Origin of the sequence: Streptomyces sp. NPDC058697 (genome assembly GCF_042715345.1) — a bacterium.
Taxonomy (GTDB): domain Bacteria; phylum Actinomycetota; class Actinomycetes; order Streptomycetales; family Streptomycetaceae; genus Streptomyces; species Streptomyces liliifuscus.
Genome location: NZ_JBHXSU010000016.1, coordinates 175,469 through 218,190 on the forward strand (window position 1 = coordinate 175,469; position 42,722 = coordinate 218,190).

The following is a 42,722-nucleotide window of genomic DNA, read 5'->3' on the forward strand; positions in this document are numbered from 1 at the left end:
TCGAGGAGCAGCAGATCCAGCGTGTCACCGCCGGCCCCACCGACCCCGTCGAGCACGGCGAAACCGTTGGCGACGGTGCTGGTGTCGTAACCCTCGACCTGGAGCACTCGCTCCAGCCCCTCACGGATGGCCACGTCATCATCCGCGATCATGATCCGCACGTCGGCCCCGCCCCCTGTCCGGTCGATGGTTTTGCCGCTCATTGTCCCCGATCAACCTGAGGCGAGTATTAGAGCGTCGCGCAGGATGGACTCCGGAGGAGATCCGCGACGTCTCCGGCGATCGGGAAGCCGCGGTGCTCGGCACCGCGCGCATGGTGACGTGGGTGAGCCGGCCGGGGCGGGACGAACAGCTCTGTCCCCAGATTGTTTTGGGGGTCGGTCGCGTTACTTCGCCGGGTCGGCGGCGTCGGGTGGCTCGGGGTCAGCGGTCGACTTCCGCTCGGCGGTGTCGTCGTTCGTCGGCGCAGCCCAGCTTGCCAGCAAGTTCAGTGCCTCCTGGGAGCGGGAGGCGGGCTCGGCGGTGTAGGTGAGGAGGAGCTGGCTGGGGTCCGTGCCGAGTGGGAAGGTTTCGAAGGGGAGGTCCAGGTCTCCGACCACCGGGTGGTGGAGGCGTTTCGCGCCCGTGGTGTGGATGCGGACGTTGTGGGCTGCCCAGCGGTGGCGGAACTGCTCGCTGCGGGTGGACAGTTCCCCGATCAGGTCCGTCAGCCGCCGGTCGTAGGCGTCGCGGCCCGCCTCGGCGCGCAGCATGGCGACCGTGTCGTTCGCGACCTCGTCCCAGTCGCGGAAGAACTCGGTCGCGTGCGGGTCGAGGAAGACGAACCGGGCGTTGTTCGGTGGCCCCACAAGGTCGGCGGGGGCGGTGCGGGCAGCGGAGGCGGCGGGGGTGGCGGGGGCTGTGACGGCCTCGTAGACCGGGGAGAACAGCGCCCTCCCCAACGCGTTGGCCGCCAGGATGTCCAGGCGGCCGCTCAGTACGAACGCGGGTGTGCCGGTCATCGAGTCGAGTACGCGCTGTACCGCGGGGCGGACACGCTGCTGGGCCGGGCGGCGGCGCGGTGGGCGGGTCGGGCCGGCGCCGCGCAGCAGGTCGAGCAGGTGGATCCGCTCGGCCTCGTCGAGCTGCAGCGCCTGGGCGATGCCGTCGATGACGCTCTCGGAGACACCCGTGGCGTTGCCGCGCTCCAGCCGGGTGTAGTACTCGCTGGAGATGCCCGCGAGCAGGGCCACCTCCTCCCGGCGCAGACCGGTGACCCGTCGGCGGTCCCCGCCGTAAGCCGGTAGTCCGGCCTGCTCAGGGGTGACCCTGGCCCGTCGCGTGCCCAGGAATTCCCGGATCTCCGCACGAAAATCGCCACGGATGTCGCGATTGGCGCCGTAAGGATCGTTTTTGCCTGCCATGTGCTCCACTCTACGAGCGCTTCCCGCCGGCTGGGGGTCCCTCTCAGTGACCCCCTCATCAGGGACTCCCACCCTCCCGCGACAACCGGTTCTGTTGATGGTGCCCCCCACGGTGGTGATTCCGCCGCTGGTCTCCGGGCTCCCCCGCGGTACCGCCGGCACTGCGATTTTCGGAATCAGAATTCGGAATCAGAATTCGGAATCAGGACTCCCCCCATGACAACGAAACTGACCGACACCATCGCTCTCGTCACCGGTGCGAGCAGTGGTATCGGTGCCGCCACCGCCCGTCGGCTGGCCGAGGACGGTGCCTCCGTCGTCCTCGTGGCCCGCCGCAAGGACCGTCTGACAGAGCTCGCCGCCGAGATCGAGAAGGCGGGCGGCACCGCGCTGGCCGTGGAGGCGGACATCGCCGACCGCGCCCAGGCCGAGGCGGCCGTACAGCAGGCCGTCGAGCGCTTCGGGCGCCTGGACATCCTGGTCAACAACGCCGGCCTGATGCTCCTGGGCCCCGTCGTCGACGCGGACGTCGAGGAATGGGAGCGGATGATCGCCGTCAACGTCCAGGGCCTGCTCTACACCACCCGCGCCGCCCTCCCGCACCTGCTCAAGGCCGCCGAGGACGGGCCGCGCCGGGTCGCCGACATCGTCAACATCAGCTCGATCGCGGGCCGCGTGGCCTGGAACGGATACGGCGTCTACAACCTCACCAAGTTCGGCACGAACGGCTTCACCGAGTCCCTGCGCCAGGAGGTCACCCAGCGGCACGTACGCGTCGGTGTCCTGGAACCGGGCGGCGTGGACACCGAGCTGGGCTCGCACAACGACCACAAGCCCGAGGTCCGCGAGGCGATCGGCACCTTCTACGAGCAGACCGAGGTCCTCGCCCCCGACGACATCGCCGACGGCGTCGCGTACATGGTCACCCGGCCCCGCCACGCCTCCGTCGGCGAGCTGTGGATCATGCCCACCGACCAGGCCTGACCTGACCGCCTCCTCAGCCCCGCAGCATTTGAAAGGAACCCAGCCATGAGCAAGGTCATTCTCGTCACCGGTGCCGGACGCGGTCTCGGCACCGACATCGCGCGCCAGGCCCTCGCCGCCGGCCACCAGGTCGTCGCCACCGGCCGCCGCCCCGAGGAAGTCGAAAAGACCCTCGGCGGACCGCAGGACAACCTGCTCGTCGCCAAGCTCGACGTCACCAGCCTGGACGATGCCCAGGCAGCCGTGCAGGCCGCCGTCGACCGCTTCGGGCGCATCGACGTCCTGATCAACAACGCCGGGAACTTCTTCGCCGGTTACTTCGAGGAGATCACGCCCGACCAGATGCGCCGGCAGATCGAGACCAACCTCTTCGGCCCGATGAACGTCACCCGTGCCGTCCTTCCCGTCCTGCGCAAGCAGCGCGCCGGCCACGTCATCACGCTCTCCTCGTCCGCCGGTCTGATCGGCCAGGAGTTCTGCGTCGCGTACGCCGCCTCCAAGTTCGGTGTGGAGGGCTGGATGGAGTCGCTGCGCTACGACGTCGAGCCGTACAACATCCACACCACCGTCGTGGAGCCCGGCTTCTTCCGCACCGAACTCCTCGTGGACGCCTCCACCACCTGGCCCGAGCCGACCATCGACGACTACGCCGAGCGCACCACCGCCACCATCGCCGCCTGGAAGAGCATGAACGGCCGGCAGACCGGCGACCCCGTCAAGCTCGCCCGCGCCCTGCTGACCATCGCCGGCCAGGACAGGCCGCCGCTGCGTTTCGTCGCCGGTGCCGATGCCATCGAAGGCGTCGAGGCCAAGGCCAGGGAGCTCCTCGCCCAGGCCCAGGCATCCCGCGAACTCGGCGGCGACCTGGACTACGACGACACCACCAGCGCCACCGCCTGACAGCCGCTCCCCTGCCTGCAGACCGCATGGGAATTCAGCAAGCGAGCGGGGCAGGGTTCCCGTCGGTCCCCTGCCCCATCCGTACGCGTACTCGTACGTCCACGTGTACTCGGCGTCAGATCGGGACCGCCACCCCCGTGAACGTCGTCTCCGGGGTCTGAGGGCTGGTGAAGCGGGCGTTGACGAGGTAGAGGCGGTTGCCGAAGCGGGCCGCGGTGGTGGGGACGTCGAAGCGGGGGTCCGTGATCGTGCCGGTCAGGGTGGCTGTCGTGGCCTTGGAGTCGAGGTGGAACACGCTGATCAGGTTCAGGCGGTTCTGGACCACGTACAGGGTCCGGCCGATGCGGTAGAGGCCGTCGCCGTTGACGACGCTGGTCGCGCCGACCAGGGCGATCTTGGTGGCGTAACCCGTCTTGAGGTTCACGTTGTAGAGCTCGCCCGGGTTGCTCTTGACGACGATCAGGGCGCGGCCGTCGGGCGTGCCGACGATGCCGTTCGCGTTGTTGACGTCGGGGAGCTGCACCCAGTCGCCGGTGAGGGGGAGGGTCCGTACCGTTCCGGCTCGGCCTCGCGGTACTCCGTAGAGCGCGGCGGCGCGTGAGTCGGTGAACCAGGCCCGGTCGCCGAGGAGTGTGACGTCGTTGATGAAGTGGCCGGTCGGTTCCGTCAGTTGATGTGTTGCGACCACTTCGCCCGTGCGGGAGTCATGGGTACGCGCCACACCAGTGTTGCCTGCCACGTACAGCAGGCCGTCGTGGTCGAGCTTCAGGCCGACGGCTATCAGGCCGGTGCCGCCCGCGAAGAGGATCCCGCCTTCGCCGGTGCGCAGGTCCGTTCGGTAGAGGGCGCCGTTGGCGCGCGAGCCCATGTACGCGTACGGCTTTCTGCCGATGGCTATGCCCTCGGGGAGAAAGCCGTTGGGGAGCGGGAACTCGGTCGGCCACGTGCCGCCGCCGTCGCCCCTGGTGGTGGCTGTACTGGTGCCGGTGGCTGCGTTCGCCGTACCTGCGCCTGCGCCCGTGGCCACCGCGAACGCGGTGAGGGCGGCGCCGCCCAGGAGGGCGCGTCGGGAAGGGTGGGAGTGCGGGTGCGGGTGACTGCGGGTCATGGTTGCGGGCCTCCGGGAAGAGTGGGGTGAGAGCCTTCAACTCGCTCATCCTGTCCCACACTTGGCCGCCGCTCCCCCCGTACGCCGGCTATCGACAGAGGATCGACAGGTTCCACCGGCGAAGTCGGCGGTGTCCGCGCTGTCGGCGGCGGCGTTGGCTGCCTGCGCGCCGGTTCAGCCGTTCCAGCTCTCGTCGTACGGGTCTCGCGGCGCCTTGACCGGTTTCACCTCGGTGACGTCGAGGAACGGGATGATGCCGTCGTTCACCGGGTCCTTGGTCTGCTTGGCGGTGTACGTGCCGGTGACCTCCAGCCAGCTGTCCGGCCGCAGGACAGGAGGGATCCGGCCGGTCAGGCCGATCTTCACCGGCTGGGCGTCGGCGGCACAGCAACTGAGTGCCATGCGAACCAGGTACGGGGTGCCGTCGCGGTCCAGCGCCAGCAGGCCGGCGATCTTGATGTGGCGGTGGTCTAGGGAACGGCCGTTGTCGTACGCCGCCCGGCCCGCGTAGTCGACGAGGTTGAGCCGGATCGTGTCGCCGGCAGGGAGGTCCGCGAAGCCCCAGGGCTGCTTCTGCAGGGCCGTGCCGGTGCGCATGGCGCTGTACGAGCCGAGGGCCGGCGGGGCCACGAGGATGAGCGCGAGGAGGGGGAGGACCAGGAGCCAGGAGATACGGGGTTCGTGGTGTGCGTGGGCGTGGGCGTGGGCGTGGGCGTGGGCATCGTCATGGCCATGCCCCGACCCACGGTCATGGTCGTTGGGGTCGGCGGAGGTGCCGGCTTGAGCCTGGGGAATCGGGGCGTCGGTGCGGGCCGGGGCTTCAGCCGCTATTCGCGCATCTGCGTCTGTACCCGTGCCTGCGGCCGCCTCCTGGTGGCGCTCGGCCTCCGGACCGTTCCCGCCGGGCGCTCGCGCCACCTCACCCCCGCTCCCGGCGGACGTACGCGCCGCCTGCCGTTCGTACCAGACCGTCGCCGCCGCCGTGGCGATCAGGACGATCCCCGCCGCCACCAGCAACGGCTGCAACCCGGCCTTCACGTACCGCAGATAGAGGTCCGTGAGGGCGGCATGCAGGATCGCGCCGCCGGTGAGGAAGAGGACGGCTGCCTGGGCCTGGCGGTTCACAGGAGCACCGCCCCGACCAGGGCCGAGACCAGGACGGCCAGGGCGAAGGTGGCGGGCGCGAAGCGCAGGGCGAACTCGCGGCCGAACGTGGCCGTCTGCATCGCGAAGAGCTTCAGGTCGATCATCGGGCCGACCACGAGGAACGTCAGCCGGGCCGTGAGCGAGAACTGGGTCAGGGACGCCGCCACGAACGCGTCCGCCTCGGAACAGATGGAGAGCAGCACGGCCAGGACCGCGAGGGCCAGGACCGACACCACCGGGTTGTCGGCCGCGAGGCTCAGCCACTCCTCCGGGACCACGGCCTTGAGCGTGGCCGCGGCCATCGCGCCCACGACCAGGAAGCCGCCCGCGTGCATCACGTCGTGCCGTACGGATCCCCAGAACGCCGCGCCCTTGCCGAGGCCGTCGGACGCCGGGCGGGTCGGTGGGCGCAGCCACTCGGCGCGGCCCAGCCGTTGCCACAGCCAGCCCATCGTGCAGGCCACCAGCAGGCTCGCCACGAAACGGGCCGCGACCATCTGCGGTTCTCCGGGGAACGCGACGGCCGTCGCGGTCAGCACGATCGGGTTGATCGCCGGCGCGGACAGCAGGAACGCCAGCGCCGCCGCGGGCGTGACACCCCGGCGCACCAACGCCCCCGCCACCGGCACGGACGCGCATTCACAGCCCGGCAGCACCGCCCCGGCCATCCCCGCGACCGGCACCGCCAGAGCGGGCCGCCCCGGCAGCGCGCGGGCGAAGAACGACGGCGGGACGAACACCGCGATGACCGCCGACAGCAGCACGCCGAGCACGAGGAAGGGCAGCGCCTGCACCATCACCGCGACGAACACGGTCATCCAGCTCTGCATCACCGGCGCGGACAGCGCCCCGCGGATCGGGCCCTGGAGCACGATCCCCACGAGCAGCAGCATGGTCAGGACCAGGGGCGAGTTGAACTGCCAGCCCTTCGGCTCGTCCGTCTCGCGGTCCTCAACCTCGGGCGGCGCTGTGTCGGTTGTGGTCACGGGAGAGGTACCTCCGGTAGGGAAGGGCTTCGCGGGTGGGTTGCCCTCCACCTTCAGTACGCCCGTTCCGGCACAGCTTCTCATCCCGATGTTCCGGCCGGGCATGCCCGTGTTCCGGCCAGGGCACCCCCTGCTTCCGGCCAAGGCGCGCCCGAGCCGTCACTTCCTGCGGCGCAGCGCCCCGATGATCCCGGGAAGCGCGCTGCCGAGAGCGACCACCGCCAGCGGGAGGAAGACATCGACCCAGGGATCGCGGATCGGGCGGTATGTGGCGAAGCCCTCCTGGATCTCGATGAAGCCGACGGGCTTCGCGCCCACGCCGCCGCCTCCGCCTCCGCCCTCGCCGGTCTTGGCGGCGCCGGTCTCGCGGCCCACGCCCGCCCCGAAGCCGAACCCGACCTTGGCGACGGGGATGACCGTCACTCCGTCCCTGGTCACGGGTTCGCCGTAGACAGTGGACACCGAGGCGCTCCCACCCAGCTTCTCGGCCAGCCGCTCCAGCAGCACGACAGCCGGGTTGCCCTCGGGCACCTCCGCAAGGACATCCGCGGGGACGCCCTCCGGCGGCTGCGCCGATGTGGTCTCCACCGGCTTCGCTAACTCCGCGGGCTCCACAGGCTGTACGGGCTCTACGGGCTGCACCGGCTGTACGGGCTCTTCATCGGGCATCACTCGTCACCATCCTTCTGGCAGTGCGGTCGGTTCGGGCGGCCAGTGTCCCGCGGAACCCCTGCCTCAACTCCCTTGCGGCAGGCCCCTGTGCAACCGTCCGTGCCGGTGAGGCACTCTGTGCTGTTGTGGCGAGCCTTCCTAATCAGAGCGGGTCGGACGATCGCGGTGCGCACATGGTGGTGTGCGGGGACGACGCCCTCGCACACCGGCTGGCGGCCGAGTTGCGTGGCGTCTACGGGGAACGGGTGACTCTGGTCGTACCGTCCGCCGAGGGCACCGTACGGCCGCCGGTCGTCGGGCGGGCCCGTGCCTCGGCGCTGCTCGACCGCGTGTCGGCGGCTGTGACCCGGGCGACGGCCAACGGCGGTATCGGCGGCAATGGCGGCGGCAGCAGCAACAGCGGAGGCACCGGTGAGGGCGCGGCGGGCCGAGCCACCGTCTCCTTGACCCGTGGAGCCACCTCTCCCCGGGGAACCGCCTCGGCGAACCGGTCCGCCGCCTCCGAAGAGCCCCGCCCCGCCCGGGTGTTGGAGGCCCCCGTCCTGACCGAGGCCGTGCTCGCCGAAGCCGGTGTCGAGCATGCCGCCGCGCTGGCGCTCGTCCATGACGACGACGAGACGAACATCCGCGCCGCACTGATGGCGCGCCGCCTCAACCCCCGTCTGCGCCTGGTCGTCCGGCTCTACAACCGCCGGCTCGGCCAGCACATCGAGGCCCTCCTCGACCAGGCCTCCGCCCTGGCCATGGCGGGTATGGCGGACAGCGGAGAGGGTGTCGGAGCGAACGCCGGAGGAGGCGGCAGCGAGGACAGCGGAGGAGACGGCGGAGGGAACGGCAGAAGAGACGGCGGTCCATCCGGGCCCGTACTCCTCGACGCCTCCACGACCGTGCTCTCCGACGCGGACACCGCCGCGCCCGCGCTGGCGGCGACCGCGGTCGCCGGGACCAGCAAGGTCGTACAGACCGACGGGCTGATGCTCCGGGCCGTGGAACGGCAGCCGCCCGGACCAGGCGAGGTCGCCGACCCGGGCCTGTGCACGCTGGCCCTGCTCTCGGCCACCACCAACGACCCGGCCGGCGCGGACGGTTCGGAGAGCAGCGGGGAGAACGGGCCGCGGCTCCTGCCCGACGAACGTTCCGTGGCCGCCGCGACCGGCCGCGGCACCATCGTCCTGGAGACGGTGTCGTACTCCGGTCCGCCGCTCCCCGCCGGACGCAGTGTCCTGCCCTTCGGCAGGCTGTTCTCCCGGCGGCTGCGCTGGTCGTTCGCCGGCCTGGTGGCCTGTGTGGTGGCGCTCGCCGTCGCGTCCATGGTGACGACGGGCGAACACCCGCTGCGCGCCACCTACCTGACCCTCCTCGACCTCTTCGCCATCAACGACCCCGCGCTCGACGAACCCCTCGGCCGCCAGATCCTCCAACTCCTCTCCGGTCTCGTCGGGTTGCTGCTGCTCCCCGTGCTCCTCGCCGCCGTGCTGGAGGGCCTCGGTACGTTCCGCAGCGGGACCGCGCTGCGGAAGCCGCCCCGTGGGCTCTCCGATCACGTCGTGCTCCTCGGGCTCGGCAAGATCGGCACACGTGTCCTCGCCCGGCTGCGCGAACTGCACATCCCCGTCGTGTGCGTCGAGTCCGACCCCGAGGCGCGCGGGCTCGCGCTCGCACGCCGGCTGCGCGTGCCCGTCGTCCTCGGTGACGTCACCCAGGAAGGCGTCCTGGAAGCCGCCAAGATCCACCGCGCGCACGCCCTGCTCGCCCTGACCAGCGCGGACACCACCAACCTGGAAGCCTCCCTGTACGCCAGGTCGGTGCGGCCCGATCTGCGTGTCGTGCTGCGGCTGTACGACGACGACTTCGCCACCGCCGTCTACCGCACCCTGCGCGCCACCCACCCGCACGCGCTCACCCGCAGCCGCAGCGTCTCCCATCTGGCCGCGCCCGCCTTCGCCGGAGCGATGATGGGCCGCCAGATCCTGGGCGCGATCCCGGTCGAACGCCGGGTCCTGCTCTTCGCCGCCCTGGACGTCGCCGGACATCCGCACCTGGAGGGCCGTACGGTCGCCGAGGCGTTCCGCGCGGGAGCGTGGCGGGTGCTGGCCCTGGACAGCGCCTCCCCCGAGGAACGCCGGCCCGGCCCGGCCACCGCTCCCGCCCCGGGCTCGCCCGAGCGCCCGTCGGGCCTGGTCTGGGACCTGCCTCCCACCTACGTGCTCGGCTCCGAGGACCGCGTGGTCATCGCGGCCACCCGGCGAGGCCTCGCCGAACTGCTGGGACGACGCCCACGGGAACGTACGGGCGCGTAGTCCCGGACAGTGGTCGCGCTCCTCCTCAGTACCGCTCCACCAAATGCTCGCGCCCCACCGGAGGTTCGTACGGCTCGGGCCAGAATTCCGTGACCGTCAGCACGCGGCCCTCCGCGTCACCCGTGAAGAACGAGATCCCGTACACCTCGTCCAGGCCCACCGTGACGTGGACCCAGGTGACGACCTGGCCGGGTTCGGCGACTATGCGCTCGATCCGCAGATGCCAGTCGCCGGGATACTCGCGGTTGAACTCGACGTACTTCTCCCGCCCGCTGACGCGCTCGCGTGTCTGGGGAAGGGTGTAGACGACGTCCTCCGCGAGGGTGTCCGCGAAGGCCGCCCAGTCCCTGTCCTCGGCCGCGGCCCAGAAGCTCTCCACTGTTTCGCGCAGATCCGTTTTGCGCAGATCGGTCGATGAGGTCATGGCGCCATAGTGCACCCGGCCACTGACAATCGGCCCTGACCTGCACGGACCCGGACATTGCCCCTGCCGCGACGGACTCGGCGCGGGCTCGGCGCGCACTCGGCCCGCGGAGTTTTCCACAGGCTGAGGACCCTGGCAGCGCATTGTCGCCCAGTGCGGGCAGTATGGGGCCATGACTGAGAGCAACGGGTCCGTCCCGCACGAGGGAAGCATGCCGGACTGGGAAAAGCGCTTCCGGGCGCCGCGGGTGTCCTTGCCGGACTGGGCGGAGGACGCGCCGCACCGGTCCTTGTTCGTGTCGAACGCGACAGGGACGTACGAGTTGTACGCGTGGGACCGCGAGACGGGCGGCCAGCGCCAGGTCACGGACCGGCCCAACGGGACGACGGACGGCGTGATGTCGCCGGACGGCGAGTGGATCTGGTGGTTCGACGACAAGGACGGCGACGAATTCGGGATCTGGCGACGACAGCCGTTCGCCGGGTCCGGCGACAAGAGCGGCGAGGCCGGCAAGGGCGGCGAGGGCGGCGCGCCCCTTTCCGACGAGCCCGCGGCTCCCGGGCTCGACCCCTCCTATCCCGCGGGGCTCGCGCTGGGCCGGGACGGACGGACGGCGATCGTCGGCCGGTCGACCGACGAGGACGGCTCGACGATCTATGTCAGCCGGACCGGCCAGGACCCCGTCGAGGTCTACCGGCACCGCGAGTCGGCGGGCGTCGGCGATCTCTCGCACGACGGTTCGCTGATCGCGATCGAGCACACCGAGCACGGTGACGCGATGCACTCGGCGGTGCGGGTGCTGCGGATGGACGGCTCGGCGGTCGCGGAGCTCGACGACACCAAGGGCGGCACGGCCGAGCTCGGCCTTGAGGTGCTCGGCTTCGCCCCGGTCGACGGCGACACCCGGCTGCTCGTCGGGCATCAGCGGCGCGGCCGCTGGGAGCCGATGGTGTGGGACGCGGCGTCCGGCGAGGAGACGGACCTGGCGCTGGCCGCCCGGCTGGACGGCGACCTGAGCGCCGAGTGGTATCCGGACGGTTCCGCGCTGCTCGTGGTGAACAGCTTCGAGGCGCGCAGCGAGCTGTGGCGGTACGACCTGGCGACCCGCGGCCTGGAGCAGGTGCCGACGCCGAGGGGCACGGTGTCGGGGGCAACGGCACGCCCGGACGGCAGCGTGGAGTTCCTGTGGTCGTCGGCAGCCGAGCCGCCGGTGGTCCGCTCGACGTCCGGCGAGGTCGTCCTCGACCCGCCCGGTATGAAGGCCCCGGCGTCGGTGTCCGTCCAGGACGAGTGGGTGACCGGTCCCGGCGGCCGTATCCACGCCCTGGTCCAGCGGCCGGCGGGGGTGACGGGTCCGCTGCCGACCGTCTTCGACATCCACGGCGGCCCGACCTGGCACGACAGCGACTCGTTCGCGGCGGGCCCGGCGGCCTGGGTGGACCACGGGTACATGGTGGTCCGGGTCAACTACCGCGGCTCCACGGGCTACGGACGTGAGTGGACGGACGCGCTCAAGCACCGGGTGGGCCTGATCGAGCTGGAGGACATCGCGGCCGTGCGGGAGTGGGCGGTCTCCTCCGGTCTCGCCGACCCGGACCGGCTGATCCTCACCGGCGGCTCCTGGGGCGGCTACCTCACGCTGCTCGGCGTCGGAATGCAGCCCGAGGCCTGGGCGCTCGGCATCGCCGCGGTGCCGGTCGCGGACTACGTCACGGCGTACCACGACGAGATGGAGGCACTGAAGGCGATGGACCGCACGCTGCTCGGCGGCACACCGGAGGAGGTCCCGGAGCGCTTCGAGGCCTCGTCCCCGCTGACGTACGTCGACGCGGTGAAGGCTCCGGTCTACATCTCCGCCGGGGTCAACGACCCGCGCTGTCCGATCCGTCAGGTCGAGAACTACGTGACCAGACTCGCCGCGCGCGACGCCGTCCACGAGGTGTACCGCTATGACGCGGGGCACGGTTCGCTGGTCGTGGACGAGCGGATCAAGCAGGTCCGTCTGGAGCTGGACTTCGCGGAGCGCCACCTGGGCAAGTGAGCGCACGGGTCCCCTCGTGGGGCGGGTCGGCAGAGAGGCACCCCTCGGCCGAGCCCCCCGCGAGGGCCCCGTACCTTTGAGGTTGTGTACCGGTTCCTGCTGACGCCCCGCTGGTGGGGGATCAACGTCTTCGTGCTGTTGGCCATCCCCTTCTGCATCTTCATGGGGTCATGGCAGTTGAGCCGGTTCGAGGACCGGGTCCAGGACCACCGTGACGCGGGCGAGCAGGCCACGGCCGCCAAGACGGATCCGGCCAGGCCGCTCGCCGAGCTGCTGCCCGTGGACAAGGAGACGTCCGGCAAGCAGACCACGGCGACGGGCCGGTACGGGAAGCAGTTGCTCGTGCCGGACCGGGAGCTGGACGGCAAGCGCGGCTTCTACGTTCTGACATTGCTGCGTACCGACGACGGCAGGGCCCTGCCGGTGGTCCGGGGCTGGCTCCCCGGAGCCGCGGACCCCGCGAAGGCCCCGGCCGCTCCGGCCGGTGAGGTCACCGTGGCCGGCGCGCTGCAGGCGTCGGAGACACCCGGGTCGAACGGCGTGCCCGCGGCCGGTGGTCTCCCCGCCGGCCAGACCGGCGCGATCAGCTCGGCGGCGCTGGTGAACCTCGTGCCGTACGACGTGTACGACGCCTGGGTCACTCTCGCCAAGGCCGACGCGGGGATGAAGGCGGTGCCCGCGGCGGCTCCGGCGGACACGGGCCTGGACCTGAAGGCGTTCCAGAACCTGGGCTACACCGGCGAGTGGTTCGTCTTCGCGGGCTTCGTGGTCTTCATGTGGTTCCGGCTGATCCGGCGCGAGGTGGAGTTCGCACAGGACGCGGAGCTGGGCCTCGTCGAGGACGAGGGCGAGGACAGCGACACCGCCACCACCGACAACACGAAGGTGTCGGCCTGACCCGTCGATCGACGGGTCAACCCTTCAGGGGCGCAGGGAACTGCGCATCTTTTAGGGGCGCGGGGAACTGCGCGACCAGCCACAACGCACCCGCACCCAACGAACGACCCCAAGACCCCAACGGGCCTCGGCAGGACCTCAGAACCAGGCCACTCAGGACCCCGCCAGCACCCCGGTCCGATAGACCGTGCCGGCGCAGGCGTTGGCAACCGTCGTGGACGCCGTCGGCCCGCCGCCCTCCGCCGCGTAGGAGACGACAACGCTTCCGTCGGCGACCCCGTCCTCCTTCATGAGCTGCGAGCTGACACCACTGGTGCCCTCCGAGGTCGTCCCGCCGCTGTCGCCGGTGGTGCCGGTCGGCGTCGGGTCGGGCGAGGGCTCGCCGCCGCCGGTACTGCCACCGGTGGTCGGACAAGTACTCGACGGCACCCAGGCGAACTCGACCTCGTACGCCGAGCCGGGCTGGAGCACCAGCGCGGCCGCGTACGTGGACTGGTCGGGCAGTCCGGCCGCCGCGTCACCCGTCGCGTGCAGGGCCGTGCCGATCGCGGACGGGCTCGCCGCACCCTGGGCGGCCAGGACGACCGAGCCGTCGCCGGAGACCGTACAGCTGGCGGCGGAGACGTTGGTGACCCGGAAGGAGCCGTAGACCGCGCCGCTGGCGTCGGGTGAGCCCGCGCTCCCGGAGGCGCTGCCGAGCTGCAGGGACGTACAGGCGGGCACGTTCGCGGCGGAGGCCGACGGCTGGGTGCCCGCGGTGCCGCCGGTGCCGCCCTTGCCCTGCTCGGGCTTGTCGGTCTTGTCGCCCTTGTCCTTGTCGTCGTCCTTGCCCGAGGAGCCGCCGGAGCCGCCCCCCGTACCGTCCTGCTTGCCCTCGTTCGCGCCGCCCTGGGTCTGTGAGGCGTTGGCCGCGATGGACGGGTCGGCGTTGGGGCCGGTGGAGTTCGAGACGTGGATGAGGGCCGGGACGGCCGTGCCGATGAAGAGTGCGGCGGCCGCCATGCCGACGACGGCCTGACGCTTGCGTGCCCGCCTGGCCGGTACCGCACGCCGCAGATGGTCCAGCGTGCCGTCGGTCGGCTCGATCTCCTCGACGGCCTGGTGCAGGAGCCGCCGCAGGGCCAGTTCGTCGGAACCGAGCGCCCCCAGCGCGAGGCCGTCGGCACCGAATCCGCCCGTGTCACCGGGCCCCCGGCCCGCGGCATCCGCGTCCGAACGGGCGGAAGGAGCCGAGCGGGCAGAAGGAGCCGAGTGGACCGAAGAGGCCGGCTCGGCCGAAGCCGAAGGAGCCGGCTCCGCCGAATGGGTCGGCTCGGCCGAAGATTCCGGCTGTCCCGCCGCGCCCGAAGGGCTCGACGAGCGCGGCGAAGCACCCGACGGGCGGTCCGCCGAGCGGCCGTCCGTGTCCGAGACGCCCGATTCTTCCGGGCCCGAATTCCCCGAGGGGCCGTGATTCACAATTCCGTTCCCAGCGTGCTGGTCATGCTCGTTGTCGTCGCTGTAGCCGCGACCGTATTCATCATGGCGTGCCCGCTCGTCCTTCGCGCTCATGCCGGCGCCTCCATGGCGACACGGAGCGCCGCGATGCCGCGCGAGCCGTACGCCTTCACCGAACCCAGCGAGATGCCGAGCGTCTCGGCGACCTGCGCCTCGGTCATGTCCGCGAAGTACCGAAGGACGAGGACCTCGCGCTGGCGCCTCTGGAGCCCCTTCATCGCCTTGATCAGGGCGTCGCGCTCCAGCAGGTCGTACGCGCCCTCCTCCGCGCTCGCCATGTCGGGCATCGGCTTGGAGAGGAGCTTCAGACCGAGGATGCGCCGGCGCAGGGCCGAGCGCGAGAGGTTGACGACGGTCTGCCGCAGATAGGCGAGCGTCTTCTCCTGGTCGCGCACGCGCTTGCGCGCCGAGTGCACCCGGATGAAGGCCTCCTGGACGACGTCCTCGCAGGAGGCGGTGTCGTCGAGGAGGAGCGCCGCGAGACCGAGGAGCGATCTGTAGTGGGCGCGATAGGTCTCGGTGAGATGGTCGACGGTCGTGCCGGCCGCCAGGGCTTCGTCGGCACCTTCCCGCTGGTTCGGTATGCGGGTCGGCCGCGCTGCGGGCATGGGGGCGATCACCGGCATGCCGCCGCCGGACGCGCCGGACATGCGGGGTCGGCGGGGCGGGCGCAGGGTCGTGCCCCGCGCTGCCACAGTGAATTCGAGTACCTCAGCCACGCCAGTTGGACACGCGTCCCCCCATTGGGGTTGTACGCGACAGGCATCACTTTTGCGTCAGGCTCAGGCTGCACGCCAGACAGTGCGTCAAATGCCCTCATACGTAAAAGCTCATCCCCTATGCCCCATATGAACGTGGCGTCCGGACGCCCCTGAAGGGCGACCGCAAAGACGCTCCCCGCCCTCCGCGTGGTTGCGGAGAACGGGGAGGAAAATCTTCGAACGCCAGAAGCCTCGATCGTCGCAAGCCTGGATTCAAGTGGTCCGGACCATCATCCGACCATGAAAGTCACACAGATCCTACAAACGATTCAACCTTCGGCCAGAAAATTTCCGGCCAGGAGCCGTCCTCGCAGCGCTGTGACGTGGCACAGAGGCGCGCACGACGCCACAGCGGCAGCCGCGGCCGGGCCACCCTCAACCCAGCTCGGCCGCCACCAGTTCAGCGATCTGAGCCGTGTTCAGCGCGGCCCCCTTGCGCAGATTGTCCCCGCAGACGAAGAGCTCCAGCGCCGTCGGATCGTCGAGCGCCCGCCGCACCCGCCCCACCCAGGTGGGGTCCGTGCCGACCACGTCGACGGGCGTCGGGAACTCCCCCGCCGCCGGATTGTCGAAGAGCACGACGCCGGGTGCTGTGGCGAGGATCTCCCTCGCCCGGTCCACCGTCACCTCGCCCTGGAAGCGGGCGTGGACGGTCAGCGAGTGCGTGGTGACGACCGGCACCCGTACGCAGGTGACGGCGACGGGCAGGTTCGGCAGTCCGAGGATCTTGCGGGACTCGTCCCGCACCTTCATCTCCTCCGAGGACCAGCCGTCCTCGCGCACGGTCCCGGCCCACGGCACCACGTTGAGCGCCACCGGCTCCGGGAAGGGGCCCGTGTTGTCCCCCACCGCCCTGCGTACGTCACCGGGGGTCGTCCCCAGTTCCGTACCGGCGACGAGCGACAGCTGCTGGCGCAGGGTGTCGACACCGCGGCGCCCGGCCCCGCTCACCGCCTGGTACGAGGAGACCACCAGCTCGCGCAGGCCGAACTCGGCGTGCAGCGCGCCCAGGGCCACGATCATGGAGAGCGTCGTGCAGTTGGGGTTCGCGATGATGCCGCGCGGCCGGACCCGGGCGGCGTGCGGATTGACCTCGGGCACCACCAGCGGCACCTCGGGGTCCATCCGGAAGGCGCCGGAGTTGTCGACGACGATCGCGCCCTTGGACGCGGCCAGCGGCGCCCAGCGCTCGGCGACCTCGTCGGGTACGTCGAACATGGCGACGTCGACCCCGTCGAAGGCATCCTCCGTCAGGGCCACCACCTCGACCTGCTCGCCGCGCACGGCCAGCTTGCGGCCGGCCGAGCGCGGGGAGGCGATGAGGCGGATCTCGCCCCAGATGTCCGCGTGCTGGGACAGGATCTGGAGCATGACAGTGCCGACGGCTCCGGTCGCTCCCACGACCGCGAGCGTCGGCCCTACGGACCCGGGTCGCACGGTCCCGGGTCCCACGGTCCTGGCCATCAGCGGCCGGTGCCTCCGTAGACGACGGCCTCGTCGCTGTCGGAGTCGAGCCCGAAGGCGCTGTGCACGGCGCGCACGGCCTCGTTGACGTCGTCCTGGCGGGTCACGACCGAGATGCGGATCTCGGAGGTCGAGATCAGCTCGATGTTGACGCCCGCGTCGGACAGCGCCTGGAAGAACGAGGCGGTGACGCCCGGGTTGGTCTTCATCCCGGCGCCGACCAGGGAGATCTTGCCGATCTGGTCGTCGTAGCGCAGCGAGTCGAAGCCGATCGCGGTCTTCGCCTTCTCCAGGGCCTCGATGGCCTTGTGGCCCTCGGTCTTGGGGAGGGTGAAGGAGATGTCGGTGAGGCCCGTGGAGGCCGCCGACACGTTCTGCACGATCATGTCGATGTTGATCTGGGCGTCCGCGATGGCGCGGAAGATCACCGCGGCCTCGCCCGGCTTGTCCGGGACGCCGACGACCGTGATCTTGGCTTCGGAGATGTCGTGCGCGACTCCGGAGATGATGGCGTGCTCCACCTGCGCGTCCCCTTGCGGATTCTCGTTGCTGACCCAGGTGCCCGGCAGTCCCGAGAAGGACGAGCGGACGTGGATCGGGATGTTGTAACGGCGTGCGTACTCGACGCAGCGGTGCAGCAGCACCTTGGAGCCGGAGGCCGCGAGCTCCAGCATGTCCTCGGAGGAGATCCAGTCGATCTTCCGGGCCTTCTTCACCACCCGCGGGTCGGCGGTGAACACACCGTCGACGTCCGTGTAGATCTCGCAGACCTCGGCGTCGAGGGCGGCGGCAAGCGCGACGGCGGTCGTGTCCGACCCGCCGCGCCCCAGCGTGGTGATGTCCTTCTTGTCCTGGCTCACGCCCTGGAACCCGGCGACGATGGCGATGTTGCCCTCGTCCAGCGCGGTCCTGATGCGGCCGGGCGTGACATCGATGATGCGCGCTTTGTTGTGGACGGAGTCGGTGATCACGCCTGCCTGGCTGCCGGTGAAGCTCTGGGCCTCGTGGCCCAGGTTTTTGATCGCCATCGCCAAAAGGGCCATGGAGATCCGCTCTCCTGCGGTCAGCAGCATGTCGAACTCACGCCCGGCAGGGATCGGGGATACCTGCTCGGCGAGATCGATCAGCTCATCCGTCGTGTCACCCATCGCCGACACCACGACAACGACCTGATGGCCGTTCTTCTTGGCGTCGACGATCCGCTTGGCGACACGCTTGATGCCCTCGGCATCGGCTACGGAGGAGCCTCCGTACTTCTGCACGACAAGGCCCACGTGCGCTCCTCGCTCAATCCGTCTCGTACCGCACGACTGCGGTCGGCTCAGTCTAACGAGCGGCCGAATTCCACCCCGGCGATATCGCATCGTGAGATGTCCCGCTCACGAGTTGATCACCCGGGTCCGTCCGGCTTTCGGCAGTCCGATCGGTCGGCTTCCGTAGGCCGGCCCTCCGGCCGCTCCAGGACCGCATCTGCCCTGCCCGGACGCACCTCACTCGGAAAGTGCGCCGCGTCACACTCACGAGCCGTCGCGTTAAATTTCAAGCAGGGCCTGTCTGACAATTCCCGTCGTCGCCCGGAGGGCGGCCTCGCGGCGTCAGGTGCGTGCTCTCGGCGGGCCGGGCGTAGAGCCTCGTACTGGACGTACTTGGGTCTGCGCCCGGTGCGGCGAGAGTGCGTGCATGGCGTCGCGGGGCAGACGGGAATTGTCAGACAGGCCCTAGGGTTCCGCCTGTGCGCGTACTCCTGGTGGAAGACGACGAGCCGGTAGCCCAGTCGCTCCGGCGCGGGCTGCTGCGATACGGCTTCGAGGTGGCCTGGGTCGCCACGGGCGGCGACGCCCTGGCCCACGAGGACCCGTACGACGTCGTGCTGCTCGATCTCGGGCTGCCCGACACCGACGGTCTGGACGTCTGCAAGGCGCTGCGCCGGCGCGGTGACGTGCCGATCATCGTGATCAGCGCGCGCATCGACGAGACGGACCGGGTGGTCGGGCTTGAGCTCGGCGCCGACGACTACGTCACCAAGCCATTCGGGGTGCGCGAGGTCATCGCGCGGATAAGGGCGGTGATGCGGCGCGCCCAGCCGCGTACGGCGGCGGAGGCCGCGGCGGCGGGACCCGACCGGTACGGATCGCGGCTGACCATCGACCGCAAGGCGGCCCGTGTCCGGCTGGACGGCGAGGAGGTCGCCCTCGCACCCAAGGAGTACGACCTGCTGGCCTTCCTCACCGAGGAGCCGGGCGCACTGATGTCCCGCGAACAGATCATGGAAGCGGTCTGGGACGCGAACTGGTTCGGGCCGACCAAGACGCTGGACGTCCATGTGGCGGCGCTGCGGCGGAAACTCGCGGGCGCGATCACCATCGAGGCGGTCCGCGGGGTCGGCTTCCGCCTGGAGATCGACAAGGACGGCGACCGCGGCGACGACGGCAGGAGCAGTGGCGGCAGTGGCGGCGACAAGGGTGACGCCGCCTCATGATCCGGCAGCTGATCGTCAGTTACGTACTCCTGGTGGCGGTCGCGCTGGCCGCCTTCACCGTGCCGGTGGCCTTCACGCTGACCGCGCAGCTGCGCGGGGACACCGAGGAGTCGGTGGAGCGCGAGGCGACCACCATGGCGCTGCTGCTGGGCGAGGGGGACGCGTCCTCGCGGCAGGCGCTCGCGCGGATGGCCGGGGCGTACTCGCAGGACACCCCCGGCACCGTCCAGGTGACCGACTCCAGCGGCACGGCGGTGGCCTCGCTGCCCCTGCCCGCGGACGACAAGGCGATCACGCAGGCGCTGAAGGACCGCAGGACGACGGTCGACTGGGGCTCCTCCTTCGTCTGGGGGCGGCACCTCGTGGTGACCGTGCCGGCCGAGTCGGCGGACGACGAGGACCGGATCGTGGGCGCGGTACGCATCAAGTACGCGACCTCCGACCTCAGCGGCCGGCTGTGGAGCATCTGGGGCTTCCGGGCCGTACTCGCGGTCAGCGTGCTGGCCGTGGCCGCCTTCATCGGCGCCTTCGTGGCCCGCCGCCTCACCCGCCCGCTGCGCCAGCTCAACGACATGGCGACCCGGTTCAGCGACGGCGACCTGACGGCACGCTCACCCGTGACGGGCCCGCACGAGACCCAGCAGCTGGCCCGCACGCTCAACTCGGCCGGCGAACGCCTCGACAGCCTGGTCGCCGCCCAGCGGATCTTCGTCGCCGACGCCTCCCACCAGCTGCGTACGCCGCTGACGGCACTGCGTCTCTCCCTGGACAACATCGCGGACGGTACCGACGACGAGTTCGTACGGGAGGACGTGGAGCAGGCCACCTCCGAGGTGGTCCGGATGAGCCGACTGGTGAACGGGCTGCTGGTGCTCGCGCGCGCGGAGGCGAAGGTGTCCGCGGCCGAACCGCTGTCGCTGATCGATGTGATCGAGGAGCGCTTCTCGGTCTGGAGACCGGCCGCCGACGAGCGCGGAGTCACCATCGCTCTGGGGGGAGTTGCCGGCAGCCGGCCGTTCGTGCTGGCCAGCCCGGGTCACCTCGACCAGGTCCTGGACAACGTTCTGTCGAATGCCCTGGAGGTCTCGCCGGACGGCGGGACGATCACCGTGGAGGTGTCGTCCCACCCCGACGAGGTGGTGATGTCGGTGCTGGACCAGGGGCCCGGCATGTCCGACGCGGACAAGTCCCGCGCCTTCGACCGCTTCTGGCGCGGCCAGGGGCTGACGGGCCGGTCCGGCTCGGGGCTCGGCCTGGCCATCGTCAAGCAGCTGGTCACCGATGACGGCGGTGCGGTGGCGCTGCGGGACGCCCCTGGTGGGGGCCTGTGCGTCCGGTTCAGCTTGCGGCGGGCAGCACCGAGGAGTGGTGGTTGACGATCAGCCACTTGCCGCCGCGCTTCTCGTACTCGTACGTGTAGCGGGCCTCGACGTCCCTCTGCTCACCGGTCTTCGGGTCGGTGAGCTGGAAGACGTACAGTCCGGCGTCGATCGCCGAATTGCTGTCCAGGACGTTGATCACGGACCTGATCTTCTCGCCCTTGGGCTTGTTCAGCAGGAAGTGGTCGAAGTAGTCGACGATCTCAGCGTGGTTCGTACGGATCTGGGGCGAGGCTGTGGGGAGGAGCACGGCGTCGGAGGCGTAGCGGGCGGCGACCTTCTTCGAGTCCCCGGTCTGCAGGGCCTTGTTCCAGCCGTCGAACAGCGCGGCGATCTGCTTCTTGGTCGGCTTCGCGGCCGCCCGGTCCGCCGCGGACTTCGACCCGTGCTCCGGCGCGGCCTGGCTGACCCCGACGGTGACGGCTCCGGCGGCCACGAGTGCGACGGTGACGACCGCTGCGCGGGTACGTATGTGACGCTGCATCACAACTCCTGTGTGAAGGGGGTGGACTTGCTCCCCTGGGGGAGTGATCCAACCCTCGCTTCACACCGGTTAGGCCCCGTCCAGCGCAGGTGCAGCACACGGACAACGTTCGTACAAAACAGCGAAGGCACCAGGTCACGGGGAGGGCTATCCCTAGCAGGTGGGGAGGCCGGCTTGCTGCTGAGCGCCATCGTGCTGCTCGGTTCCTGTGTTCAGCGGCTCACCGGGATCCGTCCCTGCGCGGAAGAGGCTGCGCGGAGGCCGCGGGCGCGGTCGGCGGCGAACTTGAGCAGTGCTGCGACCGCAGCAGGTAACACTCGGACCGCCGGGTACAGCCAAAGGACGCCCGCAGCCAACCCACTTGGCTACGGGCGTCTTGTCTGCCGTCAGGCTGCGCGTACGTCAGCCTTTGAGCGCCTTGAGCGCGCGGTTCAGGAGGTCGGGCACCATCTCCGGCGGCACGATCCGCATCGCCACATAGGTAAGGACCAGGATCAAGATCCCGGTCAAGGCGAGACGGAGGACCGCAAGGACATCGCCCTCCGGGGCCTTCTCCATGGCACTCCGGATAACCAGCGCCAGGATGACAAGGGCGAGCAGGACCAAAAGGATCATGGCGGTGCGGTTCCTTCTTCTGGCAGGAGCGGGACGGGTCTCCCGCGGGTGAAAAAGGAGCGTCCACCCGCCCCGGGTGCGCTCTGCCGAGCCGCGATGCCATGAGAAACCACCTGCTGCGGCTTGCTGTTGCCCACAGCCTTGAGACAGAGTTGGACGTTATTGGACATAGCGCGGGAGGGTCATGGCACGCGCAGGACGGCTGAGGAAGCCTGAACTGACAGGGCAGGCACACCGTGCCCTCAACGACGCCCTGCACCAGTTGCACGCCTACGCGAAGTACCCGCCGCTTACGTCCCTGGAGAAGGCTCTGGCGCAGACCGGTGTCCCGTACGCCTCTCGGGCCACGATTCACAATGCCTTTTCCAGCACGCGGTTACCGCGAGTGGGACTCGTCGATGCTCTTGTGGTGGAGTTGGCAAGCAGGGTCCGGAACACCGACCCGGAAAAGATCGACGCGGTGAGCATCGCCTTCGACAACCTGTGGTTCCTCGCTGACAGCGAGGACCGGCAGCGTCAGGCCCAGGCGAGCAAGATGGCCGACTCCACCGAGAGCGGTCCCAGCGCTGATGAAAGCAATTCTGGTGCCGCCGGTCTCCCTGCACTCACGCACGCGCCGTCAACTATCGCGCTGCCGAGCGCAGAGCAGCCGGACATGAGCGTGCGGCTGCGCCTCCTCGATCCGCCGGCTCAGGGACTGCTGCGCAAGATGTTCAAGGATCCCGAGCTGATCAAGCGTTCGTGCCTGGAGGCTGTGCAAACGATCGCGATGCTTTTGTGAGGACGTCATGTCGTTCTACGAACTCAGTCCACACGTCTCGCCCAATCCAGTCCACGCAGGTCAGCGGCGCCCGGACGACTTACTTCGTTGAGACAGAACAAGAGCTGTGACTTTCGGATGCCTCAGTCCACGAACTCCTTGAGCTCCTCGGTTTCCAGAGTGAGGCCGACAGGGGTCGGGATCTTGACGGATGCCCCGAAGGGCTCCTTCACCTGACGGCGGTAGCGGCCGTTCTCCGGATCCGTGAAGACGGTGACCGAGCAGTCGTCGCGGTCGATCAGGAGGTAGACGGGAATGCCTGCGGCCGCGTAGCCGTCGGGCTTCTCGATGCGGTCCCGCCGGTCGGTGTCGGCATCGAACGATGTGACTTCGACAGCCATGAGTACTCCCGGGGCGTCCGACCACTCCCCATGCCCTTTCGGGAAGCCAAAGGGCGCCAGAACACCGTCCGGGCGAGCGCGCCCCTTGCGATAGCGCTCGACCTTCATCCCGCGCTCCCCGTACAGCCACAACTCGGGACGGTGCTGCATGCACAGCCTCTGCAGCCACGCGATGATCTGGTCGTGATTGCCATCGGTCACCGGCTTGACCTGGACCTTCCCATTGATGAACTCCAACCGCACGTTCTCCGGCGCGCGGCTGGCCAGCTCCTCGAACTCCTCGACGGACATCTGGGGCCGGTCTGCGGTCATGGGGGTCATGGCGTCGCCTCCTTGACTCCATGGTGCCCCGACCGGCACGTCCTGCACGCTCATACGCCGCCGTCTCCTCTCGATGGCCTGCAGATCGGTCCGTGCCCGCTCTCGGCCGTCACGGCTTCCACCGCCTCGGCGGGAGGCCGTTCGCGATGCGGTCGCGGTTGTCCCGGTAGTGGTAGTGGACGCGGTCCTCCATCGACACCGAGCGGAAGGTATCGGGTACGGGCCCTCCTGTACGGCGCTCGAACTTCTCCTTGAGGAGACGAGCAGACGTGGTTCCCAGGTAGGCGATCTCCTCGAAGCCCTTCTTGACGTCCTCCTGTGTCATCCCCAGCTCCGCCTCCTCCGCGAGGCAGTCCTCGCACACACCCCGGACGATCTTCGCCGTCCGCTCGTCGGCGTCACAGGTGGCGCACGCCATGATCACGCGCGTCACCTTTGCGCGGAGGGGACGAGCGGGTCCGGTCTCGGCGGTGTCGTTCTTCTGCGGGGGCATCTTGTTCTCCAATCGGGTGCGGACGAATCCGCCCGGGTTCGTGACGGCCGGCGGCAGCCCGTCGGTCAGTGCCCGGATCATGTCGGCCGGGGTGGCGCCTCGTGACAGCCACTCGGCGGCGAGGGGTTCGAGCATTCGGCACTCGGCTTCGGACAGGGGCATACGGGGGTCTGCGACGCGGAGCCCGGCGAGTGCGCGGTAGGCGGCGCTGGGCTCGGCAGCGGAGTCGGGCTGTTCGGCTCGTTCCGCCTGCTCGGTCTTCTCGGCTTCCGAGACCGACAGCGCGGCCGGAGCGGGGGTCTCGGTACGTGCCAGGCCCGGCTGGTGGTTCTGCGTCACGTCCCTGCCGTGGCGCTCTCTCGCGAACGCCGTCCACCACTCCACGGACCTGGGCGTACGCGACCAGTACGTCCGCGTCACCCACCGCATCGAGTTGTCCTCGACGGTGATGTGTTCCTTGATCCAGCGCAGGTGGCCGACCTCGGCCCATGGCGTGGCCTTCGTCGAGGTGATCGATGAATACGGCGAACTCGGCGTCCCGGGGGCACAGGTGCGCGAAGTCCGCGTCCGCGTGCGGGGGTTCGTCACCCACAGCGCGTTTTCCGTAACCCGTTTTGGCCATGGGGTGGGTGGGACGCGGCAGGGCGGGGCTAGGCTGGGCGTAAGCCACGGTCGAACTCTCGATTCGATGCGTAGGTCTAGGCCTCGGAGCCGGTGTTGGCGCACCGACCGAGGCCGATCTATTTGCCGCGAACCTAGAGCGAATTCACGTTCCGAAGCAAGCCGATCACAGATCGTCACCCTTACGAGTTACGCGCGCTCAACTCACGTACAGACTTGGTTGGTTGGGTAGCTCCCGCCATCAAAACCAAAACCCATGGGAAGAGCTCGGGTCCCGGGGCTCAAGCTCCGGGCTGAACTGCGGAGACGAAGGCGGCCCAGGCGGAAGCGGGGACCTTCAGCTCCGGGCCGGTTGTGGCGAGTTTGGTGTCGCGTATGTGGGTGGTGGTGGGGGTGAGGGCGACCTCGACGCAGTCGGAACCTTCGGAGTCGCTGTAGCTGGACTTGAACCACTTCAGCTGCTCGCTCACAGCTCCTCCGTCATCCGCTCGATGAAGGTGGCCGACTCGGCAGGGCTGAGGGCCACAGCACGGATCATGCTAAGCCGCTCGGTGTGCTTCCAGACCACTTCAGCATCAGAGGTGAACTGGCTCACCGACTGCCCCTCCGACAGTGCGTATCGCTCACGGTCACGGGTCTCCATCAGCACCATCGGTCCCATGAGGGCAGCCGGGATCGCCCGCGCGAAGGGCAGCACCTGAATCGTGACGTTGTTGCGGCTCCCCGCGGCCAGCATATGGAGCAGCTGCTCCTTGTCGACCAGCGGGCCGCGCAACACCGCCTCGTACAACACGAAACTCAGAGCCACCGGAGGCTTGCGCGTGAGCAGCTCCTGACGTTCCATCCTCGCCACGACTCGCTCCTCGACCGTCTCCTCTTCGAGAGGCGGACAGTGGTTGCCAATCAGTGCCCGCGCGTGCGACTCCGTCTGCAACAGCCCAGAGATGAGCGCCACTTCATACGACCAACGACTGATCGCCTGCTGCTCGAACACCATGAAGTCCTGAGCCCGAGCCGGGAACTTCTCTCTCTGCAGGTAATCCTTGGCCGCACTCAGCAACCCCTCCGCATGGCACAACTCATCCGCCGCGTCCAGGACGCGCGCCGTCGGCATGCGTACGCCCTGTTCCATGGACTTGATGGTGTCCGGGGAGTAGTTGGCGGCGGCGGCCAGCTCCTCGCGGGTCACGTTCGCCTTCGTGCGCCAGCGTTTCAACTGGTTGCCGCTGTATCGCCAGTTGAGCGGCGACGGCGTGGAGGAGTTGTACTGGACTGACACTGCGGCCACCTCCGACTGATACACCCCGGCGTGTATCCCCTCGGTCACTACCGAGCGTAGCCGTACGACCGCCACCGTGTGACCATGACGAACGCAATCCCCCACTACCGCCCCGAGTGGGTCCCCCTCGCCGGCCACCAACTCCGCCTGTCCGGCATCCACTTCGACACGATCCGTATCCAGGGCGTTCGCGGGGAACAGGTCGCCGCGGACCTCGTCGAGGCGGCGGACGGCGACGCGGGGCCCGTCGTCTGCGAGGCGGTCGGGTTCCGGTGGATGTACTTCCTGCTCGCGCCCGGAGCCGCGAGGGCGCACACCTGGCCGTTGGGGGTGCAGCGGTTCGGCGGGGCCGGGAGCCGCACGGTCACGTACATCGGGATCCCGGCGCTGGACGGCAACACATGGCCGTTGCAGTGGTACAGCGAGCCGACGCCGACCACGCCGTACGTGGACCCTGACCGGCTGCACGCGACGCTCGGCCTCCGCTGCGCGTGAGTGCGCTGTGCGAAGGCCGCGACGACTCCCGCCGGGCCGGGACTACTTGACCTCGCGCAGGCCCAGCGGGCCCGCGATCTCCTCCGCCATCACCTTGCCGGCCGCCTCCGCGAGGGCTTCCTCGCTGAGGTCCTGGTCGGTGTCGAGGCCGTCCAGCTCCTCCAGGGGCTGGTTGAGGCGGACGTGGGCGACCAGGGACTGGAGGGCGCGCAGGGTGGCCGAGGCCGTGGAGCCCCAGTTGGAGAAGTACGAGAACTGCCACCACCACATGGCCTCGGTGGTGCGGCCGGCGCGGTAGTGGGCCATGCCGTGCCGGAGGTCCGTCATGACGTCGGCCAGGTCGTCCGAGATCCGGGCCGGGACCGGGGGCTTGCGGGGCTCGTACGGGTCGAAGACCTCGGAGTAGACGTCGACCGGGTCGAGCATCTCCGCGAGGCGCTCGCGGATGTCGTCGACGTCCGGCTCGGGGCCCAGGTCGGGCTCGTAGCGCTCGTCCGGGACGATGTCCTCGTGCGCGCCCAGGCGGCCGCCGGCCAGCAGGAGCTGGGAGACCTCCAGGAGGAGGAAGGGGACCGCCGAGTCCGGCTCGTCGCCCTTCGCGACCTCGGTGACCGCTACGAGGAAGCTCTCGACCTGGTCGGCGATCTGGACCGCGAAGTCATCGGGGTCCTGAGCGGTCGCGTGCAGCGTGGCGTCAGACATCTAGAAGCCGGCCTTCCTCAAGAACATCGACACGTGCGTCTCGTGCGTCTCGTGCGTCAACTACTCGTTCAGACATCCAGCAGCCGCCTTCCCTCGAAGGCGCGCCCCAGAGTGACCTCGTCGGCGTACTCGAGGTCACCGCCCACCGGCAGTCCGCTGGCGAGGCGGGTGACCCTGAGGCCCATGGGCTTGATCATGCGGGCGAGGTACGTGGCCGTGGCCTCGCCCTCCAGGTTCGGGTCCGTGGCCAGGATGAGCTCCGTGACCGTGCCGTCCGCCAGGCGCGCGAGCAGTTCTCTTATGCGCAGGTCGTCGGGGCCCACGCCCTCGATCGGGCTGATCGCGCCGCCCAGGACGTGGTACTTGCCCCGGAACTCGCGGGTCCGCTCGATGGCGACGACGTCCTTCGGCTCCTCGACCACACAGATGACCGTGAGGTCGCGGCGCGGGTCGCGGCAGATGTTGCACAGCTCCTCCTGCGCCACGTTCCCGCAGGTGGCGCAGAAGCGGACCTTCGCCTTGACCTCCATGAGGCACTGAGCGAGACGGCGTACGTCCGTCGGCTCGGCCTGGAGGATGTGGAAGGCGATCCGCTGCGCGCTCTTGGGACCGACGCCGGGGAGCCGCCCCAGTTCGTCGATGAGGTCCTGGACCACGCCTTCGTACACGGATTGCCTTCCTGTTCCTGCTTGTTGCCTTGCTCGTTACTACTGCTCGTTCTCTGCTCGCTCGGTACGTACCGTAGTCGTGCTCGCTCTCTTGGTACGTACGGTAGTTGGCGGTCGGCCGTCTTAGAAGGGACCGCCGGGTTGACTTAGAACGGCAGGCCGGGGATGCCGCCGCCACCCAGGCCCTGGGCCAGCGGGCCGAGCTTCTGCTGCTGGAGGGTCTGGGCGTTCTCGTTCGCCGCCTGGACCGCCGCGACAATCAGGTCCGCGAGGGTCTCGGTGTCCTCCGGGTCCACGGCCTTGGGGTCGATGACCAGGCCGCGCAGCTCGCCGGAGCCCGTCACCGTCGCCTTCACCAGGCCGCCGCCCGCCTGTCCTTCGACCTCCGTCCGCGCCAGCTCCTCCTGCGCGTTCGCGAGGTCCTGCTGCATCTTCTGGGCCTGCTGGAGCAGCTGCTGCATATTGGGCTGGCCACCACCGGGAATCACGATCAGCTCCTGGTTTCGTACGGCTGTGGGTACGGCTGTCTGGCGGGCTTTCCCGCCTTGGCACGAGCCTACGTGGTCTGCCGAGCCGTCGCTCCAGCACTCTTTCGAGTGAGGCAGCGGATTGGCCTATACCTGATCAACGCCCACGTCCGAGCGGAAAACCCCCGAAACCGGGTCCATCGCCACCCATTGGGAGGTAGTAAGAGTGCGGCGCAGCAGCATCTCGTGAACCTTGCGCCACGTTACCGTCACGCAACGTCACGAGTAGGGAGCGTCGGGTGAGCCAGCCGGACATGCAGCCCGAGGGATCGGCCCAGGACGGGGACGGCCGGGGTGATGGTGCGCGGGTCGGTGGTCCGAGGCCCAGTGATCTCATGGGGCGTACGTTTCCGCTCGGGGACTGGGGTGAGCCGGCCGAGCGGCTCCACGAGCTGTACCGGTGGGTGGAGGCGGGGGCGCTGACCACGGCGTCCTGGTATCTCGCCGAGCGGGTGTGGAAGCGGCGGGTGGCGCGGGCGTTGCGGGCGGGGGCCGCGGTGGGGGCTCTTTTCGGGGCCGCGTTGCCGCTGCTCGATGTCACGGGCGTGGTGGGCGGGGGTGCCGTGTGGGGGTATCTCGGGTTGCTGGTCGGCGTCGCCTGTGTGGCGGGGGACCGTTTCTTCGGGGTGACGTCCGGGTGGATAAGGGATGTGGCCACGGCGCAGGCCGTGCAGCGGCGGTTGCAGGTACTTCAGTTCGACTGGGCGTCGGAGTGTGTGCGGGAGGTTCTCGGGCCTACGGAGGGGACGGCGGGGGAGGCTGCCGAGCGGTGTCTTGGGGTGCTTCGGCGGTTCTCGGAGGATGTGGCTGAGCTGGTGCGGGTGGAGACGTCGGACTGGATGGTGGAGTTTCGGACGGGGGCGGGGCCGTTGGCCATCCAGGCGGGTGTGGGTGGGGTCGGCCGCGTCGACTCCGCTCCGCCCGGTCGGCCTCCGCTCCCCCCGGGCACCCGCCCGAACATGCCCCGCCAGCGCCCGCCTGAGCCCCGGTAGGGCTTTTCTCGCCCCCGCCGCCCCTACCCATTCCCGTCACTTACTGGGGGCTCCGCCCCCAGACCCCCGCTCCTCAAACGCCGGAGAGGCTGAAATACCTCAGGGGCGCGGGGAACTGCGCGATCAGCCACAGCGCACCCGCACCCAACACACAAGGAAAAGACCTATACCTGCGGCAACGGGAATGCCACAGGTCCCCGCAGGCCCGCTCGGTTCACGCCCCTCACGCCGAAGAAGACGTTGTCCTTGGACAGGTCCACCTCGTGGGAGGTCACGTCGCCGACCGGGATGACGTGGGTCCACTCGGGAGCCGTGGTCTCGCGCCAGACGACCTCGTAGCCCACCAGGTCGGGCTCGGAACCCCGCTTCCACGTCAGCTCCGTGGAGTTCGTGAGCGCGGCCGTCAGGATCCTGGCGTCGCGCGGCGCGGCCGGAGCCTGGGCCAGGGTCCAGAGCGCGGCGGCGTTCACGCGGGCGACCCGGGCCGTGAAGGGGAAGTCGCAGAACTCCGGCAGGTCGCCGAATTGTTTGCCGCCCTCGACCCGTACGTCCTGGTGTTGGTGGGCGAAGTCCTCGGCCGGCTCGGTGAAACGGGCCGCCGCGTAGCCCTGTTCGAGGAAGGGGATGTGGTCGCCGCCCCGGCGGTACCGGTCCCGGCGGTAGACGACCCGTACGTGCATCCCCGTCGCCGAGTTGTCCCCGGTGTCACGGACGAACCGCGCCAACTGCCGTGACGGGGAGTCGTTCTCGCCGCCGACCGAGCGGCGCGTGGCCGCCTGTTCGGCGGTCTCCGACGTGGGCACGCCCTCGGCGAAGAGACGGATCGTGTACGGGTCCTTCGTCCCGTCGTCCGCCCTCGAAGCGCCCACGATGTCGTTCGTGAACATGGCCTGCACGTCCGTGCCGGCCGCCTTGAACCGGGACGCCATGTGGGCGGCCCCGTACAGCCCCTGCTCCTCCCCCGCGACCGCCGCGAACACGATCGTCGACGCCGGGCGGCGCTTCGCCATCACCCGCGCCAGTTCCATCGCCACGGCGACCCCGGACGCGTCGTCGTCCGCGCCCGGGGAGTCCGAGGTGGCGTCCATGACATCGGTGACGCGGGAGTCGTAGTGGCCCGAGACGACGTACACCCGCTCCGGGGTGACCGAGCCCCGCAGGGTCGCCACCACGTTCGTGATGCGGGTCGCGGTCGGGATGCGGGACGCGGGTTCCTGGACGTACGACTGGAGTTCTGCCGTCATCCGGCCACCGGACCCGGCGGCGTACGAGCGCATCTCCGCGAGGATCCAGTCGCGGGCCGCGCCGATGCCGCGGTCCGGGTCGTCCTGGGTGGAGAGGGTGTGCCGGGTGCCGAAGGAGACGAGTTTGCGGACCGTCGCCTCGATGCGGTCCGCGTCGATCTCCTTCAGCAGGGCGCGCAGTTCGCGGGACGGCTCCTGCGCGGTGGCCGGCGGGCGCGGGCCCGGCCGTTCGGCTTCGGCCGCCGCCGCGGGCCTCGCGGGCGTGTCCACCAGCTCGGCCGTCGGCATGGCCGGAGCGGACGCCGCGGGCGCCGCGGACGGCCCCACCGTGACGGCTCCGGCGGCCGCCGTCGCGGCCAGGACGGTTCTTCTGCTGGGCCGTATGTGCGGGACGGGGGGTGGGGTGGGGGATGAGGTGGGGGTGGAAGACATGGATCCATGGTTGTGCGCGTGTCCGGCGCACACAAGAGTCCCTGCCGTCAGCCCTCGGCGCAGATCTTCTGCCCCACGGGCGTCGAGCACGGCAGATGACCGTGCGTACGGACCACTTCCTGGCCGCTCCCCCGGCTGATGTACGTGAGGAAGCTGGAGGCGAGCGAGTCGGCGGGCGGCTCGCCGTACACGTACGCGTACTCGATCTCGCGGTACGGGTACGCGCTGTTGCCGTGCTCGATCTCCTCGACCGACGGGTCGTGGCCGTCGAGGGTGATCCGGTGGACGCCGTCGTAGCCGGTGGCGAAGTTGAGTTCGCTGTAGCCGATGGCACCCGGGATACGCGCGACCGTGCTCAGCACCTGGTCGGTGGAGAAGAGTTCGCAGCGGATGACCGGGGCGGAGGTGTAGTCCTTGCGCTCGCAGTCGGAGGAGGTGTTGGCACCCTCGTTGCGTTCGAGGACATGGCGCTGGAAGACCTTGCGCGTACCGGAGTTGGCGTCGCGGCTGACCAGGTGCACGGGCAGGTCGGGGCCGCCGAGCTGCTTCCAGTTGCTGATCTTGTCGCTGTAGAGACGGCGTACGTCGGACGTCGAGAGGTTCTTCACCGGCAGGTCCTCGTGGGCGACGAGCACGAAGACCGAGACGGCGACGCGGGTCTCGCGCAGGTCCTTCAGCCCGCTCGGCTTGGGGCCGTCGGAGAGGGCGAGGACCGGCGGCGAGCCCTTGGACTTCTTGCCGAGCGCATCGAGTGCCTGGACACCGGCGGTGGAGCCGCGCGCGTCCACCTCGATCGACGAACCCTCGCAGTCCTTCTCGTACGTCTCCGCCAACTCACTCATCACCGGCTCGAACGCCGTCGACCCCGTGACCGTCAACTCGCCCTGCTCGCAGCCGATCGGCGGCGGGGTGTCGTCGCGGGCCACCACGATGACGGCGAGCGCGAGGACGCACAGCGTGAGCATCCCGGTGATCAGCCGCGAGGGTCTGCTGAACAGCGGCGGCTTCTCGTCCGGTGTCGCACTGCGGTTGGGGTGCACCTCGCCGTCGCGGATACCGCCGATGAGCCGTATCCCGCTGCCCACGTCACCGCCCGACAGCAGCACGAGGAGCTTGAAGTGCTCACCGCGGTTGAGCGGGACGCGCGGGATCCGCAGGGTGTTGTCCTGGTAGCCGAGGCCGTTCGACGGGGTGAAGTGGTCCATCAGATGGTCGGTGTCGGGCGGCTGCGTGACCGACACCCCGCGGATGGTGCGGTCCGTGAACACCGCCGTCAGACCGTGGAGTTCACGTCCCGTGTAGTCCATGTCCGCGATGCTCTGCGAGCCGTCGTTCTCGATCCGGAGGAGGACGAGGGTCGCGTCCGCCATCCCCGGCGCCTCGTCGAACAGCCCGAGCCGTACGTTGGCTCTGCCGAGACGGACGTCGTCCCCGATCGGGTTGTCCATCTGTACGCGGTAGCCGATGCGTTTGCGGCGCGGCACCCGGCGCTCGTACCAGACCATGATGCCCGAGGCCACGATACCGACGACCGCCGTGCCCACGGCCACCACGTTCTCTGCGCTCAGCCACTCCACTGGGTGCCCCCACCACTCCCGGAGTCCGACGGTTCGGACACTGTACGGGCGGGGAGCGGGGTATTCCGGCGACGAAAGCGGAAGTTCAGGCGCTGTTCAGGGGCGGTTGGGCTGGGACCTTCCACGGCTCCCGCCCGCTGGTCCCTCTCGCCGCTCCCTCCCACTGGTCGCTCCAACTGCCGCCTCAGCCCTGCTTCGTGTACGTCAGTTCGTCGCCGTTGCTCGTGTTCACCCGGCGGAGGCGGCCGTCGGGGAGGACGGTCAACTCCGTTGCCTCGCCCGGACTGCAGGACGAGGCCGGTTCGCCGACCGTGACCTCGGACGCGCCGATCCGGAGCGGACCGCCGGCGCTCGGGGTCCCGGCGAGTTGCGCCCGGAACACACAGTGGTACGTGCCGCTGCCGGCCGGGCCGTCCGCCGTGAGCGAGAGGACCGTGTCGCCCACCTCGCCCTGCTGGATGGTGAGTTCGCGGGTGTTGTGACCCGTGGCGTTGTCGATGGAGGCCGTCCACGTGCCGAGGTACTTGACGGGGATCGCGCCGTCCGCCGGCGTCTCCTCCGGTGTCGTCGGCGACTGCGTGGGGCCCTCGGTGACCTGGCCCGGGGTCGTGGGCGCGTCCGCCGTCGGGGAGCGGGTGGGGTCGCCGCCCGCGCGGTTGTCTCCGTCGCCCTTCATCAGCGCGTACACGGATGCGCCTGCGCCGAGCGCGACGATCAGGGCGACGATGATCAGGACGGCGGTTGAGCGGCCGCCTCTTTCCGGCGGGCCGGGCTGTGGGAGAACTCCCGGGCCGTACGGGGGTGTTGGGCCGTAGGGAGGGGTCGAGCCCGGTGGGGGTGGGTAGCCGGCGGGCTGCTGTTGGTAGTGCGGGTAGCCGTAGCCGGCGGGCTGGGGGTGCTGTTGGGGGTAGCCGTAGGCGGGGTGGACGGGTGGGCCTCCCGGTGGGGGTGTGCCGGGCAGGCCCGTGGTCATGGTGGGGAGGTGGTCGAAGGGGGCGGCTCCCGGGGGGCCGGGTGGGGGTGGGGTGGGGCCGTCGGGGGTGGGGGCGTGTTCGTGTTCGGGGGTGGCTTCGGGGGGACGGGGAGTTTCTTCGCCCCCGCCGCCCTTACCCTTCCCGTCCCTGGGGGCTGCCGCCCCCAGACCCCCGCTGTCGGCCTGAACGGCCTCGTCCTCAAACGCCGGACGGGCTGAAATCAGCCCCTCCGGCGTTTGAGGAGCGGGGGTTCGGGGGCCGGCCCCCGAGGGAAGGGACGGGTAGGGGCGGCGGGGGCGAGAGACTTCCGCCCCCTCAGCAGCACCCGAACCCTCCGCTCCCTCCAAACCCTCCGGGCCTTCCGGATCCTCCGGGCCTTCCGGATCCTCCGTGTCCAGCAACTGCACGGCGTGGCGGCCCAGTTGGGCCACCAGCGTTCCCGGCAGCCAGGGGTCGCGGCTGCGGCCGTCCGTGACGGTGTCCTCCGCGCCTGTGCGCTCCAGGATGTCGTCGAGGGTCGGGCGGGAGGCCGGGTCCTTGCGCAGGCACTGGCGGACGAGGTCGGCGATGCCCTCCGGGACGCCCTCCAGGTCCGGCTCCTCCTGGGCGATGCGGAACATCAGGGCGTGCACGCCACTGTTGGCCGTACCGAACGGCAGGTCGCCCGTGGCCGCGTACGACAGGACCGAGCCCAGGCAGAAGACGTCGCACGCGGGCGTGATGCGGTCGCCGCGGACCTGCTCGGGGGCCATGAAGCCGGGCGAGCCGACGAGCGCGCCGGTGCGGGTGAGGCCGCCGTCGGTGACCGTCTCCAGGGCGCGCGCGATACCGAAGTCGATGACGCGCGGGCCGTCGATCGTGACGAGGACGTTCGACGGCTTGAGGTCGCGGTGGATCAGCTCCGCCGCGTGGATGTCCTTGAGCGCGTGCGCGAGGCCGGCCGCGAGGATCCGTACGGAACGCTCCGGGAGCGCGCCGTGGTCGTGCCCGACGACCGCTTCCAGCGAGGGCCCCGCCACATAGCCCGTGGCGACCCAGGGGATCGCCGCCTCCGTGTCCGCGTCGAGGACCGGCGCCGTCCAGTACCCGCCCACCCGCCGGGCGGCCAGCACCTCCTGCCGGAAGCGCGCGCGGAACTCCTCCTGCTCGGCGAGTTCCTGGCGGACGAGCTTGACCGCGACCGTACGCCCCCGGTCGGAACGCGCCAGGAACACCTGCCCCATGCCGCCGGCACCGAGCCGCGCCAGCAGTCTGTACGCGCCGATCCGCTGCGGATCGGCAGCCCCGAGCTTCTCCATCGGTATGCCGCCCTCCCCCGTACTTGTGCGACAGCCCGAGGATAGTGCGGCCGAACGGGGAGGTGGCCGGAGCGGTGTCTACGGTTCCGTAACAGCGGATGCCGTTTCTGTCACGGTTCGCCCACCCGGATTCGGGCCCGGGCCGGCGCTCGCCTCCGTGACCGTCTCCATCGCGTCGATCAGGCGCTCCAGCACCCGTACGGTCTCTGCCAGTTCGGCCTCGCCGAGGGTCCCCGCGAGGCGGTCCGCGAAAGCCGCGTGTCCGGGGGTGATCCGCCGGACGGCCGCGAGGCCCTCCTCGGTCGGGCGGAGGAGCTTGGCGCGGCGGTGGGCGGGGTTGGGCACGTACTCCGCGAGGCCCCGCCCGACCAGCAGATCGGCGATCCGCTGCACGCTCTGGCGGGTGATGCCCATGGCTCGGGCGATCCCGGAGACGGGCAGCGGCTCCTTCAGTACGGCCCCGAGCACCTGCCACCAGGCGGCGGTGAGCCCGGCGGGGCGGGCCAGCTCCTCTGCCACGCCCATGAACTGGCCGTTCAGCCGGAAGATGCCGAGCGCGCTGCGGCTGAACAGGTCCTGCCGCTCCCTGCTCGTCTCGCTCGTCTCGCTCGCCTCGGTCACTGGCCGGCCGCCTCAAGCACCGCGTACGCCTCCGCGTCCGAGTCGTGGAACAGCCGGTACCAGGCGTCGAGCACCTCTCCCTCGTAAACCCCGAGCAGTCCGAAGACCTCCCGCGCGAACGCGACGGGCTCGGTGGGTCCGGCGGTGATCAGCTTGCCGTCCGTGACCGCGTCGGTGTCGACGTACCGCTCGCCGCCCTTGTATCCCGTGGCCGCCAGATAGAAGGAGACGGCACTGGTGTGGGTCCGGTCGTCGAGCAGTCCCTCGCGGGCGAGGCCCGCCGTGCCTCCGCAGATCGCGGCGACGGGCACGTCCGCGTCCAGGAACTCGCGCGCCTTGCGGGCGAAGGGAGCCAGGTCGTCGCTCGTGTCCCACAGGTCGGCTCCCGGCAGGATCAGCAGCGAGCTGTCCTCGGGCCGCAGGTCGTCGAGCGTGACATCGGGCTGGATCCGCAGTCCGCCGACGGACCTCACGGGGGCGGGAGACGCTCCGACCGTCCTGATCTCGTAGCCGCCCCTCGCGAGATACGCGGTCGTGTGGCCTGTCTCCCAGTCGGCGAGCGTGTCGTAGACGGCGAGGTGTACGGGCTTGCGGCTGTTGCTGCTCATGGTTCCTCCTCGGTCGTGCTGCTCGGTACGAGCCTGTGTGCGCTTGCGCTTATGTAAGCATGCTGTCATTTCGACAGTGTGCTGTCAACAGCTCTCTCGCAGTCGCGGCCGAGGCTCCCCCTGGTGTACCTACACGCGACAACCTGTCGCGTTCCCGGCCGCACCGCAGACAGGACGCCGATGTCGCGCCCCCGCCCCGCACACCTACGCTCGGCCGCATGACCCCTCAGCCCAATCCCCAGGCCGGCGCCGCCGTGAAGGCCGCGGACCGTGCGCATGTGTTCCACTCCTGGTCAGCGCAGGAGCTCATCGACCCGCTCGCCGTCGCCGGTGCGGAGGGGTCGTACTTCTGGGACTACGACGGCAGGCGGTATCTGGACTTCACCAGCGGGCTCGTCTTCACGAACATCGGCTACCAGCACCCGAAGGTCGTCGCCGCGATCCAGGAGCAGGCCGCGAGCATGACGACGTTCGCGCCGGCCTTCGCCGTCGAGGCCCGGTCGGAGGCGGCACGGCTGATCGCCGAGCGGACGCCGGGGGATCTGGACAAGATCTTCTTCACCAACGGGGGCGCCGAGGCCGTCGAGAACGCCACGCGCATGGCCAAGCTGCACACCGGCCGGCCGAAGGTGCTCTCCGCCTACCGCTCGTACCACGGCGCCACCTCCGCCGCGATCAACCTCACCGGTGACCCGCGCCGCTGGCCGAACGACAGCGGGGCCGCGGGGGTCGTGCACTTCTGGGCGCCGTTCCTGTACCGCTCGCCCTTCCACGCGGAGACCGAGCAGCAGGAGTGCGAGCGCGCGCTCCAGCACCTGGAGGACACGATCGTCTTCGAGGGTCCCGCCACCATCGCGGCGATCATCCTGGAGACGATTCCGGGTACGGCCGGGATCATGATGCCGCCGCCGGGATATCTGGAGGGCGTCCGCGCGCTCTGCGACGAGTACGGGATCGTCTTCGTCCTGGACGAGGTCATGGCGGGCTTCGGACGGACCGGGCACTGGTTCGCCGCGGACCACTACGGGGTCGTGCCGGACCTGATGACGTTCGCGAAGGGTGTGAACTCCGGGTACGTGCCGCTGGGCGGTGTCGCGATCTCGCCCGCCATCGCCGAGACCTTCGCGAAGCGCCCCTACCCCGGCGGGCTCACCTACTCCGGGCACCCGCTCGCCTGCGCCGCCGCCGTCGCGACCCTCAACGTGATGGAGGAGGAGGACATCCTCGGCCAGGCCACCCGGATCGGCCGGGCCGTGCTCGGTCCCGGGCTGCGCGAGCTGGCCGAACGCCACCCGAGCGTCGGCGAGGTCCGGGGCACGGGTGTCTTCTGGGCCCTGGAACTCGTACGGGACAAGGAGACGCGGGAGCCGCTGGTTCCGTACAACGCGTCCGGCGCCGCGAACGCGCCCATGGCGGCGTTCGGTGCCGCGGCGAAGGCGCACGGTCTGTGGCCCTTCATCAACATGAACCGCACCCATGTCGTTCCCCCCTGCAACATCACGGAGGCGGAGGCCAAGGAGGGTCTGGCCGCGCTCGACGAGGCGCTCTCGGTGGCGGACGAGCACACGGTGTAGCGCGGAGCCGGTGTGGTCCGGATGGCCCTTTCCCGAACGCGTAAGGTGACTGGCTCGTAGACATGAGCGAGTACTTACCCGATCGGGGAAGGAACCGGACGATGCCCCGCACCGGCAGCGGCAATGGCGCCGTCACCCGCAGCACCCTGCGGCAGCAGATCGCGGACGCGCTCCGCGACGAGGTGCTGGCCGGACGCCTCAAGCCGGGCCAGGAGTTCACGGTCAAGGAGATCGCCGAGCAGTACGGCGTCTCCGCGACCCCGGTCCGCGAGGCGCTGGTCGACCTGTCGGCCCAGGGGCTGCTTGACGCGGACCAGCACCGCGGCTTCCGCGTCCACGAGTACTCGCTGAACGACTACCGGGGCATGATCGAGGCCCGCAGCCTGGTCACGGACAGCATCTTCCGCGGCCTGCTCGACGCGGAGGCCACCACCACCCGGGGTGCCCGCGCCGCGCTCGCCACCCGCATCGACGACCCGCGCACCGGTGCCGCGCTCGCCGGGGTGCGGCGGCGGGGCGAGGAGGCCCAGCGGGCGGCGGCCGCCGGTGACCTCAACATCCTCATCGGCTACGACCTGCGCTTCTGGCGCGAGCTCAGCGGGCTGTTCGGCAACCCCTACCTCGCCGACTTCCTGCACCGGCTGCGCGTCCAGTCGTGGGTGTGCGCGGTCCAGCACCTGCGCCGGGTCGACGATCTGCGCGGCCGTCTGTGGTCCGAGCACACGGCCCTCGTGGACGCCCTCACCGAACGCGACGCCCCGACGGCACACACGATCGTGACCGCGTACGACGCGCACTCGCTGGCGCTTATCGAGCAGCTGGTGGCCGACTAGGGCCGAGGAGCCCTGGGTGGGTCCGGGGCGCGGGCCGTGCCGGTACGTCGAGTCCGCCGCTTGCCGGGTATACGGCTGTGGGTTTAGGAGTGCTGCTTACCGGAGGAGCTGTATGCGGCGGACTTCGACGTACCGGCACGGCCCGCTCCCGTGCGTCGTCGGCTGCGGGTGCGTCTCCGTCTCCGCTTGCGTGCGTTGTCGGGCGCGGGGCCGGGGGCGAAGATCCGGGGCCGGAAGTGGTGGGTGTGGGGGTGGGGCCGTCAGGTGTGGGGTATTCGACGTTCACGGCGGGGCCCGACCGCGCTTGCACCCATTACGCTTTCTTGACCACCGTGCTACGCGAGGAGCTCTCTGTTGGCCTGTGACCTGTGGCTGGTCCCGCTCGTCGACGTGTTGTGCCACACCCCCGACAACCCCTTCGCCGAGGAACTCGCGCTCTACGACAAGGTTCTGGGCGAGGCCGGACTTCCGCCGGTGCCGGTCTACGCCTATATGCCGGGCCTCTCCGGCGATGTGGCACCGGTCGCGGGCTTCGACTACGACGCGCTGCACTTCCTGCGCCGCGCGTACCTGCTGCAGGTGTGCGGGCTCCCGGTGACGCCGGTCGACGAACTGGGCGGCGACTACGAGCAGTTGCTGGAGATGTTCGACGCGACGGCCCAGCAGTCCCACCTGGTCTGGCACTACGACCACGCGGGCGCGTACGTACCGGTGGACTTCCCGCACCCGCTGTCGAGCGACGAACTCCTCGCGGGCGGGGGCCCCTTGGGCTCGTCCCAGGCCCTGCTGCGGGAGCTGGAGTTCGTCGCCCCGACGATCGGCATCGACCCCGCCGTGCCTCCCCTCCCGCCGGAGCCCCCCATGGCCCCCACCGAGTTGGAGGAGCCGGCCGCGCCCGCGCCCTTCGACTCCAGCCCGTTCGCGCGCGAACGGCATGTGTGGCTGGGGCTGCACGCGGCGGCGACGCGGAGTCTGGCCCAGGGTTCGATGATCATCTTCAGCTAGCGCTGTCCGGTGGGTGTCATCACGTGCAGACGTCCGTGAGTTCGTCGGCGGCGGCGTCGATCCGGCTGGAGTCCGGGCTGGTGTCGCCGTCCAGGACGGCCTTGTTGTAGTCCTTGATGGCGTCGTTGAGGTCGTCGACCGCCTTGCCGACCTTGTCGTCGGCCTTGTCGCCGTCCGTCCCGTCGTTGATCCTGTCGAGGTTCTTCTCGATGGTGTCGATGGACGTGTCGGTCCGCGTGGGGTCCTTCACCGCGTCCGCACCGGCCTCGTGGATCGCCTTGAGGCTGTCGGCGATCGTGTCGGCGTTCTTGAGGCAACTCAGGGAGTTGTCGAGGTCGTCGTCCTCGCATCCGGTGAGCAGCCCGGCGGCGAGCGTGACGGCTGCCAGGGTGGTGACGACGGTGACGGTACGGCGTACGGGGCGACGGTTCGCGGCCATGGAATCGGCCCTTCCTGGATCGGCTGGTGGTGCCGTCCACGATTCCGTCGCACACGCGCGGCCACGAGGGACCGGCCCCCCGAGTCCGTGGTGTAGCGGGCTACACCACCGACGCCCCGGCGGTCAGCGCAGCTCGGACAGGCCCTTCTGGAGGTCCTCGCCGTTCATGATCGGGCAGACCTCGACCTCGGCGTTGAACTGGGTGAGGAACGGCTCACCGACCGGAGGCAGCTCCGAGCTGTCCTTCATGTCGAAGAACAGCAGGCAGGTACGCCGGCCGCCCAGGGGCGCGAAGTACGCCGCCTCGGGCTTGAGGTGGTCCAGGATCTCCTTGATCAGCTCCGGCATCTTCCCGCTGCGGATCGCTTCGTTCGACTTCTCCGTGTCCAGAGTGGCCTTGAGCATGACGCGCATCGCGCTCACCTTCTTCTGATCGACGCACGCACGTTCGCACTCTCAGCGTATGCCCGCTATGCGAGGTACGCAGACTGCGTCGGCAACGCGAGGAGGGGCACCCCGGCAAGCTGCCGGGGTGCCCCTCTCTGCGGTCTGTACCAGCGGTCCGTACTACCGGTCCGTACCAGCGGTCCGTACTAGATGAACGAGTTGATCTCGATCGTCTCGTCGCGGCCCGGGCCCACTCCGATCGCGGAGATCGGGGCGCCGGACATCTCTTCCAGGGCCTTGACGTAGTCCTGGGCGTTCTTCGGGAGGTCCGCGAAGGTCTTGGCCTTCGTGATGTCCTCCGACCAGCCCGGCAGGGTTTCGTAGATCGGCTTCGCGTGGTGGAAGTCGGTCTGGGAGTACGGGAGTTCCTCGACGCGCTTGCCGTCGATCTCGTACGCCACGCAGACCGGGATCTCCTCCCAGCCGGTCAGGACGTCCAGCTTCGTCAGGAAGAAGTCCGTCAGGCCGTTGACGCGCGTCGCGTAGCGCGCGATGACCGCGTCGAACCAGCCGCAGCGACGGTCACGGCCGGTGGTGACACCGCGCTCGTGGCCGATGCGGCGCAGGGCCTCGCCGTCCTCGTCGAAGAGCTCTGTCGGGAAGGGGCCGGCACCGACGCGCGTGGTGTACGCCTTCAGGATGCCGATGACCCGGCTGATCTTCGTCGGGCCCACACCCGAGCCGGTGCAGGCGCCACCGGCGGTCGGGTTCGACGACGTTACGAAGGGGTACGTGCCGTGGTCGATGTCCAGCAGCGTGCCCTGGCCGCCCTCGAACAGGACCACCTTGTCCTCTTCGAGCGCCTTGTTGAGCACGAGGACCGTGTCGGCGACGTACGGGCGCAGCTTCTCCGCGTACGTCAGCAGTTCCTCGACGACCTGCTCCGACTCGATGGCGCGTCGGTTGAAGACCTTGGTGAGGAGCTGGTTCTTGCCGTCGAGGGCCGCCTCGACCTTCTGCATCAGGATCGACTCGTCGTACAGGTCCTGGACGCGGATGCCGACGCGGTTGATCTTGTCCGCGTACGTCGGGCCGATTCCGCGACCGGTCGTGCCGATCTTCCGCTTCCCGAGGAAGCGTTCCGTCACCTTGTCCACCGTCACGTTGTACGGCGTGATGATGTGCGCGTTTCCGCTGATGAGGAGTTTGGAGGTGTCGACGCCTCGCTCGTTCAGTCCGTTCAGCTCGGAGAACAGGACCGACGGGTCGACGACGACTCCGTTGCCGATGACCGGAGTACACCCCGGCGAGAGGATTCCGGAAGGGAGGAGGTGGAGGGCGTACTTCTGATCGCCCACGACTACCGTGTGGCCGGCGTTGTTGCCGCCCTGGTAGCGCACCACATAGTCCACGGAACCACCGAGCAGGTCGGTGGCCTTTCCCTTGCCTTCGTCACCCCACTGAGCACCGAGCAGCACAAGTGCGGGCACGCGCGTACACCCCTTCCGGGCGGGGCATGTCCAAGGTCGGGGACGTACGCGGCTGGTTCTGGTACGGCTGCGTACGCCGGCGACCACCTTTGGCCGCGACCGTCGGACCGGATGCCCCGGAATAGACGAAGCCCCTGGCGCAATAGCGCAAGGGGCTCTTGCACAAAGATGCTACCCGAGGAAGCGAGGCAGGACCGAGGTGTCGACTTCCGACCAGCTCCTTGTGGTCATCGACCCGGTCGCCCGTCACGGTGACGGTGAGGCGGTACGGATCGCAAAAGACGTGCTCAGCGCGGGTGCGACGACGAAAGTGTGCCTTCCTGACGGGCCCGAGGAATTCGATCGGGCACTTGCCAGGAGAGGGTCACGACGGCCTGTCGTGATCGGGGACGACCGGGCGCTTTTGCGTGCGGTCTCCGTTTTGTACCGGCGGCGGGAGCTGGCCGGATGTGCACTGTCCCTGGTGCCGGTCGGCGTGAGCGGCGGCGCGCTGTCGCTCGCTCGGGCGCTGGGCGTGCCCATAGGGGCCGTCGCGGCGGCCCGTGCCGTGCTCGACGGGTCCGAGCGGCGGCTCGATCTCCTGGCGGACGACAGCGACGGGGTGGTGCTGGGGGCGCTGCGGATTCCGCCGTTGGCGGGGGGCAGGTGGGGGGCGGCGGCAGCCGGGTCGGGGGTGGGCTCGGGTGGGGGTTTGGGGTCTGGGGCTGGGATTGGGGCTGAGTCTGGGAACGGGTCTGGGGCTGGGGGCGGCTCGCGGTTGGGATTGGGGTTGGGGTTCGGATTGGGCTTGGGGTCGGGGGCGGGCTCGGGGTCAGGGTCGGATTCCGACTCCCGGTCCGGCTCCGGCTCCCGGTCCGGCTCCGGGAGTGGTCCGGAGGATGGCGGTGGGCATCACCATCACTGGCTTCGTACCTGCCAGTCGCTCGTACGGACCCTCGCGGCCCGGCCCGCCCGGGTGCCGGCCCCCGCGGTGACCGGGCCGACGCGGTTGCGGATCGAGGTCGACGGGGTGACCCTCGTCGACCTCGACCAGCCGCTGGAGTCCGTGTCCGTCACGCCGGGTGGGGTGGGCGGGGGTGCGCGGGTGGAGGTGCGGCCCGCTTCCGTCGGTGCGGAGGCCGCTCTGCTGGAGGCCGTGGCTCGGACCATCACCGTGTCGGGGTCCGACTTCCGCTATCGCGCGGATGCGGTGGTCTGGGGGCCTGTGCGGACTCGGACGTGGACGGTGCGGGAGGGGGCGTGGGGGTTGACGTTGCCGGGGTGACCCATTCCCGTCCCCTGGGGCTCCGCCCCAGACCCCGTCCGTAGCGATTTCGGGTGCGGGCCCGGTGGGGGCTTGTCGCGCAGTTCCCCGCGCCCCTTTTGGGGGCGCGGGGAACTGCGCAATCTTTTGGGGGTTCGGGGGCGAAGCCCCTGAGTAAGGGACGGGAATGGGTAGGGG

At 70.0% G+C, this 42,722-nt stretch carries 41 protein-coding genes and 1 pseudogene (1 of these 42 cut by a window edge); 14 read left to right on the plus strand and 28 right to left on the minus strand.

What is annotated here, in order from left to right:
• Together ACFWXQ_RS31765 and ACFWXQ_RS31770 are read right to left on the minus strand one after the other, a co-directional pair.
• A protein-coding gene (locus tag ACFWXQ_RS31765; protein WP_383936660.1) for a response regulator transcription factor crosses the window boundary here: on the minus strand, nucleotides 1–161 show its 5' portion. It extends 532 nt beyond the left edge of the window; only the first 161 of its 693 coding nucleotides appear in the window; its start codon is at nucleotides 159–161; its stop codon lies beyond the left edge, outside the window.
• A gap of 225 nt (nucleotides 162–386) precedes the next feature.
• A complete protein-coding gene (locus ACFWXQ_RS31770) occupies nucleotides 387–1,403 on the minus strand; it encodes a helix-turn-helix transcriptional regulator (RefSeq protein WP_383936583.1) in 1,017 nt (338 codons plus the stop codon).
• Nucleotides 1,404–1,619: 216 nt separating this feature from the next.
• On the opposite strand from ACFWXQ_RS31770, the gene ACFWXQ_RS31775 reads away from it, so the two are divergent.
• The gene (locus tag ACFWXQ_RS31775) at nucleotides 1,620–2,387 is read left to right on the plus strand and encodes an SDR family NAD(P)-dependent oxidoreductase (protein ID WP_383936581.1); all 768 of its coding nucleotides are present in this window, start codon (nucleotides 1,620–1,622) and stop codon (nucleotides 2,385–2,387) included.
• A 45-nt stretch (nucleotides 2,388–2,432) separates the two neighbouring features.
• Entirely contained in the window at nucleotides 2,433–3,287 is an 855-nt protein-coding gene (locus ACFWXQ_RS31780) for an SDR family oxidoreductase (RefSeq protein ID WP_383936579.1), read from the plus strand.
• Nucleotides 3,288–3,402: 115 nt separating this feature from the next.
• Here the strand turns inward: ACFWXQ_RS31780 and ACFWXQ_RS31785 are convergent, their stop codons facing one another.
• From ACFWXQ_RS31785 to ACFWXQ_RS31800, 4 genes are all read right to left on the minus strand, one after another.
• Nucleotides 3,403–4,395: an SMP-30/gluconolactonase/LRE family protein gene (locus tag ACFWXQ_RS31785; RefSeq protein ID WP_383936577.1), complete on the minus strand. Its 993-nt coding sequence runs from the start codon at nucleotides 4,393–4,395 to the stop codon at nucleotides 3,403–3,405.
• 174 nt (nucleotides 4,396–4,569) lie between these two features.
• Nucleotides 4,570–5,520 (minus strand): TIGR03943 family putative permease subunit, encoded by a 951-nt coding sequence (locus ACFWXQ_RS31790; protein WP_383936575.1) that lies wholly within the window; start codon nucleotides 5,518–5,520, stop codon nucleotides 4,570–4,572.
• A complete protein-coding gene (locus tag ACFWXQ_RS31795) occupies nucleotides 5,517–6,527 on the minus strand; it encodes a permease (protein WP_383936573.1) in 1,011 nt (336 codons plus the stop codon). The genes ACFWXQ_RS31790 and ACFWXQ_RS31795 overlap by 4 nt, the downstream gene beginning before the upstream one ends.
• Nucleotides 6,528–6,686: 159 nt before the next feature.
• Nucleotides 6,687–7,196 (minus strand): spore germination protein GerW family protein, encoded by a 510-nt coding sequence (locus ACFWXQ_RS31800; protein ID WP_383936571.1) that lies wholly within the window; start codon nucleotides 7,194–7,196, stop codon nucleotides 6,687–6,689.
• Between the two features lie 176 nt (nucleotides 7,197–7,372).
• On the opposite strand from ACFWXQ_RS31800, the gene ACFWXQ_RS31805 reads away from it, so the two are divergent.
• Complete coding sequence (locus ACFWXQ_RS31805; RefSeq protein ID WP_383936569.1) at nucleotides 7,373–9,499, plus strand: NAD-binding protein; 2,127 nt, start codon at nucleotides 7,373–7,375, stop codon at nucleotides 9,497–9,499.
• 25 nt (nucleotides 9,500–9,524) lie between these two features.
• Here the strand turns inward: ACFWXQ_RS31805 and ACFWXQ_RS31810 are convergent, their stop codons facing one another.
• Nucleotides 9,525–9,923, minus strand: a complete 399-nt coding sequence (locus ACFWXQ_RS31810) for a nuclear transport factor 2 family protein (RefSeq protein WP_383936567.1) — start codon at nucleotides 9,921–9,923, stop codon at nucleotides 9,525–9,527.
• 172 nt (nucleotides 9,924–10,095) lie between these two features.
• Here ACFWXQ_RS31810 and ACFWXQ_RS31815 point away from each other — a divergent pair, with 172 nt between their 5' ends.
• Nucleotides 10,096–11,964 (plus strand): S9 family peptidase, encoded by a 1,869-nt coding sequence (locus ACFWXQ_RS31815; RefSeq protein ID WP_383936565.1) that lies wholly within the window; start codon nucleotides 10,096–10,098, stop codon nucleotides 11,962–11,964.
• Between the two features lie 84 nt (nucleotides 11,965–12,048).
• Nucleotides 12,049–12,861, plus strand: a complete 813-nt coding sequence (locus ACFWXQ_RS31820; protein WP_383936564.1) for an SURF1 family protein — start codon at nucleotides 12,049–12,051, stop codon at nucleotides 12,859–12,861.
• Between the two features lie 153 nt (nucleotides 12,862–13,014).
• Here the strand turns inward: ACFWXQ_RS31820 and ACFWXQ_RS31825 are convergent, their stop codons facing one another.
• The 4 genes from ACFWXQ_RS31825 to ACFWXQ_RS31840 all read right to left on the minus strand — a co-directional run bounded on the left by ACFWXQ_RS31825 (nucleotide 13,015) and on the right by ACFWXQ_RS31840 (nucleotide 17,857).
• Nucleotides 13,015–14,412 carry a hypothetical protein gene (locus tag ACFWXQ_RS31825; protein WP_383936562.1) on the minus strand — a complete coding sequence of 466 codons (1,398 nt, stop codon included), beginning with the start codon at nucleotides 14,410–14,412 and terminating at the stop codon, nucleotides 13,015–13,017.
• Complete coding sequence (locus tag ACFWXQ_RS31830) at nucleotides 14,409–15,077, minus strand: SigE family RNA polymerase sigma factor (RefSeq protein ID WP_079053095.1); 669 nt, start codon at nucleotides 15,075–15,077, stop codon at nucleotides 14,409–14,411. Before ACFWXQ_RS31830 ends, ACFWXQ_RS31825 begins: the two co-directional genes overlap by 4 nt.
• Nucleotides 15,078–15,494: 417 nt before the next feature.
• Nucleotides 15,495–16,583, minus strand: coding sequence for an aspartate-semialdehyde dehydrogenase (locus ACFWXQ_RS31835; protein WP_383936560.1), 1,089 nt, complete (start codon nucleotides 16,581–16,583; stop codon nucleotides 15,495–15,497).
• A complete protein-coding gene (locus tag ACFWXQ_RS31840) occupies nucleotides 16,583–17,857 on the minus strand; it encodes an aspartate kinase (RefSeq protein ID WP_200397355.1) in 1,275 nt (424 codons plus the stop codon). Before ACFWXQ_RS31840 ends, ACFWXQ_RS31835 begins: the two co-directional genes overlap by 1 nt.
• 458 nt (nucleotides 17,858–18,315) lie before the next feature.
• On the opposite strand from ACFWXQ_RS31840, the gene ACFWXQ_RS31845 reads away from it, so the two are divergent.
• Both ACFWXQ_RS31845 and ACFWXQ_RS31850 read left to right on the plus strand, forming a co-directional pair.
• Complete coding sequence (locus ACFWXQ_RS31845) at nucleotides 18,316–19,062, plus strand: response regulator transcription factor (RefSeq protein WP_383936557.1); 747 nt, start codon at nucleotides 18,316–18,318, stop codon at nucleotides 19,060–19,062.
• Nucleotides 19,059–20,438, plus strand: coding sequence for a sensor histidine kinase (locus ACFWXQ_RS31850; protein ID WP_383936555.1), 1,380 nt, complete (start codon nucleotides 19,059–19,061; stop codon nucleotides 20,436–20,438). The genes ACFWXQ_RS31845 and ACFWXQ_RS31850 overlap by 4 nt, the downstream gene beginning before the upstream one ends.
• On the opposite strand, the gene ACFWXQ_RS31855 is transcribed toward ACFWXQ_RS31850, so the two are convergent.
• Both ACFWXQ_RS31855 and ACFWXQ_RS31860 read right to left on the minus strand, forming a co-directional pair.
• On the minus strand, nucleotides 20,401–20,925 hold the full coding sequence (locus ACFWXQ_RS31855; RefSeq protein ID WP_383936553.1) for an SgcJ/EcaC family oxidoreductase: 525 nt from the start codon (nucleotides 20,923–20,925) through the stop codon (nucleotides 20,401–20,403). The two genes, ACFWXQ_RS31850 and ACFWXQ_RS31855, sit on opposite strands and share 38 nt — an antisense overlap.
• A 402-nt stretch (nucleotides 20,926–21,327) precedes the next feature.
• Nucleotides 21,328–21,540 carry a hypothetical protein gene (locus ACFWXQ_RS31860; protein WP_383936551.1) on the minus strand — a complete coding sequence of 71 codons (213 nt, stop codon included), beginning with the start codon at nucleotides 21,538–21,540 and terminating at the stop codon, nucleotides 21,328–21,330.
• A gap of 184 nt (nucleotides 21,541–21,724) precedes the next feature.
• On the opposite strand from ACFWXQ_RS31860, the gene ACFWXQ_RS31865 reads away from it, so the two are divergent.
• The gene (locus ACFWXQ_RS31865; RefSeq protein WP_383936549.1) at nucleotides 21,725–22,321 is read left to right on the plus strand and encodes a hypothetical protein; all 597 of its coding nucleotides are present in this window, start codon (nucleotides 21,725–21,727) and stop codon (nucleotides 22,319–22,321) included.
• 122 nt (nucleotides 22,322–22,443) lie between these two features.
• On the opposite strand, the gene ACFWXQ_RS31870 is transcribed toward ACFWXQ_RS31865, so the two are convergent.
• The 4 genes and pseudogenes from ACFWXQ_RS31870 to ACFWXQ_RS31885 form a co-directional block, all read right to left on the minus strand.
• Nucleotides 22,444–23,022, minus strand: coding sequence for a Uma2 family endonuclease (locus ACFWXQ_RS31870; RefSeq protein WP_383936547.1), 579 nt, complete (start codon nucleotides 23,020–23,022; stop codon nucleotides 22,444–22,446).
• A gap of 109 nt (nucleotides 23,023–23,131) precedes the next feature.
• A pseudogene (locus ACFWXQ_RS31875) lies at nucleotides 23,132–24,137 on the minus strand (hypothetical protein).
• 280 nt (nucleotides 24,138–24,417) lie between these two features.
• The gene (locus tag ACFWXQ_RS31880; protein WP_383936545.1) at nucleotides 24,418–24,606 is read right to left on the minus strand and encodes a DUF397 domain-containing protein; all 189 of its coding nucleotides are present in this window, start codon (nucleotides 24,604–24,606) and stop codon (nucleotides 24,418–24,420) included.
• Complete coding sequence (locus ACFWXQ_RS31885; protein WP_383936543.1) at nucleotides 24,603–25,415, minus strand: helix-turn-helix domain-containing protein; 813 nt, start codon at nucleotides 25,413–25,415, stop codon at nucleotides 24,603–24,605. Before ACFWXQ_RS31885 ends, ACFWXQ_RS31880 begins: the two co-directional genes overlap by 4 nt.
• 84 nt (nucleotides 25,416–25,499) lie before the next feature.
• On the opposite strand from ACFWXQ_RS31885, the gene ACFWXQ_RS31890 reads away from it, so the two are divergent.
• Complete coding sequence (locus ACFWXQ_RS31890) at nucleotides 25,500–25,910, plus strand: hypothetical protein (RefSeq protein ID WP_383936541.1); 411 nt, start codon at nucleotides 25,500–25,502, stop codon at nucleotides 25,908–25,910.
• 42 nt (nucleotides 25,911–25,952) lie between these two features.
• Here ACFWXQ_RS31890 and ACFWXQ_RS31895 read toward each other — a convergent pair whose 3' ends face one another.
• From ACFWXQ_RS31895 to ACFWXQ_RS31905, 3 genes are all read right to left on the minus strand, one after another.
• Complete coding sequence (locus tag ACFWXQ_RS31895; protein WP_383936539.1) at nucleotides 25,953–26,612, minus strand: DUF5063 domain-containing protein; 660 nt, start codon at nucleotides 26,610–26,612, stop codon at nucleotides 25,953–25,955.
• Between the two features lie 68 nt (nucleotides 26,613–26,680).
• A complete protein-coding gene (recR, locus tag ACFWXQ_RS31900) occupies nucleotides 26,681–27,280 on the minus strand; it encodes a recombination mediator RecR (RefSeq protein WP_055613476.1) in 600 nt (199 codons plus the stop codon).
• A 146-nt stretch (nucleotides 27,281–27,426) separates the two neighbouring features.
• Nucleotides 27,427–27,768, minus strand: a complete 342-nt coding sequence (locus ACFWXQ_RS31905; RefSeq protein ID WP_079053092.1) for a YbaB/EbfC family nucleoid-associated protein — start codon at nucleotides 27,766–27,768, stop codon at nucleotides 27,427–27,429.
• A 278-nt stretch (nucleotides 27,769–28,046) separates the two neighbouring features.
• On the opposite strand from ACFWXQ_RS31905, the gene ACFWXQ_RS31910 reads away from it, so the two are divergent.
• Nucleotides 28,047–28,799 (plus strand): SLATT domain-containing protein, encoded by a 753-nt coding sequence (locus ACFWXQ_RS31910; protein ID WP_383936536.1) that lies wholly within the window; start codon nucleotides 28,047–28,049, stop codon nucleotides 28,797–28,799.
• A 164-nt stretch (nucleotides 28,800–28,963) separates the two neighbouring features.
• On the opposite strand, the gene ACFWXQ_RS31915 is transcribed toward ACFWXQ_RS31910, so the two are convergent.
• The 5 genes from ACFWXQ_RS31915 to ACFWXQ_RS31935 all read right to left on the minus strand — a co-directional run bounded on the left by ACFWXQ_RS31915 (nucleotide 28,964) and on the right by ACFWXQ_RS31935 (nucleotide 35,553).
• A complete protein-coding gene (locus tag ACFWXQ_RS31915) occupies nucleotides 28,964–30,475 on the minus strand; it encodes a M20/M25/M40 family metallo-hydrolase (protein WP_383936535.1) in 1,512 nt (503 codons plus the stop codon).
• A 47-nt stretch (nucleotides 30,476–30,522) separates the two neighbouring features.
• Nucleotides 30,523–32,052, minus strand: coding sequence for a substrate-binding domain-containing protein (locus ACFWXQ_RS31920; RefSeq protein WP_383936533.1), 1,530 nt, complete (start codon nucleotides 32,050–32,052; stop codon nucleotides 30,523–30,525).
• A gap of 184 nt (nucleotides 32,053–32,236) precedes the next feature.
• Entirely contained in the window at nucleotides 32,237–34,324 is a 2,088-nt protein-coding gene (locus tag ACFWXQ_RS31925) for a serine/threonine-protein kinase (RefSeq protein WP_386269694.1), read from the minus strand.
• A 78-nt stretch (nucleotides 34,325–34,402) separates the two neighbouring features.
• Nucleotides 34,403–34,945, minus strand: a complete 543-nt coding sequence (locus tag ACFWXQ_RS31930; RefSeq protein WP_383956687.1) for a MarR family winged helix-turn-helix transcriptional regulator — start codon at nucleotides 34,943–34,945, stop codon at nucleotides 34,403–34,405.
• Nucleotides 34,942–35,553 (minus strand): type 1 glutamine amidotransferase family protein, encoded by a 612-nt coding sequence (locus ACFWXQ_RS31935; protein WP_383956690.1) that lies wholly within the window; start codon nucleotides 35,551–35,553, stop codon nucleotides 34,942–34,944. The genes ACFWXQ_RS31930 and ACFWXQ_RS31935 overlap by 4 nt, the downstream gene beginning before the upstream one ends.
• Nucleotides 35,554–35,771: 218 nt before the next feature.
• On the opposite strand from ACFWXQ_RS31935, the gene ACFWXQ_RS31940 reads away from it, so the two are divergent.
• From ACFWXQ_RS31940 to ACFWXQ_RS31950, 3 genes are all read left to right on the plus strand, one after another.
• Nucleotides 35,772–37,127 carry an aspartate aminotransferase family protein gene (locus ACFWXQ_RS31940; protein ID WP_383956693.1) on the plus strand — a complete coding sequence of 452 codons (1,356 nt, stop codon included), beginning with the start codon at nucleotides 35,772–35,774 and terminating at the stop codon, nucleotides 37,125–37,127.
• Nucleotides 37,128–37,228: 101 nt separating this feature from the next.
• Nucleotides 37,229–37,960 (plus strand): GntR family transcriptional regulator, encoded by a 732-nt coding sequence (locus ACFWXQ_RS31945; RefSeq protein WP_383956696.1) that lies wholly within the window; start codon nucleotides 37,229–37,231, stop codon nucleotides 37,958–37,960.
• A gap of 354 nt (nucleotides 37,961–38,314) precedes the next feature.
• Nucleotides 38,315–38,965 carry a hypothetical protein gene (locus ACFWXQ_RS31950; protein WP_189843269.1) on the plus strand — a complete coding sequence of 217 codons (651 nt, stop codon included), beginning with the start codon at nucleotides 38,315–38,317 and terminating at the stop codon, nucleotides 38,963–38,965.
• Between the two features lie 19 nt (nucleotides 38,966–38,984).
• Here the strand turns inward: ACFWXQ_RS31950 and ACFWXQ_RS31955 are convergent, their stop codons facing one another.
• The 3 genes from ACFWXQ_RS31955 to ACFWXQ_RS31965 form a co-directional block, all read right to left on the minus strand.
• The gene (locus ACFWXQ_RS31955; protein WP_383956733.1) at nucleotides 38,985–39,404 is read right to left on the minus strand and encodes a hypothetical protein; all 420 of its coding nucleotides are present in this window, start codon (nucleotides 39,402–39,404) and stop codon (nucleotides 38,985–38,987) included.
• Nucleotides 39,405–39,527: 123 nt separating this feature from the next.
• Entirely contained in the window at nucleotides 39,528–39,818 is a 291-nt protein-coding gene (locus tag ACFWXQ_RS31960; protein ID WP_143640208.1) for a hypothetical protein, read from the minus strand.
• A gap of 179 nt (nucleotides 39,819–39,997) precedes the next feature.
• Nucleotides 39,998–41,281 carry an adenylosuccinate synthase gene (locus ACFWXQ_RS31965; protein WP_143640206.1) on the minus strand — a complete coding sequence of 428 codons (1,284 nt, stop codon included), beginning with the start codon at nucleotides 41,279–41,281 and terminating at the stop codon, nucleotides 39,998–40,000.
• A 199-nt stretch (nucleotides 41,282–41,480) separates the two neighbouring features.
• Here ACFWXQ_RS31965 and ACFWXQ_RS31970 point away from each other — a divergent pair, with 199 nt between their 5' ends.
• The gene (locus tag ACFWXQ_RS31970) at nucleotides 41,481–42,545 is read left to right on the plus strand and encodes a diacylglycerol kinase (protein WP_383956738.1); all 1,065 of its coding nucleotides are present in this window, start codon (nucleotides 41,481–41,483) and stop codon (nucleotides 42,543–42,545) included.
• Nucleotides 42,546–42,722 lie beyond the last annotated feature (177 nt).

Coding starts and splice junctions, on each gene's coding strand:
- ACFWXQ_RS31945 (WP_383956696.1), top strand. CDS start 37,229: ATGCCCCGCACCGGCAGCGGCAATGGCGCCGTCACCCGCAGCACCCTG.
- ACFWXQ_RS31895 (WP_383936539.1), bottom strand. CDS start 26,612: ATGTCTGACGCCACGCTGCACGCGACCGCTCAGGACCCCGATGACTTC.
- ACFWXQ_RS31800 (WP_383936571.1), bottom strand. CDS start 7,196: ATGCCCGATGAAGAGCCCGTACAGCCGGTGCAGCCCGTAGAGCCCGTA.
- ACFWXQ_RS31775 (WP_383936581.1), top strand. CDS start 1,620: ATGACAACGAAACTGACCGACACCATCGCTCTCGTCACCGGTGCGAGC.
- ACFWXQ_RS31860 (WP_383936551.1), bottom strand. CDS start 21,540: ATGATCCTTTTGGTCCTGCTCGCCCTTGTCATCCTGGCGCTGGTTATC.
- ACFWXQ_RS31955 (WP_383956733.1), bottom strand. CDS start 39,404: ATGGCCGCGAACCGTCGCCCCGTACGCCGTACCGTCACCGTCGTCACC.
- ACFWXQ_RS31785 (WP_383936577.1), bottom strand. CDS start 4,395: ATGACCCGCAGTCACCCGCACCCGCACTCCCACCCTTCCCGACGCGCC.
- ACFWXQ_RS31935 (WP_383956690.1), bottom strand. CDS start 35,553: ATGAGCAGCAACAGCCGCAAGCCCGTACACCTCGCCGTCTACGACACG.
- ACFWXQ_RS31915 (WP_383936535.1), bottom strand. CDS start 30,475: ATGTCTTCCACCCCCACCTCATCCCCCACCCCACCCCCCGTCCCGCAC.
- ACFWXQ_RS31940 (WP_383956693.1), top strand. CDS start 35,772: ATGACCCCTCAGCCCAATCCCCAGGCCGGCGCCGCCGTGAAGGCCGCG.
- ACFWXQ_RS31855 (WP_383936553.1), bottom strand. CDS start 20,925: ATGCAGCGTCACATACGTACCCGCGCAGCGGTCGTCACCGTCGCACTC.
- ACFWXQ_RS31925 (WP_386269694.1), bottom strand. CDS start 34,324: ATGGAGAAGCTCGGGGCTGCCGATCCGCAGCGGATCGGCGCGTACAGA.
- ACFWXQ_RS31890 (WP_383936541.1), top strand. CDS start 25,500: ATGACGAACGCAATCCCCCACTACCGCCCCGAGTGGGTCCCCCTCGCC.
- ACFWXQ_RS31835 (WP_383936560.1), bottom strand. CDS start 16,583: ATGGCCAGGACCGTGGGACCCGGGACCGTGCGACCCGGGTCCGTAGGG.
- ACFWXQ_RS31960 (WP_143640208.1), bottom strand. CDS start 39,818: ATGCGCGTCATGCTCAAGGCCACTCTGGACACGGAGAAGTCGAACGAA.
- ACFWXQ_RS31780 (WP_383936579.1), top strand. CDS start 2,433: ATGAGCAAGGTCATTCTCGTCACCGGTGCCGGACGCGGTCTCGGCACC.
- ACFWXQ_RS31770 (WP_383936583.1), bottom strand. CDS start 1,403: ATGGCAGGCAAAAACGATCCTTACGGCGCCAATCGCGACATCCGTGGC.
- ACFWXQ_RS31870 (WP_383936547.1), bottom strand. CDS start 23,022: ATGACCCCCATGACCGCAGACCGGCCCCAGATGTCCGTCGAGGAGTTC.
- ACFWXQ_RS31850 (WP_383936555.1), top strand. CDS start 19,059: ATGATCCGGCAGCTGATCGTCAGTTACGTACTCCTGGTGGCGGTCGCG.
- ACFWXQ_RS31825 (WP_383936562.1), bottom strand. CDS start 14,412: ATGAGCGCGAAGGACGAGCGGGCACGCCATGATGAATACGGTCGCGGC.
- ACFWXQ_RS31805 (WP_383936569.1), top strand. CDS start 7,373: ATGGTGGTGTGCGGGGACGACGCCCTCGCACACCGGCTGGCGGCCGAG.
- ACFWXQ_RS31810 (WP_383936567.1), bottom strand. CDS start 9,923: ATGACCTCATCGACCGATCTGCGCAAAACGGATCTGCGCGAAACAGTG.
- ACFWXQ_RS31815 (WP_383936565.1), top strand. CDS start 10,096: ATGACTGAGAGCAACGGGTCCGTCCCGCACGAGGGAAGCATGCCGGAC.
- ACFWXQ_RS31865 (WP_383936549.1), top strand. CDS start 21,725: ATGGCACGCGCAGGACGGCTGAGGAAGCCTGAACTGACAGGGCAGGCA.